This window comes from Methylobacter tundripaludum, from assembly GCF_002934365.1.
Taxonomy (GTDB): Bacteria; Pseudomonadota; Gammaproteobacteria; order Methylococcales; family Methylomonadaceae; genus Methylobacter_A; species Methylobacter_A tundripaludum_A.
Genome location: NZ_PTIY01000004.1, coordinates 230,687 through 288,357 on the forward strand (window position 1 = coordinate 230,687; position 57,671 = coordinate 288,357).

The following is a 57,671-nucleotide window of genomic DNA, read 5'->3' on the forward strand; positions in this document are numbered from 1 at the left end:
TCCTTGTGCAGTTTGTTCGAAGGGTCAAGGGCAACGGCCTGCCCTTCCGGTTTTTCGCTTAACATCTGTTTGTGAGCCTCGGAAAGAGTGTTTAACTCATTCTCGGTAAGTTCGGGTAACGTTGTCATTTTTAACTCCTGAATTGTTAATTCCTGCTCGTAGGGTTTTTCGAAATTCGCCCCCGTTTATTCGAGAAGAAAAGGTTATAGGTCAAAAAGTCATAAAGCCGGATTTTGTAAAATCACACTAAAATGCTAATGCAATATCTGATAATCACTTAAGCCGCCTCTCCCCTCTTAATCGGCTTAACGATAGAGTATTCGATTTATGCAGCGCATTGCTGACAAATGCTGACTATTCCTGACGATCATTAAGATTCTGAGATCAGTAATTCAGCTCCAAACAAATAACTCTGTCCCTTTACTCCCCAATTGGGAGCCTTCTCACAATCGGGCACGTTGTTGATTTTTTCTTGACTGATCAAACAATCGAAACTGGCTCTATCGATTGAGTAAAGACTTTGACTACGTTTACCGTAGCCAAAGCCTCTGGTTGGCTCTACAAAGCTTCAACCGACACAAATTTGATGACAAAATTGGTTTCCGCAGGGCAGGCGAAATCGCCGATGGCGTCGTCATACGCGAATCGATAGACATGCGTTGAAACAGGAGGTTGTAAATTGGTTACATAGGTCGAATTATTCGCGCCTAATGTACCGACTGGCTGATCGCAAGCCTGGGGGGAGCCGCCAAAAGATCCGGCGCAGCAGAATTGGTTGGCGGTTGGGCTGCCGACACCGGAATTCTTTGTCGCATAAGTACAAGGACTCATGCAGCCTTGAAACTCACCCCCTTTAGATATTGTTAGGTTCCACGCGTCAGCGCCAGTGGTAGTCGGCAATTGAGAGCTGTTTTTGCACAATGATGCCAATAATCCCGTCAACTGTGCTAGCGGCTTATCTTTGCTGTAAAGGCCCGCGCCCAGTACGTTTGAATTTTCAGGCGGTACGGTATAGGTGCAGTAGGTAGGGGATTCCGGATAGGCAATTACATTAAAATTGTAGCCATCGACTGCGGATACATCGAAATTGGTCGCCCCTGTGGGAGTTTGTATGCCGTTGCTGGTATTGACGGGCAAGCTTGTCGATTCAATTTTTGTTGCATAAGGGTTTTCGCCGGCGCCATATCCACCGGTTTTAACGATCTTCCCTGCTTTATTCTTGTATGCCGTAACAGTGAATGCCGCCGAATTGAGTCCGGCCGGGAAGTTCGCACCTTCTTTCTTAGCGTTATCAATGGTAAGTATTTTTGATTTTCCTTTTTGAATCTGAAACAGGTTTTCTTTATTGACGCAGTTTGGATTATTAGGATTCACGCTTACCGTGCAATGCTCGCCAATTTGGATCATCGAATATTTTGTGTCGTTAATAAAAGTAATCCGACGCTTGCCGTAGTCGGTGTTGACGGGGTTAACCGGCGAGGTTGAGGCAGACGGCCAAGCAGTGGTTCCAAGCGCAATCGTGTACACATTGGAGGTAGTTACGGGGGCATTGATCACGGCACCGGGGCATGTCGTCGCGCTGCCATTGAGGCTGCCATTTGCTAAAGCGATAGAGCAACTGTACCAAACGCCGCCATTTTGATAATAAAGCTGATAGGACGCCGTTGTGCTCTGCGGATCATACGCACCAGCAAAAGCTTGTTGAGTTGTGCCGTACAAATATCCAACCTGTGACCCGTTGTTATAAACATAGATAGGGAACGATACGCCCGAAGCGGGCATTTGCCACATTAAGTAATTTTCCGGTGTGCCGGCAAAACTTGGGCTTGCAATGAGCAGACTGGTTGAAACAAGCAAGCAAAATACGGATAACACGTTTTTGAAATATGTTTTCATCGAAACACCTATTAAGTAGTGATAAGTATCAACCCAAGATTAATTGGGAGCGAGTAGAAAAGGCGGGTTCAGGTCTAGCAAAGTCACACCGAAATGCTAATGTAAGACCGGATAATCACTTAGCTCGCCTTTTTCTCAAATTGACCGCGATGATAGGCTATCCGATTTATGTGACTTATTGCTGACAAATGCTGACCATCTCTGGCCGTTTTAAATTTCCACGACCTGCAACGCAACCCCAAACAAATACCCCTGCCCCTTTACCCCCCGAATTGAAAAATCCTCAGGCGCATAAGAAGCCAGTTTGCGGCGAAGGCGGCTGATCAGCGATTCGAGCCGGCGTTCGTCGTAGTGCCAGAAATCCTGGCCCAAGGCTTCGATGAGCATTTTGCGGCTGACCAGATTTCCGTTTGCGTTGGCGGCGGCTCCTAGTAAGCAGCATTCGTTGTGCGATAGCGGGATTGGTCTGCCGGCGGGGGTAATCAATTCCAGTCGCGACGGATTGAGATGCCAGCACGCAGGCTCATTGCCGTTAAGCAGTTCGGGTTTAGTCCGGCTGATGGAGGTGGTGGCTGGCTGCTCCTCTTCATTCGGCAGGTGCAGTACCAGCATGTCGATCCCGTGCTTTGCCAGCCATACGCTCAGGTTTTCGCCGTCGAGCGCCGTCGTAGCGGCAAAGCCCTGTTGATGCAGGTTGAAATCGAGCTTGTCAAGTAGATAGGAATTTTGATCAAGTATGGCGATGCGGATCATGGCGAGGTGCTCCCAATTGTGTTGGTTGCCTGATCGGCGCGCAGAATAAAGCAAAGCATGGTGACTCCCCCTCTATTGGAACCCGTTTGATGTTGTCGATAATTCCCGTCTGACAAAAGGCTCAGCCATTGCTTAGGTGCGGGAAGCCATTAATTTAATGGGACGGAATAGCTCCGTTGCCCGCTTGTTGCACAGGTTCTGGTTATTTGTGCCCGCAGATCGAAGAGTCACGTCCATTGGGGCGAGAACACTTGCGAGACAACGAATGTTTTTGTATCGAACCTGTCAGCTACTTGCACCAGTCTCCGGGTTAAGCCGCGAGTCTGGACTTAAGGCGGCTTTGCAAGTTAGTTTGGTGGGCAATCTTATGTATGGGTACTGAAATTACTGTTTGCCGCCAACCAATGATGGCAATCGGCAGAAAAGCTAAAAACTTTAGGGGGTTTCTTAAAATAAATGATGTTAATTATAATATTGTGTCTATATTTAATTGATTTATAACAAATAAATAAGATTTTTTGGGTGTCGCAATGAGGTTGCTTATGTATTGCAGTTTATTGAACAGACCGGTTTCAAGTATCGGCTTTTGATTTTGGTTGGTGCGGGGTGATTTTTAAGGCGATGTCATCGTTAAGTTTTGAAAGCCATTCATTGGGAGCGCAAGCTTTGCTTGCGCTTGCAGGCGAAGCCTGCACTCCAGCTATCAGTCGTTTCTATAGTTAACGACAACAAGGGCAAGTTATTTGAATTTGCAAGGGGGATCTTTACATTTCTACACGGCCGTTAAAGGCGTGCGACAAGGTGCCGCTGTCGGTAAATTCCAGTTCCCCGCCCATTGGTACGCCGTGGGCAATCCGGCTGGACGGTACCCGATGCTTCCTGGCCAGTTCGCTGATGAAATAGGCGGTCGCCTCGCCTTCAACCGTGGAGTTGGTCGCCAGGATCAGCTCCTTGATACGGCCTGTTGCCAGCTGTTGTTCAAGCTGGTCCAGTCCGAGTTCGTCGGGGCCTATGCCGTCCAGCGGCGACAACCGGCCGTGCAGAACAAAATAGCGGCCCTTGAATACGGTTGCCTGATCGACAATCCAGACATCGGCGGGGCTTTCCACGATGCAGATGATGGAATCGTCCCTGGAATTATCGGCGCAGATGTCGCACAGATCGTCTTCGGTCAAGGTGCGGCATTGCCTGCAATGGCCCATTTCCTCAATTGCCCGCAGTAGCGTTTGTGCCAGCATTTTTGCGCCGTTGCGGTCGCGCTGGAGCAGGTGAAACGCCATGCGCTGGGCGGTCTTTGGCCCGACGCCGGGCAAGCAGCATAAGTTTTGGATCAACTGCCCTAACAGGCCTTTTCTGTGCATATCAGAACGGCAGTTGGAATCCGGGAGGCAAGGGCAGGCCTGATGTGACATCCGCCATTTTTTCTTTTTTCATTTTTGCGACTTTGTTGACGGCGTCATTGATGGCGGCTGCGACCAGGTCTTCCAGCATGTCCTTGTCATCGCCGAGCAGGGACGGATCGATGGTTACTTTTCTGGCTTCGCGTTTGCCGGTCATCAGGATGGTGACCAGGCCGCCGCCGGACTCGCCCATGACCTGCATGGAGTTGAGCTCTTCCTGTGCTTTCTTGAAGTCTTCCTGCATTTTTTGGGCTTGCTGCATGATGTTGCCGAGTGCGTTTTTCATTGGCTTCTCTCTATTCTCGTTTTACGGGGGGGGCTTGTTAGGTGGGCTCTATGGTACCGGGCATGACCCTGGCGCCCAAGTGTTCTTTTAAAGCCAGAACATTTTCGTCTGAATTGATCGCGTCAACCGCCGCCTGTTGCCTGTCTTCGCGCGCTTTGGTCAATTGCACGGCGGGCGTGGCAATTGATGTTTTTTCGCTAGTGATCACCAATTTTAAAGGTGCTTTGCGATAAGCCTGCAATGCTTTTTGCAGGTTTTCTTCGGTGCGGCTGCTGCGCAGTTGTTTATGTCCCGGGTCCAATATCAAGGTGCAGACGGTATCGTCAATATTTTCCAGCACGCAATTGTGGGCCAACTCCCTGGTCAAGCCGCTGATCTTCATTGCGGCAACCATTTCTATCCAGGTGGAATCGTGTTGTTGAGCAACGGTTTCAGGAGGATTTTTTTCGGCGACAATAGCGGGTTGCGTTATTACCTCTGTATTGTAAACAGGCTGCGGCTGATTAGAAGCGGGCTGCGCCTGCGGTTTATTAACAGGCTGGCGAGGCTGTGCCGGTTTAACCGGCGCTGCCGTAGCGCCGACCGGCCTGAACGTCAGCATCCGCAACATGACCATTTCAAAACCGCTGCGAGGGTCGGGCGCCAAATCCAGGTCCCGCTGCCCTACCAGGCCAATCTGGTAATAAAGCTGTACATCTTCCGGCGTCAGCTTGGACGCCAATGCCGCCACCATGTCCACATCAAAATCGTGGTCGATTGCGGTCGGTATTTGTTGCAGCAAGGCGATACGATGCAAGACTTGCAAAATCTGTTGCAGCACATCGCTAAAGTCCGGCGTTAAATTGGCTAATTCGTTTATCTTGTCGAGTAGCGCCGCTGCATCGCCGTCGGCCAGAGCCGTTAATATGTCTTCAACCGGTTGCTGTGCCACGGTACCCAGCATCGCGTAAACTTCTTCGGTGCCGACCTTGCCGTTGCCGTAAACAATGGCTTGGTCGAGCAGGCTTAAGCCGTCGCGCATACTGCCGTCGGCGGCGCGGGACAGCAATTTTAACGCGGCCGGTTCGGCTTCGATGTGTTCCTGCTGAAGGATGAATTCCATCTGGGTAAAAATCTGGCCGGGCAGCAAGCGTTTCAGATTAAACTGCAAACAGCGGGACAACACGGTGACGGGGATTTTATGGGGATCGGTCGTAGCCAGCAGGAATTTGACATGCGGCGGCGGCTCTTCCAGTGTTTTCAGCAAGGCGTTGAAGCTGTGCCCGGACAGCATATGTACTTCGTCGATCAAGTAGACTTTATAGCGGCCCTGATTGGGCGCGTATTGCGCGTTGTCGAGCAAGTCGCGGGTATCTTCGACCTTGGTGCGGGACGCTGCATCGACCTCGATCAAGTCCATAAACCGGCCTTCGTCCAGATCGCGGCATACGCTGCACACGCCGCAAGGATTGAAATCCTGGAGATTCTCGCAATTGATGGCTTTGGCTAAAATCCGGGCAATGGTGGTTTTGCCTACGCCGCGCGTTCCGGTGAATAAATAGGCGTGATGAAGCCGGTCATGCTGCAAAGCGTTGGTTAACGACTTGACGACATGTTCTTGTCCGACGACTTCTGTGAAATTATGGGGACGCCATTTTCTGGCGAGAACCTGATAACTCATGGCAGGCTCAAAAGGTAAGTATGAGTTGGGTGGCGATCATGCCAGCCACATCCCGGCACACGAATCTGCTGTTACCGTTGCTCCCTTCCGGGCCTGGCGGGGTTCACAGCGTATCGTTGCGGGAGGACCGACACGATCACCATAAAACATTAGCCGTACTGGCTAAAGGACGGCTATTATCGTTGAATCGGTTTCATAACACAAGCCGGAAATGGCATATATTTTGAAAATTCACCACGAAGGCACGAAGGACGCGAAGTTTTACTTGGTCATTTTCTTCGTGAACTTCGTGCCTTCGTGGTGGTTAATCAGTCTGTCCGATACGGCTTACTAACGTTAAGGGCGGGGTACATATCCATACGCATCAAGCTAGGCGTAAAACCATGAAGCACATGAAGTTCATGAAGAAAAAAACTTCGTGTCCTTCATGTTCTTCATGGTGTCATATCTTTAAGTTCGTATATGGAAGCCTCTAGTTGCTGCTTACCCAGGCCAAAGAATCACCGCCGTCCTGAGCCTATTTTTGCCGAAACTGGACATTTTCTCGAAATCCTCGCAGGCGATAGGAATAAACTGGCAGTCGAGTTCGCTTTGCCGTCCTTCTTCGGGGTCCGGGTCGTGCATGTACAGGCAGTCATCGTCGAAGCCGCTCATAACCACCCAGTGCGGGGCTTTTTTCCGGTCCATCCGAAAAGTGCTGATCAGGATCAACGGTATCGCCCCGGACTTGAACGCGCCGATCAGGTCATTCTGGCTGATATTGGCGTAATGTATCTTGATGCCTTGCTCCTCTGCCTCGCGCTTGAAGCAGTTATCGACCAGTTCCACGACCTGCTTTTTTTCCTCATTGCGCACGCCGTCGATAAACAGCGTTCCGGTTTGGTTGACCCAGACCTCGACCGCAAATTGCCGCCGCTTTGCCGCCAGCGCCAGGCCTATCGGGTGGCAGCCGCCATGTCCCGAAGTCATGAAGATGGTTGTGGCCTCCCGCCACAGGTTGATCTCTTCTTCCTTGGACGGTTGGTAAGCCCTGTTTAAGCCGTGCATAGCCATCATCAGCGATGCGGGGCCGCAAGTGAACGGCGTGGTTTGTCTTAGCCAGTGCACCGACCGGTGTTGCAGGGTATCGCGATAACGGCGGATACGTTTCTGGTAACGCAATGCATCTTTATGATCTTGATAGTAATCGCGGTAGATGCCGAATTTCTGGTAACCCAGCGATTGGTAAAGTTTGATCGCCGCCGTGTTATCGACACTGACTTCAAGGCGCAGGTACAGCCTGCCTGCCTCGTTGGCGGCCTGTTCGCCTGCCGCCATCAGCTGTTTGGCGATACCGGCGCCTCTTTGCGATGGGGCGACGGCCAGCGAATAGACTCTGGCCAGCCGGGTGCCGGGGTGATAAATAATCAGCACATAGCCGGTGATTACTTTTTCCTGCTCCGCAACCAGCAGTGCGCGATGTTCCGTGCTTATCCAATGCTTGAAACTGCGCCGGCTTAACTGGTCGGAGTCGAAACAGGTTTTTTCAAGCAGAACCAGTTGGTCAAGATCGGTCAGCAGGGCGGGGCGGATTAAAATGCTCAAGACGCCACCCCGTGCAAGGCTTGTGCAATCACCTGTCTGGCACGGAACAACACCATTTCCCGCCATGCCTGATCGTCGGGGCAAAAATGGCGGCGCATGGCTTTACTGTGTTCCAGACGGGCCGGTTCGTTACCGGTTTGCGCCCACAGTTGATGGTCGCGCAGCAAGGTTTCAAACAGCCGGTCGGTGCTGAACGTGCCGAATTCCAGCGTGATGTAACAACTGCGTTCATTCATGATCGCATGCCAGGCATAATCCAGCAGTCCTGTTTTCGGCACCGAGCTGGAGGTGCCCAGCAACGGCAATGCAACCGACTCGCCGTATAAGCTGCGGGCTATACGCGTTCCGGCGCTGTCAGGCTGATGGTCGCAAATGATTTCGCCATAGCCGTAAGAACCCAGGCCGGTGTGCAGGTCGATGACCGCCAAATCCCGCTGTTGCAGCGCATATTTGCGTATCAGGTCTTCGCAGACCAGTCTGCCGTGCGCGGGCGCTTTGCCGCCGTAAAACGGCCCGGACGGATCGCTGTATTGTCCGGCGCTGACCGCTTTTTCCAGCGCTACGCGGCCATGCCGGCGCTCGAACTCGGCCAGTGCGATTTCTCTTTGTGCGGCATCCGGCAAGTACAGCGCGTCTTTCAGCAAGTCATAGTCTTTATTTTCGGGCAGCGGCCCGGAAAAATCGACGGCATTGCGGTTAAGGTCAACGCCGTCCGCATCGCAACGCCGTTGCCAGGCATAACCCCACGGCGTCAGGGCGTGAACCATCAGCACCGCCGTGTCGGCAGGAATAACGGACAGGCCGACGCCAATCAAACCCAGCTGGTCGGTTTGTATAGCGCTGCCGGCAAAGCCTTCAATGCCGTGCGTTCCGCCGAGCAAAACCAGCACTTTTGATGCGTCTTCCGGGCCTATCCAGACCGTGTCGGTCACCAGCTCCTCGCTTTCAGGCCCGCTGCCGGGACATGCATAAGGCAGGCATTGCGTATGACAGGATAGTTTATTTAACTGCGCCAGCCAGCGTTGCCGACCGGCGGCATAGCTGGCCGGAAAAACGGCGGTATCGATAGCGGCAAGGGGAAGACAATATGACATAAGAGTTACCTGGAATTTTTCTTTAGCATAGTCCCAGTTAAGTCAATCATGAAATATTTTTCAAGCCCCATAAAAACACCTTGTGCAAACAAGGGACAGGTTCCAGAATTACGCCTCACTTTAGACACAGGATTTTTTTGTTATGGCGCGCACCCTTCTGGTTGTCGACGATCTTTCCGACTGGAATCCCTATTATCCCAGCGAGCAGGTCATCACTTTTGAAAACTATCTCGCGACCCAGCAGGGCGAGCCGCAGCAGCGCGTCCGCATCATCAACCTTTGCAGCAGCTACCGCTATCTTTCCGACGGCTATTACTGCTCGTTGCTGGCCGAGGCCAGGGGGCATCACGTTATTCCTTCGGTCAGGGTGCTGAACGATCTGGGCAAAAAAGCGCTGTACCGGTTACAGCTTGATGACTTGTCTGAGACGCTGGAGCGCGCAGTTAAAACCGCCGACAAGGACAGCGAAATAACCTTGATGAGTTATTTCGGCACTACGCCCGACCCGGCTTTTCAGGAACTCGCCAGACTGCTGTTTGAACGCTTTTCCTGTCCCATTCTGGAAGTAACGCTACGTTGCAGGCAGCATTGGGAAATTATCGGTTTAAAGGCCGTATCGCACCGGCTTCTGGATGATGCGAAGCAAACCGTTTTTGCCGACGCGCTGGATCAATTCAGCAAAAAGGTCTGGCGCAAGGGCCGCGCCCGTAAAGCGGCGCGATTCGATCTGGCGATACTGATCAACCCCGAAGAACAATTGCCGCCAAGCAACCGTGGCGCACTGAAAAAATTCATCAAAATCGGCCGGGAACTGGGCATTGAAATAGAACTGATAACGCAGCAGCATTATGTGCGACTGCCCGAGTTCGACGGCTTGTTCATACGCGAAACCACCAACATAGACCACCACACCTACCGTTTCGCCAAAAAGGCCGAGGCCGAGGGCTTGGTGGTTATCGACGACCCGACTTCGATGCTGCGCTGCACCAATAAAGTCTATCTTGCCGACCTGTTCCGCACCCACCGCGTGCCTACGCCCAAGACCTGGCTGCTGCACAAAGGCAATGCCGCCCACCTGGACAGGGTGGAAGCGGAAGCCGGCTTTCCGGTCGTCATAAAAATCCCGGACGGTTCCTTTTCCCGCGGCATCGTTAAAGTGAACGACCGGAAAGAGCTGGAACTCAAAGTGGAAGAGCTGTTCCAGAAATCCGCGCTGCTGCTGGCGCAGGAATTTCTCTATACCGATTTCGACTGGCGCATCGGCATTTTCAACAACAAAGCCTTATATGCGTGCCGCTATTACATGGTCAAAAACCACTGGCAGATCTACCGCCACGGCGGCAGCCGGATCGATAGCGGCAGTTTTGCGACCCTGCCGACCTTTGAAGTCCCCAAAGCCGTGCTCGACGCCGCATTAAAAGCGACTCAGCCGATAGGCAACGGTTTATACGGCGTGGACGTCAAGGAAAAAGACGGCAAGGGTTATGTTATCGAAGTCAACGACAACCCCAACATCGACAGCGGCGTCGAGGATAAATATCTGGGCGATGAGCTGTATCGATTGATTATGAGCGAACTGCTGCGGCGCATGGAAAATCGCAGTAAAGGGGTTTGATTGTTTTCGGTGTCAGAATTGTAGGATGGGCAAAACGTTAGTGTGCCCATCAGGGTCGTCTCGAATTGATTTGATGGGCACGCACGCTTTGCCCATCCTACGCGGCTTTTAGCTATTTTCTTTTTAAAACTGTAACAAGGGGCGGCAATGTTCAAGGTCAATTTACTGGTATTCTTACTTGCAGTAGGAATGTCTGTTCAAATCGTTTATGCGGATGATATGAGTTCTGCATTGCAGAAAACACAAGATTGCCTTAGGAATCAGAATTGCGATGCCGCGAGGACCGAGGCAGGAATAGCGGCTAATCAGAAAGCTTTGGAGGCAGTCGGGGGAAACGCCCGAGACATGCAAGAGTTATATAACATCTCTGCCGATATCATGCCTATTTTGGAACAACAAGCGGGCGGAGACCCCGTAAAAATGCAAGCACTTATGCTGAAAGCTCAAACCGATCCCGAAGGCTTCCTGAATTCATTATCACCGGAGATACGAGCCATGATCAAAAACGTCTCGAATGCAGTAGAGAAAAATCAGGCGTTTGGGGGGAAACCGTGAGCTGAATTTCTATACTGGCGGAAAAGGGGGTGTAAGGTGTACATTGAAAAAATAGCGCAAGCCATTGAAGCTGATGCGGGGATGGCATTGACCGATTTACGGCAAGGCTTAGCCGAAATGCAAGACGGTATCGGGCAGGTGCATAGCCCTGAACAAATTTTATTGCGTTCGGTTCGGCAGAAAACGGGCTTATCGCAACAAGCCTTTGCTGATCTGATTAAAACCCCGGTGGCGACATTACGGGACTGGGAACAGGGCCGGTTTAATCCGCCGGGCGGCGTGATATGTTTGTTAAAACTGATGCATGACCATCCTGAGTTAAAGGATGAGCTGGTTGCTTGAATGATGGTGCAAGGCTATGTATTGGGATGTAAAAACTGTAAAGCCGTTGCCGGACTTTTGCATTTATGTCGAAATCGAAGATGGGCGCAAGGGGATATTTGACTTGAAGCCTTACCTCAATCACGGCGTTTTTCGTGAGCTTCGGAACGTGCATTATTTCAATCAGGTCGGCATTCTGTTTGGGGCGGTAACTTGGCCCAACGAACAGGACATTGCGCCTGAAACGCTACTTGCTGAAATGGTGCCGATGGAATCAATCGTGTCTCATTAGGGCCGGAAGTGCAGTCTCGTAGGGTACGCACAGCGTACCCTACGAGGCTACCGCAAAGCTGAAACGGTTGGATGCGTTCAGCTGCTGGGTGATTGGCGGTAGGAGGATGCGCCGAGGAATGTGCGTTTCACTGCATTTAGCACAGCGAGCTAGTTCCCAAGCTCCAGATTGGGAACCCAGGAGACGGAGCTCCTGCTTCGTGAAACGGGAAGCTAGAGCTTCCGTAACCGAATTCCCAAGCTTGAGCTTGGGAACTAGCGAATATTTTCACAGTCTCTGGAGATGATTGGGAGCCAGCGAAATCACGCCGATTCCTATCAGGGGAGTGAACCTGTAGAATGAGCAATCAAAAAATTAAGACGCTATCTATATGACCGAAAAAGAAAATTTTGCAGAAAAACTCGAAGAGTTTGTCACCGAGCTTAAAGAGCATATCAGTACAGATGACGGTCAATGGACAGTAAAAGGTTTTATTGATGTTTTTAAAAACGTATACACAATCTCTTCAGATACTAAGATTGTGTCGAAAATCCTTGAAATTCATCTTTTTCCTAAAATCCTGCATTTTGCACAAACCAACGGGTTCAAGGTAGTTCTTGCCGATCACCAAAATTACTACCCCGACATATCGTTTGTCAAAGCCGACGATGAATCCATCAAATTCGCCGTCGATTTTAAGACCACCTATCGGAACCCGAAGAAGCCCCATTTGTGCAATGGTTTTACGCTGGGTTCGCACGGTAAATATTTTGAACATCGCACCAGCACCAAAAACATCCAGTTTCCCTATAGTTCGTATTCAGGCCATTTCTGTCTTGGCATCATCTACGATAGAGCCGATGGCGCAACCATTGATGAGACAAGAGCGCATAGCATCGATGAACTGCATTCCATTGTTTCGGTAGTAAGAAACTTCCAGTTCTTTGTTGCAGAAAAATGGCAGATTGCCAGCGACAAAGGCGGTAGCGGTAACACCGCCAACATCGGGAGCATCAACAATATCGCCGATATAATCAATGGCCGGGGCATGTTTTCAAGACTTGGCGAACACTGGTTTGATGAGTACTGGATGAACTACCAAAAAATAACTATCCAGGATGGAAAAGGCGGGACAAAAAAGATCTCCACGCTTCGAGATTTTGTCGAGTACAAAAACGGTGATCTGTCTTTGGTTGTAAATAAGAGGAATGGCGAAGAATGACCGTAAAAGTTGGTGTGCCTCCGATCAAGTCGCAAGGCATAAAAACCAAGCTAGTTCCTTGGATTAAAAGTATTGTTCCGAGCGATTTTACAGGTGTGTGGATTGAGCCTTTTATGGGGACGGGGGCTGTAGCTTTTAATGTCGCGCCTCAACGTGCAGTTTTGTGTGATGCCAATCCGCATTTGATTAACTTTTACTCCGGCATAGCCTCCGGTGAAATAACGCCCGAAGTGGTAAAAGAATACCTTACACGCGAAGGCGAGCTACTCCTATCAAAAGGCGAAGAGCATTATTACTTTATAAGGGATAGGTTTAATTCCGAACACTCGCCGCTGGATTTTCTATTCGTTAATCGTGCCGGATTTAACGGCATGATTCGCTTTAATCGCAAAGGCGGATTCAACATCCCGTTCTGTAGAAAGCCGCAACGCTTTGCTCAAGCGTATGTAACGAAAATCACCAATCAAGTTGCTTGGGCTTGCAAAATAATCAAGACAAAAGAATTCGTATTCAAGTGTCAGGATTTTAACCAAACCATTTCCGAAGCATCATCATCGGATATTATCTACTGCGATCCACCCTATATCGGTAGACATGTTGACTATTACAATGGCTGGGATCAGTCTCACGAACAAGAACTATTCGATAGGCTTTCCGATTTTGGCGGAAAATTTATTTTATCGACATGGCATCATAATGATTACCGGGAAAACGAATACATTAACACCTTGTGGGCTAAGCATTCAGTTCTTACTCGTGAGCATTTTTATCATGTTGGGGGTAAGGAAACAAACAGAAACCCTGTTATTGAAGCCTTAGTTACAAATTTCAATGCCATTTCTATCGAGCGAAAAAAAGAAAGCCCAATTCAATACACGTTGTTTGAAACGCAAGCGAAATATGGCGCTGCATAACAATTCGTTCCTGCGAACCTGCTAAGGTTCGTTGTCGACCTAAGTTGTTATTACTTTCGTAACCTAAACACTAACCCATGCTAGCCACCCTCGTCCGCTTTTCCATCCGTTTTTACGGCATCGTTATCGCGCTTGCGGTATTAATCCTGCTGTACGGCAGTTACCGCTTCGCCACGGCGGGCCTGGATATTTTTCCTGAATTCTCCCCCAAGCAGGTGATTATCCAAACCGAATCGCCCGGCCTTTCTTCGGAGCAGGTTGAAGTGCTGGTCACCCAGCAAATCGAAACGGCTGTCAGCGGCTTGATCGGCATGAAGTCGGTGCGCTCCGAATCGATCCAGGGCCTGTCGATTGTTATTGCGACTTTTGTCGAAGACAGCGATGTGTACCGCAATCGCCAACTGATCAGCGAGCGCTTGACCACTCTGGCGGGACAGCTGCCGCTGGGCATTACGCCGGTGGCGATACCGCTGTCCTCGTCTTCGGCGACCGTATTAACCATCGGCTTAAGCAAGGATGATCAGACCGATTTGATGGCTTTGCGCAGTCTGGTCGACTGGACGATAGTGCCGCGCTTGCGAGCTGTTCCGGGGGTTGCCGATGTCAACGTGTTCGGCGGCGACATTCAACAGCTGCAAATTCAGGTCGATCCGCTGCAACTGCATCGTTTTAACCTGACACTGGAGGACATTATCCAGGCCGCTTCAAAGGCCGGAAATATTCAGGGCGGCGGTTTTATCGAAAACAATAATCAGCGTTTCACCTTGCAGGTAACCGGGCAGCCCGTCACGCCGGAACAATTCGGCAAAATTATCGTCAAGCGGGATCAGGGGCGCAATGTGACCTTGGGCGAAGCCGCCACGATTGAATACGCGCCGGAGCCGCCGATCGGCGCGGCGCAGATTATGGGTAAATCCGGCATTGTGATGATGGTGATCGGCCAATACGGGGCCAATACCTTGTCGGTGTCCAGGCAGGTAGAACAGGCGCTGCAAGGGTTCGAGCCTATTTTCAGCAAACAGGCGATCAATTTTTACTCGCACTTGTTCCGCCCCGCCGATTATATCGAAAGGTCGCTGTCCAATTTGTCCGGGCATTTACTGATCGGCGGCTTGTTCGTGCTGGTCATCTTGTACCTGTTTTTGTTTAATTTCCGCACCGCATTTATTTCCGCGCTGGCGATTCCGGTGTCGTTGATCGGCGCGGTTATTGTGCTGTTGGAAAACGGGGTTAACCTCAATATCATGGTGCTGGGCGGGCTGGCTATCGCGTTGGGCGAGGTGGTTGACGATGCGATTATCGATACCGAAAACATTTTCCGGCGCTTGCGCGAAAACCGGTTGTCGGCCCGGCCGCTGCCGGTTGCCAGTGTGGTTTACAGCGCATCGCTGGAAGTTCGCAGCTCCGTGGTTTACGCCAGCTTTATCGTTGCGCTGGTGTTTGTGCCGTTGTTGACTTTGAACGGCGTTGCCGGACGCTTGTTTGCGCCGCTCGGGTATTCCTACATTTTGGCGATTTTAACGTCGCTGCTGGTGGCGCTGACTTTAACACCGGCGCTGTGCTATGCGCTGCTGGGTAATGCCGATCTCGCCAATGACGACCCGCCGCTGATCAAGCGCATTAAGCCGTTGTACAAGGATTTATTAAGCAGGGTTTCCAGTCATTTCAAGCCGGTGGTTATCGGCAGCATCATTGTTTGCTTGGCAGGCTTGGCGGCTTTTTTCAGCCTGGACAGCAAATTCCTGCCCGAACTGCGGGAAGGCCATTATATCGTCCATACCACCAGCATTCCCGGTACGTCGTTGCAGGAATCGATCAGAATCGGCAGCAAGCTGACCGAACAGTTTATGGCGATTCCGGGCGTACAATCGGTGTCGCAATGGGCGGGGCGAGCGGAACGGGGCGCCGATACTTACGGCAGCCATTACAGTGAGTATGAAGTCCGGCTTGAGCCGATGTCGGGCGCGGAGCAGCAGCAGATTAAGGACAGGCTCCGGGCCATTCTGGTCGGATTCCCCGGCATTTTGTTTGAGGCCAACACCTTTTTGACCGAGCGGGTCGATGAGACCATTTCCGGCTACACCTCGCCGGTGGTGGTGAATATCTACGGCAACGACCTGAATAAGCTGGATGCCAAAGCGCAGGCGGTCGCTGAAATCATGCGCGATATAGACGGCGCGGCGGATGTGCAGTTGCGCTCGCCGCCCGGCACGCCGTTGCTGCAAATCAACGTAGATCTCGACCGGCTCAGTTTCTGGGGCGTGTTGCCCGCCCAGATTGTCGATACCTTGCAGGCCGCTTACGAAACCCGCGTGGTCGGCAAAAACATCCAGGGCAATAAAATCTACAACGTCGCGGTGACCTTGACGCCGGAGCTGAGACAGCAGCCCGAATCGATAGCCAAGCTGCCGATCAGGACCCAGGACGGCACGATGATTACGCTGGATCAGGTTGCGGAAATCAGGCATTCGGCCAGCCGCTACAACATCCTGCATCAAGGCTCGCAGCGGCGGCAAACCGTGACCGGCAATGTGCTCGACCGGGATCTGGATGATTTTATGGCGGAGCTTAAAGAGCGGGTATTAAAAGAGATTCCGTTCTCTGCGGATATTTATCCCGAGTTTACCGGCGCGGCGGTGGAACAGGCGCAGGCGCGCAAGGAATTGATCCTGCATTCATTGCTGGCCGGAGCCGGGGTGCTGATTTTTGTTTATATCGCTATCGGCAGCATACGCCATGTGTTGCTGACGCTTGCGAACCTGCCTTTCGCCTTGATCGGCGGGGTTGCCGCCGTGATGTTGACTGGAGCTACGTTATCGGTCGGTTCGGTCGTCGGTTTTGTGACGCTGTTCGGCATTACCGTGCGCAACAGCATCATGCTGCTGTCGCATTACCGCTATCTGGTCGAAGTCGAAGGCAGGAGCTGGAATCTGGACACCGCCGTACTGGGCGCTCAGGAACGCTTGCCGTCCATCCTGATGACCGCGTTGGTCACCGCGCTGGCGATGTTCCCGATTGCGTTCAACAGCGATAATCCGGGGCGCGAGATCATGGGGCCGATGGCGGCGATCATCATCGGCGGGCTGGCGTCTTCAACCTTGCTGAACTTATTATTGCTGCCCGCCATTTTGCTGCGTTATGGGGAGTTTAACCGCGAAGCCAAGCGCGACCGATAGCGATCCTGAGGCGAGCGGCCTTAGTCCGAACCCTCGCCGTGACTGTTTTCTTTAGTGGCGGACTGAAGACGTTCACACATTTTTATTGCCGAGTCGCGCTCGCTTTGGATTTTTTTAATCCCGTCATTCGCCGTTAATATATCGAATTCAAGTTTTATCGCGCGCTTAAACCATTCATCTCCTGATGACTTAAGCGCCTTGTTTTCCTGCATTAATTCGGAAATTTGTTTGTTTGAATATTCCAAACGCACAGCTACGGCTTGCAGTTGGTTATGAGCAGCATCAAGGGACCTAGCGCAATTTTTTACACGTTCACTCATGATGTGTTGGGTTTCGTAGCGTTGGTCCAATTCAAGTGTTTTTTGGTTGAGCTCATCCTCAAGCAGTTCGATCTTTTTTATCGCAGCCTCATAGTGGTTGCTTATCACGATGGTTTGTTTAACCGGAGTGTTGCTGTGTCTTTTAGTGAAATTGAGCATAGTGTGTATTAACCTAACGATTATGAAGAGGGTTCCATCACCTCAGGAAATAAAAGTATTTTTGCAACGTTTGCGGCAAAAATCGGTTGGCGTTGTACAAGTGGCTGTAGGGTAGAGAGTTCAACTTCTTCGATCAATAAGCGATGTTAGTTATCAGTTGAATCGGCTATTGAGTATCACCACTGGCCCGGATAGAGTGTTTTTCGGCAAAGGATTTGGTTAAAAATAACTTCCCGAAATCACTGTCTTCTATCGTCAAGCCGTTCGTGCTGACCCTTCGACTACGCTCAGGACTAAAGGCCTTGTCGAAGCATGATCGGCTTGACGCGGTAGGCCGAAATTTTTCCGTCCACCCTTCGACAAGCTCAGGGCGAACGGAAAAATTTTATCCGATCCATATCGGGAAGTTATTAATGACCGCATCCAAAACAGCTGCGGACGGATTGGCGGTGTCCGCAGCCGGTCGGCGTTTTTAACTAAAATTCCTCCCATTCGTCGCTGGCCAATTGTGAGATCGGCTGAGCTTTGATTGCCGAACGCGATGGCTCCGGAAATCTCGCCACACTTTTCGCAGGCATGTAGGTCGCCTGGTTTTTGGCTTTTTGAAAAGAACCGGTTGACTTGGTTTGAGGCATGTCGTCAAACGCATGGCGAGAGTAAGCATCCACTTTGAATTGCGCGACCGTGACCGCCAGGCTTTGCGCCTGTTCTTCCAGCGATTCCGCAGCTGCGGCGGCTTGTTCCACCAAAGCGGCGTTCTGCTGGGTCACGTCGTCCATTTGGCTGATGGCCATATTGACTTGCTCGATGCCGGCCGTTTGTTCTGTTGAGGCGGCGCTGATTTCGGACATCATCACGGTAACGCCGCGTATCGAGCCGACGATTTCCTCCATGGTGTGACCTGCTTGTGTTACCAGTTTACTGCCTCCGGCGACTTTAACGACCGAATCGTCAATCAGGTGTTTGATTTCTCCGGCAGCCGTAGCGGCGCGTTGCGCGAGATTGCGCACTTCGACGGCCACGACTGCAAAGCCCCGGCCTTGATCGCCGGCGGCGTTGAGCGCAAGGATGTTGGTCTGGAAAGCAATGTCGTCGATGACCGAAATAATATCGCCTATTTTGCGCGAAGATTCGTTAATATCGTCCATCGTCCTGACCACTTGGCCGACCACCTCGACGCCTTTGCCGGCTATGTCGGATGCGTCAACGGCCAGTTGATTTGCCTGTTGGGCGTTTGCGGCATTATGCTGCACGGTCGAGGTCAGCTCCTCCATGCTGGCCGCCGTTTCTTCGAGGCTGGCGGCCTGCTCCTCGGTGCGATGCGACAAGTCGTTGTTGCCCGAGGCGATTTCTTTAGCGCCGGTGTTAATGTTGTCGGTGGCTTCTTTGATTTGAGAAACGATTTCCTTGAGTTTATCCACCGTGGTGTTGGCGTCATCCTTGAGTTGCCCGAAACTGCCGGCATAGTCATTGGTGATGGTTTGAGTCAGGTCGTTGCGGGACAATGCACCCAAAACGCGCACCACATCATTGATGCCGCTCTCGGTGGTTTCCATCAGTTCGTTAAGTCCTTCGCCCAGTTGCTTAAAGAAGCCGTCTTTTCCCTGGATTTCAACACGCCGGGTAAAATCGCCCATGACGGCGCCATGTACAATGCCGGCTACTTCCTGTTCCACTACAACCTCGACAGTGCGATCCAGCCATTCGGCCACAACGCCAATGCGTTCACCGTCTTCACTGATAACCGGGTTGGCGACGACCACCATATTGTGACCGCCGATAGTTAATTCCGAACGATGCGAGTCGGTTAATTTTTCCAACATGTCGCGTTGATGAGCCGGGTTTTTATGAAAAATATCAATATTGGCCCCCATCAATTTATCGGCGTTAAAATCCGGCAACTGTTCACGAATATCGGTTTCCGCCTTCTTGAACAGGCGTTGTACAGCTTGGTTCATATAGATAATATTAAAATTAGGATCGGCGACCATTACCCCCGAATGAACGTTATCCAGCGCCCGGTTAATCTGCAAGGCGTCCGTCGTCATCTGCCTGGATTCGGCTAATTGCGAATTCAACATGACTTGCACGACATAAAGCCCGCGCAATAAATCGCCCAGTTGATCGCTTCTGTTTAAGTTCAACCGGTTTTTAAATTTTCCGTCTGCTATGCAATAAAGCGCATAAATACAGGTTTCGAGCGTAGCGATGACTTCATGCGTCAAACTGGCAATAATTCCCGCTGCGACTAGGGTCAGCACAGAGGTTGCCGCTAACGGCAAGTATTCCTGAGCTAAAAACAGCCGATATATCGAAAAACCGGTCAGCGCCAATATCATCGTTAATGCCAACGCTACTTTTTTTGAGATAGCCGTTTCGCTGACCGCTTTGGCGACGGCGGCAATTCCTGTAGGCCGTAGCTTTGCAATATTGGCATTCAGCTTTTTGTACACGTTTTCCGCATGGGTTATTTGTTCGCGGTTGGGCGCGTAACGGGCGGACAAATATTCATGGAGGACTCCATTTTGATAGATCGGCACCACATTAGCTTCGACCCAGTAATAGTCGCCGGATTTAGTCCTGTTTTTTACCGGAGCGGACCAAGGTTTGCCCTGTTTTATCGTCGTCCATAAATCATCAAAAGCAGCCGTCGGCATATCGGGATGACGAACGATGTTATGGCTGGAGCCGATTAATTCTTCCCGTGTAAAACCGCTGATGGCAATAAATGCGTCATTGGCGTAGGTGATACGGCCTTTTAAATCAGTCCGGGTAACCAATATTTCGCTTTTTTTCATCAGGACTTCTTTATCTGTTACCGGCATGTTGATTTTCATGGTAATTCCTCATTCTTAAAGTAAATAATTTTTCTTTTTCAGCGGTTTTCTAAACAGTCTCAAGTCGCCAACTCCACCCGGTTACGCCCGGCGACTTTGGCGCGATAAAGCGCTTGATCGGCGGCGTCGATAGCGGTTTCCTTGTCCAGTGAAGGAATAGCGCGGGCCACCCCGGCGCTGACGGTGACGTTGATGGTTTGGCCTTTGCCGACGTCTATCGGCATGGCTTCAATGGTTTGGCGCAGACGTTCAGCCAGTCCGCCGGCCTCTTCAAGTCCGGTATCGGGCAGCAACACGGCAAATTCCTCGCCTCCGAGACGGCTCGGCAGATCGTTTGCCCGGAGGCTTTTTTGAAGCGCCTCGGCTATGGCCTTGAGCACGACGTCTCCGGCAGGGTGGCCGAAAGAATCGTTGACCTGCTTGAAGTGGTCCAGATCCAGGAGGATCAGCGTAAACTCCCCGCCATAACGCCTGAGACGGGCAAACTCCGTTTTCAGCCGATCGTCGAGTTGGCGGCGGTTAGGCAAGCCTGTCAGAGGGTCGTATAGCGCCAATTCTTCCAGTCGGCGGATCAGATTGACGCGCTCGCTAATATCGTGAAAGACCACGACGACTCCGTCGAGTTCGCCTTCGATCACAAGCGGTTGCACATTCAGATGCACGGGAATCAGGCGCCCATTCTTGTGGCGGAAGATATGGTCTCCTCTGCGAGGCTGTCCATCGACAGTCGTGCGGCGGATAAGACATTTATTGCTTAGATAAATTCGATTTTCAGCATAATGCTGATGAAAAGCCGGCCGAAGATCTTTGCCAAGGACATCACTGATGGAAAGATCCATCAGCTCCAGAGCCGCCCGGTTAACGTAAATACAGAGCCCCTCCTTATCGCAACTGAAGACGCCATCGCCAAGCGACTCCATGATGTTCTCCAGATGGAGCAGTCCGGTATTTCGTCCATGGGGTGGTCTGCGTTGCTCCTGAGAGTTATGCATCGTTTTCATCCGTAGTCAGTATTGTTCGAATTTGCCCCAGCAGCGTCGGGACGTCGAAAGGCTTGGTAAGATAGGTCAGGAAGCCCGCATTCAGGCCGGTTTTGACGTCGCCGGGCATCGCCGCGGCGCTGACGGCGATAACCGGAATAGCCGCGGTGCGGGGATTAGCCTTGATTGCCTTGAGGGCGTCGAGACCGTTCATGCCGGGCAGGTTGATGTCCATCAGGATAAGGTTGGGCCTGAGATCATGAAGCATCATTAATCCGTCTTCGGCATTTTCGGCGGTGCGCAGTTCGACGCCCGGAAGCATTCGGAAGATATGTTTCATCACATTGATGTTGACCGGGTTGTCTTCCACATAGAGTACGCGCCCTTTGCAGGGTATTCCCGCATCGGCGGTGGAAAAACCGGCTGTCAGTTTCGCCGGCATCTTGTGTGCGGGCAGGGCCAGCGGCAGTTCCAGCCAGAAACAGCTGCCGACGCCGAGGTGACTGTCGAAACCGATCCGTCCGTCCAAAGCTTCTACAAGATTCTTACAAATAGCAAGACCAATGCCCGTGCCTTCGATATTGGTTTTTTCCGCGCCCAGCCGCTGGAAAGGCTGAAAAAGATCCGAGCGAAGCTCTTCGGCGATACCCGGTCCGGTATCGACTACCGTAATACGAACGGTATTTTCAATCGCGACGCAGCTGCACATGACATTGCCGCCCTCGTAGTTATATTTCACCGCATTGGTGAGCAGATTGAGCAGGATCTGCCTGACGCGCGAGCGGTCGGCCCGGGTATGGAGTTCATCGGTACAGGACTGACGGATGACGATGCCGCGGGCTGCGGCGGCGGGTTGTAACAGGGCGACGACTTCATCGATCAGCGGCGCGAGCGGAACGGCTTCAATGGACAGGTCCAGCCGGCCCGACTCGATGCGCGCCAGATCCAGTATTTCGTTGATCAGCTCGAGAAGATGACGGCCTCCGTTCAAGACATGCCCTATGGCTTCCTTTTGCGGCGGCGTCATCGGCCCCGGTATCTCCATCTCAAGCATCTGCGCAAAGCCGACGATGGCGTTCAGCGGGGTGCGCAGCTCATGGCTCATGCTTGCAAGAAAGGCCGACTTGGCGCGGCTGGCGGCTTCCGCGGCTTCACTGGCGGCGACTAAATCGTTTTCCGCCTGTTTGCGTTCCGTGATGTCTTCTCCTGAGCTCAGCGTACCGGCAATCTTGCCGTTTCTACCGTTAAGGTAAGCGTTGTGCCAGGCAACCAGGCGCTCTTTGCCGTCGCGGCACAGCACCGGATTTTCGAAGTATTCGACTGTTTCCGCCTCGCCGGACATGATGCGCCTGAACATCGGATAAGCCGTTTCCATGCCCAACGGCTGCGGCAGGCAGCGCTCGAACCAGTTGCAGCCCAGCAGTTCGCTTTCCTGGTAGCCCAGCAGATCGCATCCTTTACGGTTGATCATCGTGATATGGCCGCGCCAGTCCAGGGATACCATGACTGTCTGCACGGTGTCGAGATAACGCTGCTTGTGGTCGCGCTCGAGGCGCAATTCCGTTTCGTGTTCGAGCAGCCACTGCATCATCCGCCAACCCATCAGGGCGAGAACGCTCGCATAGGCGGTCAAGTTCCAGGCCATGTGCAGCCAAGTCAAGGGATGGTAGGCATAGAGTTGATAATTCAACTCGAATTCCAGCCAATGGTTGCTTGCAGCTACGCCAATCAGCACAACGCACAGGGCATTGCCGATTATCAGCCGCCATGCGACTTTTTCACCGAGAAACAGGATCCCAACAAAGGCGCTTAAAACCACATAAGTACCGGCGGTTGCCACCGGTCCCAGTTGCGAGAGTCCGCCAAAGGCCGCCAGCAACATAACGCCCAGCAAGCCTAATGTCCGTGCATGATAGGAAATGCGTCGCCGATTCAGCCACAGCAGCCAGAGTGCGGCTAACAATGCAACGTGGAGCAGCATCACCGGACGCCAGCCGATATATAATGCTCTCGCCAGAGAGATTCCCACTCCCGGCACAGCGGTAATGCTTATCCAAAACAGGGTATCGTCGAGCAGGCGGCTGCGCAGTCCGGCAAAATCCTTGGCAGGCGTCGTGGTCATCGTTGCGATTCTTGTACAGGACGCCGATTGCGCAACCAGACGATCAGCTCTTCGACCGGCATCGCCTTGGCGATATGCCAGCCTTGCACCTGATCGCAGCCGAGGCCGCGCACCAAATCCAGATCCGCTTGCGTTTCGACGCCTTCAGCGACGGTGAACAGATTCAGTTTCCGGGCCATCTCGATGCTGGAGGACAGAATCGCGCGTTTGTCCGGTTTTTCGGCGGCGCCGTGAACGAAACTGCGGTCGAGCTTGAGTTCGCAAAAAGGAAAGCGCTGCAACTGATCCATCGACGAATAGCCGGTGCCGAAATCATCAATCGACAATTTGAAGCCTTTGAGCCGCAAGCGGGTCATGACATCCATCGATGTCGCTATATCGGTCATGATGCCGGTTTCGGTGATTTCCAGGGTCAGGTTTTCCGTCTTGAAGCCTGTCGCCTGAATGCTGGCCTGGATGAATTCAGGCAGGTTGATGTCGCCCAGCCAGTTCATCGACAGGTTGACCGCGACGGCGAGCGGGAAGCCCGCATCGCTCAGGCGGGCGCCGCCGATCATGGCCTTGGTGACCAGCACTTCCGAGAGCGTGCCAATCAAGCCGTATTGTTCGGCCATGTCGATGAAATGCTCGGGACTGATCGATTTGCCGTCGTGTTGCCAGCGCGCCAATGCCTCGACCCCCACCACACGCAAGGTGTCGGCGTCGACCTTGGGTTGGAAATGCACACTGAATTCGTCACGCCGCATACCCTCCAGTATGTCGTTGGGAGAGACGGCTATTGTCGCCGGCTGCGCCGGTGTCTTTGACTGTTCGCAAGACTCCAGCAGCAGGTTTGCCAGAACATCCTGGGTCATCGGTTTTTTTATCGTGCCGCGCAGACGCAGTCCCTTGACCCGGGCCAGATCGGCAGCGGTCTGCAACAACTTTTCATCGACCCCGCTGTAAATAATCAGGCAATTCCGGTAATCGGTTTCGGCCAACCGTCGCAGGAATTCGATGCCATCCATGACGGGCATGTTGAGGTCGGTGATAATCAGGTCGATGCCGTGGTCTTGCCGGGAAATTTCCGCCAACGCCGCTATGCCGCCGTCAACGCTCAGCACATTGCCGATTCCCAGCGAAGACAGCAGCAGATTGACCTGCCGGCGCGCCATCGGATCGTCATCGATCACCAGTACTCGGTGCGGCAGATTGTCGCCGGCCGCCGAGGCCGTTTTGTTATCGGTAATAACCGGCGATACGGAGAGACGGCTCACGGCAATTTCCACGTCGCTCAGCGCATATTCAAGTTCTGTAAAAAAGATTGCCGCCGCTTCCAGTCGACCCATCTTGGCGGCGTTCTCAAGCGTTTCGGCCAAGTCGGCGAAACGCAGAGCCCCCACCATGCGAGCCGAAGATTTAAGCTTGTGCATCGATAGCGCCAGCTTGCGTCCATCGCATTCAGCAAGATGCAGCCGACAGATGGGCAGGTCGCCGCGCGCGGTGATGGTGAACAGGTCGATAATTTCGCAGGTTTGTTTGGTGTCGGTAGTGCCGACGATGCGGGCCAGGTAATCGGTATCCAATGTGATTTTGCTTTCCCTGACCGGCGTCTCGGCGACTTCGTTACGGGGGCTGGCCGGAGAGGCGTGCGGCAGCCAGTATTCCAGCATGCGGCGCAGATCGTCCAGCTCGATGGGCTTGGGCAGGACGTCGTCCATGCCGGCTTGCCGACAGGCTGCGAGTTCTTCCGGGTGATGAACGGCGGTGATCGCAATCATCGGCACGTAGCTCCCGCTTTCCTGTTCGGAGGCGCGAATGGCGCGGGCCAGTTCCAGGCCGTTCATGCCGGGCATGTTGCGATCGACCAGCATCAGGTCATGGCCGCCGGATTTCCATTTGTTCAGCGCCAGAGAACCGTCGCCGGCAATGTCGGCTTCGTAACCCAGTGCGTCGAGTTGCATACGCAGCACGGCCTGGTTGGCGGGGTTGTCTTCGGCAACCAAAATGCGCCGTCGCTCATTCTTGCGTCCGGTCTCGACGGTTATTGAGGGGACGGATGCCGGTAACTCGCTAGCCGGGACATCGGCGTCAACCCGGTCGAGCAGGTCGCCGATCAGCTGGGAGAACTGCGCTCCGCCCTTGACGATTTCGTCGATTTGTAGCCGGGTTTCGGTATCCAGCGCATCGTTCATCTGTAGAATCTGCGCATGACAGAGAATGGCGTTCAACGGCGTGCGCAGCTCGTGCCCCCAACTTGCGAGGAATTCCGATTTGGCGTTATTGGCGCGGTCGGCGTCATCCCTGGCTCGTTGCAGTTCATCGATGATATGCTGTTGCAGACGCCTTAGCCGGGCGGCTTCAAGGATGCCGACATAGCTGGCGGTGAACGTTTGCAGGAAGTCGGCCATGGCTTCGTCATAGCCGCCGGGGCGATTGGCCAGTCCCGCCATGCCGATCAGCGTTTCGCCCTGGAGAATAGGGACGCCGAGAAAAGCGTTGAGCGGCGGATGCCCTTCGGACAGAACGTCCCGGAGGGGGGCGGATAACGGGTCGTTGGCAATGACGGTCTCGCCCGTATGCAGAACGGCGTCGATCAGGTTGTCGAGATTGCGAAACTCCAGGCCCCGTGCGCGGGTTTCGTCATAAAGATGCCAGTCGGCTTTATCCCAGTAAATGTCGGAGATCGCATGGATTTTCAGGCAGGGTGCGCCGTCCTGATTTTGCTGTACTTCGCCGAGGAAGCCCCAGGCGCTGTCGGTCAACAACAGCATGCCGTCGAGCAGCAGTTCGGAGGTCGCCGCAATATCGTGACTGGAGATGAAATACTCGAACGCCTGCCGCAGCAAATCCAACAGGCGGCCTCGACGCTCCTGTTCGGTCTGTAGGCGTTTTTGTTGGGTTACATCGGTGCGGATGGAGACGTATTGCTCCGGCAGGCCGCGCTCGTCCAGGATAGGAACGATGGTGCTCTGCACCCAGTAGGGACTGCCGTCCTTCTTGCGGTTCTGCACCACGCCCTGCCAGATGCGCCCGGCGGAAATCGTGCGCCACATGTCTTCGAAGAAGGCGCTCGGATGGTGGCCGGACTTGACGATACGGTGGTTGCGGCCGATCAATTCTTCTCGGCTGTAACCGCTGATTGCGCAGAAATTCGGGTTGGCGTCGATAATCGTGCCGTCCAGAGCGGCGACGGAAACGATGGCATGAACATCAAGGGCGTTTTTCAGGCTGTCCCGTTGCCGCATGGCGAGGCGGCTTTGACGGGACGCGATCTGGTATATGCGGAACTGTCGCGTCCGCGTCATGACGGCGGTTACCAGCAGGCGCGCATCGACCGGTTTGACAAGGTAATCCTCGCCGCCGGAAAGGCGGGCATCGAGTTGGTGTTTGATGTCATCGAATGCGGAGAGGTAGATGACCGGCAACCGGGCATAGCGTATATCCCGGTGCAGCAGTGCGGCCAGATCGGTACCCCGGCAAGTCGGCGTTTCGACGTTCAGGATGCAGGCTTCGGGGTCGAATTTCCCCAGGAAATCCCGTGCCGCGCCCGGATCATCGATGGCCAGTACATTGAATCCGATAGCTTCCAGCAGCTTGGCATGGAAATCCAGGATAGCGGCATTGTCGTCGATCAGCATGATGCGATAGGGCGTTCTAGGCATCCAGGCCAGGCCGGCCAGTTCCGTGATCAGATGTGCGGCATCCAGCGGCAGGTCGAGCAGGAGCCGCGCACCGGCCCGGCGCACCTTGATCTGGGTACGGAAATCGCCGGTATCATCCAAGGCTGCCAACAGGGACGAAGCGGGAAGGCTGTCGGCCGCCGCAGGTAATAGGGAGGCTATAATATCCGCATGCCCGGCCAGCCAACTTGCAGCGGCAAGCACGATTGTGCGGTCCGCCCCCAAGGCTTCGGCTGTCTGATCGACGGTGGCCGCGCGCACTACGGCGAACCCGAGCGAACTTAGGTTTACGGCCAGGTCTGCAAGGCCGTCGGATGCGTCGCCGGCCAGCACAAACGTCCAGTCAGCAGGGCGGGCGGGGAGCATGTCGCAGTCCACTTTGCCGGCCAGTTGTCCAGCCTCCAGCAGGTCGGCTAATCGGGTTGCGGCGCGCAAGAAAGACGTTAGTCTTGCTTCTTTAGGCGCATCCTGGATGAACTCGCCAAGCAAATCGGAAAGTGCGTCGGCGCGGCCGGCGGCTTCGGTCCATTTGACGCGCTCGCACTCTTCGATGACTTGACCGGTAATATATTTCAGGCGCACGCCCGGCAGGCGAGCCCAACCGTTTGCGGCCAGCTTGGTCGCCAATTCGCGGATTTCCCGCGCCAGTTCCAGCTGCACTGCGGTCATGACGTCACCAATCTGCGCGCCATGTGCTCAACAAGCGGTCTCAGGGCGGCAAACGGGACCGGCTTCGGATAGACCGGAATATCGGCCGGGAGCCCGCCTTGGGCCGCGATCTCGGTGACGGTAAGCGCCGTCACGACGATGATGACGCCGCGAATCGGCGTCGATTGGGATTTGATTTTGCGGATCATCTTGAAGCCGTCCAAACCGGGCATAGACAGGTCGGCGATGATCAAATCAGGATTGTGGCGGCCGATCAGCATCAGTCCTTCGAATCCGTCCTCGGCCATCAATAACTGGATCGGAAGATTCCATTCAGTGAATTGCCTGCGATAAAGTTCCCGCAGTACAGCGTCATCTTCCACTACTAATACTTTGAACACTTCCGGCGTGGGCGCTTCAGTCAGGACGGCCTGTTTCCGCAAGCGGATGGCGTCGACTGCATCGGCGGGGATACGCCGGTGGCCTCCGGCGGTTTTCCATGCGGGCAGCACTCCCGTTTCGACCCATGTTTGTATCGTCGATAAGGCTACGCCCAGGCGAGCTGCGGCCTCGCGGGTGGACAGGAATTTTTTTGCCGGGCCGGTCTTGACTTTGTTCATCTGCACTCCAGTTGTCGGGATCGTTGATGTCTAGCGGGAACGGTTATGCGCCGAATACAATCATTTTTGCCCTTTCAATCATTTTCGTCATTTTAAAGCAAACGGTGTTGATTGCAACTGTAAGTTTATACTTACGTCAAATAATCGAAAGCAGCTCTACTGGATGCCCAGGATAGCTGCGGCTTAAGCTGAAACTTTTTGGGCAACTCCGGTATTAGAAGATGATATTTTTGCGTTTTTTCCCGGCAAGCGGCTTTATTAAAAAAAATAAAGTAAAATAATCGTTTTTTGAAAATCTCACTCTGTAGATGACGCAGACAGCAAAGGTACCTAATGAAGAATTATAAAATCGCAGTGCTGGCCGGTGATGGTATCGGCCCTGAAATTACTCGTGAAGCCGTCAAGGTTCTCAAGCTTATTGAAGAGCGTAACGACGTTTCTTTCGAACTGATGCCCGCCGCTTTTGGAGCCTGCGCCTATTTTGAATTCGGCGATGCTTTTCCGCAGGGAACCATCGATATTTGCGACCAGGCCGATGCGATTCTTAAAGGGCCGATCGGTTTGAGCCATGAGGAATCCAAAACAATTCCCATCGATAAGCAACCTGAACGAGGCGCTCTGCTGCCGATGCGCCGCCGTTACAATACCTACGCGAACTTTCGCCCGGTTTTCCTGCCTAAAGCGCTGGCGCATTTCTCGCCGCTAAAACCTGAAATCATCGGCGAAGGCATCGATATTATTATGGTGCGTGAATTGGTCGGCGGCTTGTATTTCGGCGCCAAGGAAACCGGCGTTAACGAGCAGGGCTTGCGCTACGTCAAAGAAACCCTGGAATACGATGAGCACCAAATCAGGCAAATTTTGCTACAGGCGTTCAAGCTCGCACAAAAACGCAAGAAAGTGCTGCACAACATTCATAAAAGCAATGTGCTGAAATCCAGCGTGTTGTGGAATGAAATACTGGATGAAGTGGCTAAGGACTATCCCGAAGTCGAGGTCATCCATCAGCTGGTGGATTCGGCCGCGACTAACCTGTGTCTGAAGCCTACCCAGTTCGATGTCATGGTTATGGAAAACATGTTCGGCGACATCCTCAGCGATCAGGGCGGCGGTATTCTGGGCTCGCTGGGATTGATGCCTTCCGCCTGCATAGGCGATGAAAAAGCCTACTACGAGCCGTCGCATGGCTCGGCCCCGGATATTGCCGGAAAAAACATAGCGAACCCTTATTCGATGATCGGCTCGGTTGCGATGATGCTGGAAAACAGTTTCGATATGGCCGAAGAAGCCAAGAACGTCTGGGCGGCGATGCAGGGCGTGTTTGGCGACGGTTATTCGACCGCCGACCTGTCCAAGCCGGGCAGCGGCGTTACGATGATCAGCACCGAGGAGTTTGGCGATAAGGTTGTTGAAAAACTGCGGCAGATGCCGAAAGTAAAGTAAGGATACGATCATTAATAACTTCCCAATATGGATCGGGTAAAATTTTTCCGTTCGCCCTGAGCTTGTCGAAGGGTGGACGGAAAAATTTCGGCCTACCGCGTCAAGCCGATCATGCTTCGACAAGCTCAGCACGAACGGCTTAACGATAGAAGACAGTGATTTCGGGAAGTTATTTTTAACCAAATCCTAAGCAAGCCGGACAACGTGGGATTTGTGGAGTTCAAAGCCGGCTTTGAACTCCATTAAAGAATTTTCAGCACGAAGTTTTCTTTCTTCGTGTCCTTCGTGGTGAATAAAAAGAGATCTGTATAGCTCCCATTTTCAAGCGGTGTAGCCAATATAAGCCCGATAACCCGCATAAACCGACAGCATCAGGAAGATGGTTCCGCTGATCTTGTGCAGCAACACTAACGGGACTTTCTGTAAAATAGTGCGTCCGGCCAGGATTCCCAGGGCCGATGTCGACGCCAGCGCGGCAGTGGAACCGAACCATACTGCAATAGGTGCGGCGGTACTGCTTAAGCCGACCACAGCCAGCTGAGTTTTGTCGCCGAATTCGGCCACGGTAATCAATAAAAAAGTGGTGAAGAAAATGCCGTGACCGCTTTTTTCCTTGATTTCCTCATTTTCATCTTCGATTTCTACGCGCAACGAATGAACGCCGAACGCGGCAAACAGCACGGCGACGACGGTTGCGACGATATATCCGGGCAACCAGCTGGAAATAGCGATGCCAAAAACAACGGCCAGGGTATTTAAAAAGGCGAAGGCCGCGATTGCGCCCAGCAAAACCGGCATGGCTCTATGCCGGGAGGCCAGCGTCATGCACACCAGCTGGCTTTTATCGCCGATTTCAGCCGCCGCAATCAGCGCAAAACTGGTCAGCGCCGTGGCTGATATTTCGCCTAGATTGTCGGCGCTTAGCAACGATAAAACGTGCTGTAAGGAACCCCGCAGATTTTCGAGAATAGGGGCGGCGCTCAGAGACGCTAGAAAGTGTTGTAAATAGCTTTGCAGATGATCCATTTTGTTTCCTGAGAACGCTTTTTCCGGTAGCGGCTAACCCTATGATAGAACACGGATGACGCTGATTAGACGGATTTAAACGCTTGTAAAAAGAAGAAGCACCCTTGATCAGTGCTTATCGGTCAAATCTGTGTCATCCGTGTTCTATTTTTTCTAATTGCTGAGTAATTACGAGAGTCTTAGGAATATGCATAAATTAATTTAAGCAATTACCATGAAGATCATGAAGACTTAAATTCTTCATGATCTTCATGGTTTAAAAATTAAGCTTATAAATACAAAACTTGCTCAAGTTATTTCGTGCGCGTTCCTTAACCCAACATATTGTCCAAGGCCATCATAATGATGAAGCCGATCATGAGTGCAAAAGTGGCGTAGCGCGAACGGCCGTCGGAATGGGTCTCGGGGATGATTTCTTCGCTGATTACAAACAGCATCGCGCCGGCCGCAAAGCCCATGGCTATCGGCAGGATAGGCTCGAAAAGGGTGACCATAGTGATGCCGAGCAAGCCGCCGACCGGTTCCACCAGACCGGTTAGGGTGGCGATACCCACCGCTCGCCACTTGTTGTAGCCTAGTCCGACCAGGGGCAGGGCGACGGCCAGGCCTTCGGGAATATTTTGCAGGGCTATCGCAATCGCCAGAACCACGCCGTTTTTCATTTCCCCTGAACCGAAGCTGACGCCGACCGACATGCCTTCAGGAAAGTTATGGATGGTGATGGCGATGATAAAGAGCCAGACTTTTTTCAGGGAGCTCAGATGCGTATCGGAAATCGAATCAAAATGCACATGCGGCAGCTGGCGATCGGCGTAATGCAGAAACAGCGCACCGATCAACATGCCGATGGAGACGACATAAATGCCTTTGCCCGGCCAGACCTGGTTGCCGTATGCCATGCCCGGAACCAGCAGCGAAAATGCGGTGGCGGCGAGCATGACGCCCGCGGCAGCGCCGAGCAGGCTGTTGAACAGGTTTTTGGAAATGTCTTTAAAAAACAGGGCCGGCAAAGCGCCAACGCCGGTAGCCAGTCCGGCCAGGATGCTGGCAAAAAAACCGATAACAACAACCCTGCCGAAAATTAAGTACAAACCGCCGAACACAACCAGCTGCGATAACAGGAATAATCCGGCTACTGTCGCCCAGCGCTTTAGCGGCGGCATAGCCAGCAGTTTTTGGTAGTTCTCGCCGGCTTTGACGGCGTCTATCCGGTCTTCAAAATAGCGTTGCACTTTGGTGACGGTCTTTGTTGTTAAAGTCATAAGGTTTACCTGCATCAGCTCGTTTTGGAATGTGCGTGGGGCATTATAACCAAATACGTATAGCTTGGGTTTGTTTGTGCCGGATTGCCTTGGCGCGCATGTGTTCGCTTTTCAGCGGCACGGGAATATTTCCTTTTGTCCGCTGTCGGCTAGTCCCGACGTAGCGGTTTGGCTATCATGGCCTGATTATTTTGAGGAGAGAAGAATGAAAAAATTGACCTGCACCCTACTCGGGCTGAGCCTGACGGCGGCCGGCGCTGTGGCGGCCAAAGATCAACCGCGGGATTTGAGCGTCATAGACGTAGTCGGCGTTACGCCTATAGAAGGCAGCAATGTCGCCGCCAATAAAATACCAGCAAATATCCAGACAGTTTCTTCCGAACAGCTGGAAAAAGCCCAGAGCATCAGCTTGGCGGATTATATCAGCCGCTATCTGGGCAGCGTGCATATTAATGAAGCGCAAAACAACCCGTTGCAGCCGGACGTTTCTTATCGCGGCTTTGTCGCTTCGCCGCTGCTCGGATTGCCGCAAGGCTTATCGACCTATGTCAACGGCGTGCGCTTTAACGAACCGTTCGGCGATACGGTCAACTGGGACCTGGTTCCCGAGGGAGCGATCGATTCGATGGCCTTATATCCCGGCTCCAACCCGGTTTACGGTTTGAACAGTTTGGGCGGCGCCATCTCGATCAAAACCAAGACCGGTTTTTCAGCGCCGAAGCATCAGTTGGAGGTTTACGGCGGTTCTTGGGACAGGCATTCGGAGGAATTAAGCAGCGGCTGGAATAACGGTACCTGGGGCTATTTTGTAGACCTGCGCCATTTCGAGGAAGACGGCTGGCGGAATTATTCACCGACCAAGGCCGATCAGGCGTTCGGCACCTTGAGCTGGCGCGGCGATAGAGGTTCCCTGGACCTGACCTTGGGCGGCAACGATAACAATATGCGGGGCAACGGCGCTGCGCCTGTCCAGTTGCAGGAACAAGACCGGGCCGCAGTGTTCACCCATCCCGACCAGACCGTCACCCGGATGTTCTTTTCCGAATTGGCGGGCAGCTACGACGTGACTAATGATATAGAAGTGAGCGGTAATGCGTACTTCAGGCAGAACCGGATCAGAACCTTTAACGGCGATAACAGCAACTATGGAGTCTGTACGGCCGATCCGACATTGTTGTGTGACCATAACGATGCGGTTGTTGAAGATATTAACGGGCATGATGTGCTTGCCGACGATGCGGTTGAAGGTGCAACCAATAACACCAGCCAAACCAATATGCGCAGCCGTGGTGGTACCTTGCAGACAGCGTTCGCCCAGGACTTGTTCAATCATGAAAACAACCTGACTGTGGGTACCAGTTATGATTATGCCGAGGCGAATTTCAGTTCGGACACCGAGCTTGGCTCGCTGACCGATACCAGGGGAACAACGCAAAGCGGAGTTTTTGTGGACGAATCGAGGGTTCGTTTGCACACGAATACCTCAACGGCGGGCGTATTCCTGACCGACAGTTTTTCCATTACCGATGCTTTAACGGCGACCGTAGCAGGGCGTTACAACTATAGCCATATCAACATGGAAGATCAGTATATAAAGGATCCTTTAAAAACTCTGAACGGGTCGCATACTTTTGAACGGCTTAACCCTTCGGCCGGATTAACGTATCAAATCAGGGATAACCTGAATGTGTACGGCAGTTACAGCGAGTCGGCGCGAGCGCCTACGCCGATGGAATTAAGCTGCGCCGACCCGGCTGCACCGTGTAAATTACCTAATTCTTTTGTGTCCGATCCGCCATTGGAGCAGGTGGTTGCCAAAACCTGGGAAGGCGGTTTCAGGGGCGATTTGGATAAGTTGTTAGGTAAGGGCGATCTGAAATGGAATCTGGGGTATTTCCACACCATCAATCACGACGACATTATTTTTCGCCGTGATGCGTCCAGCGGCCTGATCAGCCAAGGCTATTTCAGTAATGTGGGTAAGACCCGCCGCCACGGCATAGAAGCGGGAACGACAGTCAATTATCCGCAGCTGTTCAGCGGCATTGACGACTGGCATTTCTCGACTAATTATACTTATTTAAACGCCCGGTTTTTGGACAGTTTCGATATTCAGAATCCGATGGATACTACCCAGGCGATGGCTGTCGTCAGCGGCAACAGAATCCCCGGCATCCCCGAACATATCTATAAGGCCGCCTTGGGCGTCGATTTATGGCAACGCGTGTCGTTAGGCATTGACGGCATCTACAGCGGCGACAAGTATTTCAGGGGAGACGAGGCTAACGTCACTCCGCAGTTAACCGGCTACTGGCTGTTTAACGCCAAGGCGGAATACAAGGTCACCAAGAATTTTGCGGTATTCGGCAAGGTCGATAATATCTTCGACAAGAACTACAATTCTTTCGGTGTTTATGGGCAAGTCAATGAGGTGTTTCCGCAATTTGACAATAACCGCTTTGTATCGCCCGGCGCGCCGAGAGCGGGTTGGATTGGCGTGCGTTTGACGCTGTAAGCTTTGCCGGAGTGGAGGCGGTCTGTTTTGTATTCATCGAGCACGATCTTCCACTCCGGCCTGTTCTTTGAGGCTATATCGTCCCTGCCGGTTTACACGGTAAATTTCAGCGGCGCAAAGTTCAGCCCACCGCATCCCGTCTTGAACCGCTAAGCGTTCGGTGGCGGCGAATACCGTTTTATGGGCCGCCGATTGCGTCGCCTTTTTCAGGCGCTCCGTAGCGTCTCATCACAACTATCTTCAATATTCCATATCGCCAGGCCCTTTTCGATAGAGGCCGCAACCACTCCTTACTCTTGAGGCTCAGGGAACGGTCCAAGAATGAGCTGCGATCGCAGTTATCCACCCTAAAAACCGCAGTTAAGCGCCCCAAATGGGCCGTATCCGAGAAAGCCGTTAGGGCTCTGCTGAGCCGCGATCGGGACGGTTTTTCTCGTTCCCACGCGTGCGTCCACTGCCATTAAATTAAAGTACAAGGCCAGCCTTGCCTCCAGCCGCTGGAAATACGCTGTCATCTGTGACGCGCTGCGCCGCGAATTGAACGCTCCATCCATGCAGCGCGACAAATAGGACAAAAACTATCTGTGCGCAACATCAGTCAATAAGCTGCGATTGCAGCTATCCACCCTAAAAACCGCAGTTAAGCGTCCCAAATGGGCCGTATCCGTGAGCCTGAGTTTTCCAGGCCCATGCCCAATTTAAGTGTTTGGCGAGAATGTTGATAGCCAGTATAAACGGCAATACGCGGGCGATTGCATCGTCGTGCATAAATTATTACCACGCGCCAACGGCAGCAATAATTTTTTACCGGATAAATTCACAAGTGTGAAGTTCAAACGTCAATTCTTTACCTTTTAATTTCTTATTAATGCTGTTGGAGGGCCATGGTTGTAATCAAATTTCCCCTTCGAAGCGAACATTTCCAAGAAACTGAAATCGACAATCCGGCGGCGGATGGTTCGCACCAGTTCAGGAGTGGCGCTGAGTTCGAGGGTAATCTGGAATCGGAATCCTGGCGCGATGCTTACGGTGATGGCCAAGAACGCTTGCAGCCTAAGAATTCCGGTCGAAAAAAAGCTCTGTCGCCCGCGCAAGTAATTGCACAGTCCATAGGGCCGTCCAGTCCCATGCCTACGGTAAGAAAGCGCACGCCGACCCCGGCGGAAGTCATCGCTCAATCGCTACAGCCCACGAATTTTGGCGGTGCGGGATTGCTGGGCGATTCTTTTTGGCAAGGCTGGATGGAGCATGAAGAGTACCTGCGCAGGAAATGCAATTATCTGTTAGGCGGCAACAGGGAGGAGGCCGAGGACGTTTTGAGCGCGGCGATGATGCAGGCTTTCCAGAACTTTACCAACCAATCCTGCGGCGTCGGAAATATGCGCGCCTGGTTGACGACTATTGTCCATAATGCATGCATGGACGGATTCCGCAAATCAAAACGCAAGAATAATTACTTTACCGACATTGAAACGTCGGAAATTGAGAATATACCCGCCGACTACGGCGCGCCGTCGCAATCGCCGGAAGACATCGTCAGAATCCGGGAATCGCTGGACGAACTGTACCAGCTGATTTTGGCGTTGCCCGAGACCTTGCGCGAACCTCTTTTACTGAGAACGATAGAACATCTTTCCTACCCTGAGATTGCAACGCGGCTCAATCTAACCGAAGCCAATGTCCGCAAACGCCTCCAGCAGGCGCGCGACCGGCTTCGCGCCAGCAAACTGAGTGACGGTTTGTCCGAATACTCAGGAAACACTCCCCGTAACTATTAGTTTTGCACGGTCGGTTAGCCAACGGCGTACTTAAGCCGTTTGTTGATTTGTTCAATACCGAGTATACGAATTGTCCCTTGCACCACCGGTTAGGATCTGGTTACAAATAACTTCCCAAAATCACTGTTTTCGGTTGTCAGGCCGTTCGTGCTGAGCCTGTCGAAGTATGATCGGCTTGACGCGGTGGGTCGAAACTTTTCCGCCCACCCCATTCGACAAGCTCATGACAGGCTTCGACAAGGCTCTCCTGAGCGTAGCCGAAGGGCTCAGGGCGAACGGAAAAGTTTCATCCGATCCATATCGGGAAGTTATTACTGACCATCTCCTTAGCGTTTATTGTCCCTCAGCCGGGTCCGCGTTTGCAGAGGTGGCGTTGCCCGTATCCGAAATTTCGCCTGTACCTGGAGCCGCGGTTTTTTGATCAAGCCGTCGCGAAACTTCTTCGGTAATCATGTCTTTTATGGCGTCAAGGAATTGTTGCGTTGCTACGGCATGCTGGGCGGCAGCGGTTTTAACAGCGGTAGAGCCTGATGCTGTCAGCATGCTTAATGCAGCGACAAGTTTTTCGGTCGGGGTCGAAGCGACAACAGCGGCGTCCGCTTGGGTTACGGGGTCAGCGGGCTTTGAGGTGACTCCGGGTTCTGGAACCGCTACGGGTATCGCCTCTTTCACTGTCTGCAAAAAGGTGTCCAGGGTGTCGGTACTTTGCCGGGTATTGGCGACTGCCTGAGTTACCGCCTCCCGTTGCGCGGCAATAGCCTCTGCGAGGGTGGCTCTCTGGGATTCGAAGGAACGGCGGATGGATTCCCGATGCTGCATTGCCGCTTGTAAAATTTGCACCGTCGGATAGGGGCTGGCCGGTTCAGCGGCTTTCGCTGGAGGCTCATTCGTCGTGTCAGTCTCATTTGGGATGTCAGTCATGGCCGTGCCGATTTAACAATTGATTATGAAAAAAGATTTTAGCGCACGCATATTGGATAAACAATTTTAGTACATACAGTACCGGGCGCATTCCGACGGTGGTGCGGTCAAAGAACGTCTTCCGAGTTTCTGCGTTTATATGCCTATAAAGGGTGCGGCGGCAATGATTTATGCGGCCTGAAACATTGCCGCCGCCGGCGTATCCGGGTTGCCAAGGCTGAGGAAAAGGCGTTGTACATAGAGGTATCGATAAGCGTGTCAGCGCGGGAAATCCGTGGCGACGCTGATGGCGCTCATGCCGACTGTTTCAAGGTTGGTTGCGGCCATCGTGACAGCCGTCTGGGCTTGTGTCAGGATCTGGCTGTAGGAAGGATCTTTCGTCTCCAGAAGCAGCTTTAGCGCCATACCTTGGGCGGTGGAGGAGATAGCCATAATGTTACGCAAGTAGTCGGTTGCATCCTGTACCGCAAAGGCCGCAGCCTGGCTGGCTTTTTGATAAGCGATGCCGGAGTCTATCACTTTACTGGTATCGCTGCTGCCTATGCGGACGGCGTCCCGCGTCTGCTTGACCGCATCGACGATTTGCGAGTTGACCAGTACCTGATTGCTATCGGCGGTTGGGCTCTCCGGTTCAGCGGCTTTTTTTGCGTCTTCAGGGGCATCTTTTGGAGCGCCTGATTCGGCGGGATCTTTCATCTCGTCATTAGGGTCTTGGATATTTTCTTCACTCATAGCTGAAGTCCTCGTTTATTTGTCGATGTCATTATTTTTCCGATTTGGTCATACCGCCCGAGGAAATTTCCAGAATTTGCTTGCAGGCGGTTGAGGTGATCGCGTTGCTGATCTGTTGCAGACCGCCTTGCGCCTGCATCGAGTTCTGCATAGCCAAGCTGACGGAATGAGCCAGGGTCTGATACAGAACCGCCATGGCTTGGGCTGGTGCTTCGCCCAGCACCTTGACGTTGGTCTGTGTCACAGCGTCGGTGATTTGCGAATTGACCGGTGTGTTGTCTGCCATGGTTCTATGCCTCTTGGGTTAATTTGGCCGGGCGCTTGGCGCCCGGATGTTCAGCGCTTGGTTGCGGCCAATGCCACCAGCAGCGCCAGCAGTACACCGGAATTGTCGCTTTTGCCGAGTTTCGAGGCCGCCGTCGCCGCAGCCATGGTGTTGACGCTGTACATTTGAATCACACCCAGATTGGTCGCCGCCTGGCTGGAAATCGCCGCATGCTGCTGAGCCATGGTAGAGTTCTGGTAGAGGATGCCCAGCGAGTGAGCCATGGTCGTGTACAGCGAACCCATAGCGATGGCCGGTGCGTTGCCCAGGACTGAAATGTTGGCTTGCGTCACCGCATCGGTGATTTGTCCGTTTACGGCGGTCGGGAATGCCATAGAAATTCTCCAAATAAAAATCTGTAATGTGCGTCATGGTCTGTCTAAGTTGGTATAAACGTGCCAATGGCGGTTTTGTGAGCGCTCCGTCGGCCTTATGGCGATTTCGGCTCAACTTTCAACAACATGGTGCAAATCACCGATGTAGCGCTGTTGCCAACCTGCTGCATCCCGCCCTGAGTCTGCATGGCGTTTTCCATCGACAGACTGGTCGAGTGCGCCAGCGCTTGGTAGGCGACGCCCAATGCTTCCCACGGCGACTCCCCGACGACCTTAACATTGGTCTGGGTGATGGCGTCGGTAATTTGCGGGTTTACCTGAGGATCTGGATTTGCCATAGCCTAACCCCCCGCTTATGTGACTACCGGCATTTGCGGCTCGGGAGGACGATGTTCGGTTACTGTCTGTTGCCACGACGAAGTTTGCAGGTTGACGGCTCTTTTTTGGGGCGGTTTAGTACCGAGAAGCTTGGTGACGTTCCGGGTCGTGACAGACAGCCCAACTGTCGCCTGTTGCTGTTGCTGATTCACCATGTTGGCGAACAGCACCGTCAGCGCCTGAGTTTGCCCTAGATAGGCGTTGATCGCCGCCGTTGCCGGTCCAAGTCCCAGCACATGGCTGCTGGTCTGGGTGACGCCGTCGGTAATCTGAGAATGCACTAATTTTGGCATGGCCGTTCCTCGTTATGTTGTTGATGCTGGATACGCCGCCATGCTCATTCCTCATCGCCGGCGGCGAATAATTGCGTGAGCTCCTGGGTCAGCGTGGTCGCTGCGATATTCGCGTATTGCGCCTGCTGGTTGACCATGTTGGCGAATAGAATGGTCTGCGACTGGGCCTGGCCGAGGTAGGCGTTGACCGCGGCCGTTGCCGGCCCCAACCCCAAAACATGGACCGAGCTTTGGGTGACTCCGTCAGTGATTTGCGCGTTGCAACCGGGGTCTCCATTACTCCCATGATCATGGGTATCCGGGTCTCCCGTTTGATTGGTATCTTTGATGTTATCCATGAGCTTCTCTTAATTTCAGGTGAGAAAATATGTCGTGAAAAGATAGGGTGATCTGGGCGACCACCCCCAATCTTAGCTTTGGGTAGCCTTGAGGGCGCTCAACAAGGCCAACATCGTATCGGGCACGTCGCTTTGGCTGACTTTGCTGGTAGCTACCGCGCCGGCCATGGTATCGACGCTGTACAGCTGAATCACGCCCTGATTGGTCGCCGCCTGTGCGGAGATAGCCAGCTGCTGTTGGGCGCTGGTGGCGTTTTGATACAAGATTCCGGTGGAATGGGCCAGGGATTGATAGATCGCGCCCATCGCCATGGCTGGGGCGTCGCCCAATACTTTTACGTTGGCTTGGGTTACTGCATCGGTGATTTGACCGTTAACGGCTGTTGGGATTGCCATAATAAAACTCCTTAACTGGATTTACGAATAAGTGATGATTTTTCCGCCGAGGCCTGCGCCTATAGGCGATGTTAAAACGTTGTTGCTGTTTTCAGAAACGTTTAATCGTTCCGGTATTGCGTTTTGCTAACTTCTGGTCGCTTTAAGGGCGGTCAACAAGGCCAGCATGGTGTCGGGCACGTCGCTTTGGCTGACTTTGCTGGTAGCCACCGCGCCGGCCATGGTATCGACGCTGTACAGCTGGATCACGCCCTGGTTGGTGGCCGCCTGTGCGGAGATAGCCAGCTGCTGCTGGGCGCTGGTGGCGTTTTGGTACAGGATTCCGGTGGAATGAGCGAGGGATTGATAGATCGCGCCCATCGCCATGGCTGGCGCATCGCCCAGCACTTTGACGTTGGTTTGGGTCACGGCATCGGTTATTTGATCGTTGACGGCGGTAGGGAATGCCATATCGAGTTCCTTATTTAAGTAATGAAAATAAAGTGGGGTGAGCCACCGGAGAAGACCGTAACCGGAAGGTTTCCGTCTCTGCTTAAATAGACGATTCGGCTTGGCGTTTGTGAATCGTTGGAAGAAGTTTTTGTAAAAAATAAAATATCGAGGTCGGAATATGTCTGTTGGCAGGATAACTTATCCAAATGACAGGGTAATCTATGGAGTGAGCAGCCTTGATTCCCAATGAGGCGGTGGAAACATGGGGAATCAGGTCTAACAGGCCCTGTAAGTTTAGAAAGTTAGCGTTTCCAGGATTACCCCCAATCTGGAGATTGAGGGGCGGATAATGAACGGAACAATAAAATGCAGCCTGCATCGTGGGCGAATCCGGCTGTTTTATCGGAGAAGGCTTACATTATTGCGGGAAACTTTCCGCCAAGGAAGTTTGCTCTTTTATATCCGGTTCGTTCCCGGTAACCATTGAGTTGATTTCTCCCAGCCAGGCTTGGATAAGTTTTATTTGCTTGGGATCATAGCCGCTGCCCCGATTGCCCACAATGCTGTTCGAAATCGGCAGGATTAGAGACTGGTCAATTTTTGGATACCTGGCGGCCACGAATATTTCGCATAATGGACGTTCCGCTTGATTTAAAAAATAGACCACAGGCATGTCATTAAAAATTTGCAGCCATCTTTGGAGGGCTTGTGTATGTTCGAGATCGTAGCCGTAGGGGGAAATGCGCCGCCCCCCGATAATCAGGCTTTCAACCATCGGCCAATTGCCGGGGTCGAGTCGTGGATAGCGGCCGGCGAGCAAAACGGCGATGCCGGTCTGGTCCATGCCGTTGAAATCGACCGTTTTCTCACCGACGATGATCTCCATGAAACCGAGCAGATCGGTTACATTGGCCCGTGCGGCAGGAAGGAACGCCCGCAAGCTCTTAATATCAAAATTACTTTCATTGTTTTTATGAGTAATTGTCTCGATATACAGCATATTCTCGATAACTTGATCGCAGCATTGGCCGAATCGCCCGCTTTCCTCTTCGCCTACGAGCTCTTTTATTTTATTTTGATAAATCCCTTGGAAGTCACTTATGCTTATCTTTAGAAAAATTGTAGAAAGCCGAAGAATAGGCAAAAGAGCTCCTGGGCTATAAGGCGCCTTATCAGGATTCTCGAAAAAAACAGCATCTTGCAGAAAGTTCAATGCGTCACGAGACAGACCATTCCCGTCATCGGCATTTCCCCGTATATCAAAGCCGGTGATCCCCTCGATCTGGCTACGGATGACTCCAAGCTGGTCGGCGGTCACCTGCGGGGCCTGGTTGAGCTGCTTGACCAAATTCAGCATCTGCTTATCGATGGGGGGATCGGTCTTTTCCACATACAGTGGTGTTGGCGAGTGCCTATTGCCATCGTTGGCCTTGGCAAGCGCGAATGCGGCAGCGCCGATAACTTCCAATCCCAAGTATTTATCTGTGCCGTCAAGTTGTAGGCCGAGTGCGGTGCTTTCGCGGGAACCGAAACGCTGGCTGACGTCATTAATCGCTTTAAGCTTCACTTTGTCTAATATTGGCAGCAGTACCCGTGCCGCGCCGATGCGGGTCACTCGCTCCCCAAACTTCTCATTTCCCATAGGATATCGAAGAATTTCCCGTGCCTTCGGGTCTTGTCCGGTGGCGTAGACGATAAAATCCACATTTATATTTTTTCCGCTACCGTTAGGCTCAGTGTATGTGATTGTGTAGCTTTCTTTATTCTGATCTATTGTAAGTCCACCCCTTCCTGAACTTTTATACTTTATAATGCAGTCTTCAACCGCCTTGATGGCCTGATCCCCTTTTATACTCTCATCAATTTCATAATGCTTGGTCGCCAACCAGAAAGGCTTATCGTTTGTTCTTAGCAAGTAATTAAGCGTAAATCCGTACTGTAACGCCGCGATGGCCGCGTCTATACCGGCATTGGGTCCCATCAAGGCCACTGTTTTGCCTTTGTCGCCATTCTTTTCAAGATTTCCGCACAGGCGCATAAAGCTGTCCAGGTCGAGTATCCCGCTTTCGAGGGATGTATCTAAAAAAGGCACGGTTATGCATATGTCGTTATTCTCTTTTGAATAAAGTCCTTCTTTTATAAGCAGTTCCTGCAAGAAATCCGGCACCGTGTGCGGGCCTGCACCGCCGCCATAAACGATCTTCAGCGCAGTAACCGGTGTGGGAAGTTTTTCCGGTGGGTAACCGACCGAAATGGGACGGTTGAATTGAACATACTCCAATTCGTTGACGGTGATCGAAGCGCCGATATCCTCCTTGAATACGACCGTCCCGTCCGCTGAACAACGTTCCAAAGGCTCAGTCAAGGTAATGGTTTTCGTGTCGATTTTGGTGACAAGCGCCGGAATATCATTGACTTGTTTGCCCGCTTTTATAAGACGCTGTTTCCAATCGGCGATTATTTTTTCGTTGTCACTGACTAGTACTTGCCTTTCGGTCGGATTTGGTGACTGTGAACGCCGGTCTTCAAGGCTGCGCCCGTACATGTACACGGCGTGGTTAACGATGCCCGCATCGCCTCGCACTACGTTTTGCCAGGCATCGACCCCGCCGATGATGCAAATTTTTTTCGCCCATTGGAGGTCTGCCATGTAAAGGTAGGTGGCTATGCTGTAGCCGCGTCCTACAAAAACAATATCGTAATCAAAATCAGCCATCTCTATTTCCCGTAATGGAATTTTATCGGTAAGGGCGCTAAGCGGTGATGTTACTGATAGTGTCTATCCAGCAACTGAAAAGCATTTCCCGTTCATCGCGTGGCGCGTCAAAAGGCGTCTCGGTTTGGGCGTCGTCCGGTTCCGAAGAATCTTTGGAATCGAGGACGGACGACGATCTGGCAACATATATTTGAACAGAAGACTGCAAACGTTCGACCAGATCATTTTGGGTTCTGGCCATTTCTGGTGGGATAGTTCGTTTGAGGTTCAGTTGCCCCATTTTCATTAAGGCCGTATTGGCTGTGATGAGCCCTAGAAATAACGGCAGTACTGTTTTGTTGGCAAAGTCAAGTGATTGTCTTAGCGATTCGATCGAGAGGGGATTTGATAATTGGAGGTTAAGCAAACACTGTTTAAAATCGGTCAGGGTTGCGACTATAGCGATTTGTGGTTCATCGTAGTCGGGGCGTTTTCGGAGACTGGCGATGACGGGATCCAGATTGTCCAGCACCGATTGGATCGCGTTGGATAGCAATACGCTCTTGGGCATTGTTGTGAACCTCTCTTATTGGCGATAAAAGTGGGCAAGGTCGACCACTGTTGGCATGTTAGTAAAAGCGGACGGGCAGTCTTGGGTTGTTTTTTGAGATGTAACGAGACAGGGACGAACGCTAAGTGGTATGTATATCCTGTCTCGTTTTAAGGTTTGTTGTTGGAGTTAGGTTTCGGCGGCTGCGGCACGCTGCCCTGGATGGCGTCGATGGCTTCGAGCGTCATTTCCATGACGTGTTTTTCAAGCTTCAGCATTTCTTCGCGCATTTCCGGGTACAGTGTATTGTTTTGAACCAGGATTGACATTTGGTTGGCGGTGGCGTCGGTAAATGTTTTAAGTGCTGACTGTATGGCGGCCTCGGTTGCTTTTACGCCGGCCGAACCATACATGATCCGGTCGAGCAGTTCTTGTTGAGAGGGCGTTTCGCTAGGCATGTTCGTGGTCTCCGGCAAAAGGGAAGGAGGGTGAATTCTTCCGGCGGCAGTGTTATTTGGGTTTTGATATTTTATTGCTGAGACGCGGCGGCGTGGGCGAGTCGTCAGTATTCAGCTCTTTGATGCGGGTCGTCGTTACGGTGACGTCATTTGAATTTCCGGCCGGGGTCCCGCAGGTGCGGGCATTATCGGGGGTGTCCTCCGGCTTTGCGGCTTGATTAGCGGATGGCGCGTCGTCAGCATCGTCGTCATCGGCCGTTGTGTTCGAGCTATCGGTATCATTCGTTGGCGGCGATAGCTCGGCGTCCTTCAAATCCTGATCCATTTCCAGCATATAGGTGATCGCTTCTATTTCTACATTGTTAGCGCCCAACTCCACAGTTTTTGCGTTCAACTCGACCCGCGAGGCTTCAAATACAACTTTCTCAGCCGTGTCCAATTCAATAGAAATCGCAACGGCATCGTCTGTATCCAATAATGCTACAGCCTCTTCGGGATTGGTATCCTCGTCGGGTTCATGGATCGTTGTCATAGGAAACTCCGTAGTCGTCTGTCAATAAAATTAACCGCCCATGCCGCCGGATGAAATTTCCAGAATTTGCTTGCAGGCGGTCGAGGTGATGGCGTTGCTGATTTGTTGCAGACCGCCTTGCGCCTGCATCGAATTCTGCATCGACAGGCTGACGGAATGAGAAAGGGTCTGATACAGAACCGCCATGGCCTGAGCCGGCGCCTCGCCCAGCACTTTGACGTTGGTCTGTGTTACTGCATCGGTGATTTGCGAATTGACCGGTGTGTTATCTGCCATGATGTTATGCCTCTTGAATTAGTTTGTCCGTGTGCTCTTAATGCCCATATTCAGCGTTTGCTTGCCGCCAATGCTACCAGCAGCGCCAGCAGCAGACCGGAGTTGTCGCTTTTACCCAGCCTTGAGGACGCCGTCGCCGCGGCCATGGTGTTGACGCTGTACATTTGAATCACTCCCAGGTTAGTCGCCGCCTGGCTGGAAATCGCCGCATGTTGCTGAGCCAGGGTAGAGTTCTGGTACAGAATGCCCAGCGAGTGAGCCATGGTCGTATACAGCGAACCCATGGCTACGGCCGGCGCATTGCCCAGGACTGACATGTTGGCTTGCGTCACCGCGTCGGTGATTTGTCCGTTTACGGCGGTCGGGAATGCCATAGAAATTCTCCAAATAAAAGTCTGTAAAGTGGCGTCATCAGCTGTCTAATTTACACAGACGTTCCGCGAACGGTTTTGTGAATAACTGGACATCATTTTTACGGCCCGACTTTTAACAACATGGTGCAAATCACCGATGTGGCGCTGTTGCCAACCTGTTGCATCCCGCCTTGAGTCTGCATGGCGTTTTCCATAGACAGACTGGTCGAGTGCGCCAGGGCTTGATAGGCGACGCCCAATGCCTCCCACGGCGATTCACCAACGTTTTTAACGTTAGTTTGGGTGACGGCGTCGGTAATTTGCGGGTTTACTTGAGGATCCGGATCCGCCATGACTGTTCCTCGCTATGTTGTTGGCATCGGATGCGTCATCCTGTTCATTCCCCGCCGCTGCCGGCAGCCAGTAACTGGGTCAGCTCCTGGGTCAACGAGGCTGCCGCGATATTCGCATACTGAGCCTGCTGGTTGACCATGTTGGAGAACAGGATGGTCTGCGACTGGGACTGGCCTATATAGGCGTTGACCGCGGCCGTTGCGGGACCCAAGCCCAAAACATTGACCGAGGTTTGGGTGACTCCGTCGGTGATTTGCGGGTTGCAACAAGAACTTCCGCCGGTTTCGTCGCTCTGGCTTGGCGGATCGCCGCTTGATGTTGGATCTGACATTTGTTTCTCCTGATCTTAGCTAAAAAATCGCCCTGTTACAGGGTGACGCTTGACTCATCCTGTAACATAAGCCGGTCTGGATTTGCCGCGCGTTAGGTCGGAAAGACGATGGCCTGTGAGACAACGCAACAACGGCCTAACGCACCAAGCCAAGCGCATTCTGGGCAGCCAAGCCGCCCAGGAACATGGATTTTTCATGGGCAAGGACTTAGGTGGCGTATGTGGGGCTGGTCTCCCACCCCCAGGCAAGCGTTTCGTACTTAACTCTTAGCTTTGGGTCGCCTTGAGCGCGGTCAACAAGGCCAGCATCGTATCGGGTACGTCGCTTTGGGCTACCTTGGCAGTGGAAACCGCACCGGCCATGGTATCGACGCTGTACAGCTGGATCACGCCCTGATTGGTGGCCGCTTGCGCGGAAATAGCCAGTTGCTGCTGTGCGCTGGTGGCGTTTTGATACAAGATGCCGGTGGAATGAGCGAGGGATTGGTAGATCGCGCCCATTGCCATAGCTGGGGCATCGCCTAATACTTTTACGTTGGCTTGAGTCACTGCATCGGTGATTTGGCCATTGACGGCTGTTGGGATTGCCATAGTTATACTCCTTAGTATATTTGTCGAAAATCGATTGGTCATTTGCTGCCGGGGACATCCCGATCAGCAGAATTCATTACAATTGCCGGGCCTTGGCGCGTTATCCGCCGGGTGCCCGAATATAAAACCCTGCGCTAGAATCTGGTCGCCTTCAGGGCGGTCAACAAGGCCAGCATCGTGTCGGGCACGTCGCTTTGCGCGACCTTGGCAGTGGAAACCGCGCCGGCCATGGTATCGACGCTGTACAGCTGAATCACGCCCTGATTGGTAGCGGCCTGTGCGGAGATTGCCAATTGCTGCTGGGCGCTGGTGGCATTCTCATAGAGGATGCCGGTAGAGTGGGCGAGGGATTGATATATCGCGCCCATCGCCATGGCCGGGGCGTCGCCCAGCACCTTGACGTTGGATTGGGTCACGGCATCGGTAATCTGATCATTAACGGCTGTTGGAAATGCCATAGTTAATCTCCTCCAATAAAATATCTAAGCTGCGGTTTTGCAGCAAGGGGTTAATCAACCACCGGACACCGGATGTTCGGCTGCGGATTCCCGAATCCGGCGGCATGTTGCTTCGGCATCGCCGAATTCATTAACTCTGCACTGCTTTGAGGGCAGTCAGCAGGGACAGTAAGTTGTTAGGTACATCGCTTTGGCTGACTTTGCTGGTGGCGACCGCTCCAGCCATGGTGTCAACGCTGTACAGCTGGATAACGCCCTGATTGGTGGCCGCTTGTGCGGAGATAGCCAGTTGCTGTTGGGCGCTGGTAGCGTTCTGGTACAAGATTCCGGTGGAATGTGCCAGGGATTGATAGATCGCTCCCATTGCCATGGCTGGGGCGTCGCCCAGCACCTTGACGTTGGATTGGGTCACGGCATCGGTAATCTGATCGTTGACGGCGGTAGGGAATGCCATAATCGAGTTCCTTATTGAGTTGATGGAAACAAGGTGGTGTCGAGCCACCGGGATTGACCGGCAGCTTGTAGGTCACTGGTCTTTGCATTAATAGACGATTCTGTCCGGTATTTGTGAACGAGTTGAAGAGGATTTTTTTTGTTTTTTTTGTAACTATTTGGCAATAGAGTAGGGATGCGCTGGTTGGACGGATAAAAGGCAAAAGGCAAAAGGCAAAAGGCGAAAAACATCTTTCACTCTTTGTCTTTCGCCTTGTGCCTGTAATATTTTTTGTCTCAATGGATTCCGCCGGGGCTTGTTTTTGGCTTGCTGTCAGCCTTTCGGCGGGTGACCGTCTGCCGGGGCAAGCGTTATCGTGCCCAAACGCAGACCCACCGGGCCTTTATCGGTCATTTCGATAAACGCGAACAAAAACGCGGGAGCTGGTGCCTGATTATCGAGGGTCGACGCTGCCGGAATGGCTAGCACAGTGGGGCTGGTCATCCGGCATCCTTCGCCGAGACCGTTTACAGGCCAGTCCAGCTTCTCCGTTGCGCCGGTGTCGTCGAACAACATCAGTTGCGGCGCGGCATCGGTCGTCGCCAGAAGAAAATAAACGCCGTCCCGGACATCCACATCGAACTCCGCAACGATCGGCTCGTCTACGATAGGCACGATATAACCGACCGATTCCAGCGATTCGTCGAACGAGACCAGCTTGACCGAGCCGAGCGCCACGCCATGCGAGGACAACATTGCCGCCTGCCTGCCGCCTTCCTGATACACAGCCCACAACGTGGTATCGCCCGGCGCATACTGAAACACTGCGCCCGAAACGGCAGGAACCAGCTTGACGCCTTTAGCCGGTCGGTTGCCGGTTGCCGACGGGAACAGCATCAGCGTCTCGCCGTCCGCAACGGCGGTCGTGCAGGCTTTCATCGCGGAAGCCGGAGCCGCGCCGCGTACAAAACGCGGATGACTGTAATCCGCTTGGTCCAGGATATTCGGAATATCCAGCGTGCCTTCTTTGGCGCCGCCGACCAACAGGGCGTTGACGGCCCCGCCGAAAGCCAGTATCGCTCCGGCGGTTCCGCCGTCAGCGGCGTTCGCCAAGGCCCAGTCCGGCACCGAGGGCAGCCATTGCGGCACGATGATCGTCGGCCGGGAACTGGAAGAGGCATCCAGGATTACACCACCTATTTCCAGGTTCGGAATAGGCATCAGCGTCGTTTCGTAAGGCATGTCGTTGGCTATGCTGATTTTCGATATGCCTGCGGCGGTCCTCGCCATGTAAAGCGCTACGCCCGAAGCGCCGCCGACCAGGCGCAACAGTCCGGTGATTTCCAGGTCCACTAAGTCAGAGATGGCGGCTTTTCCGTTCAGCATGGGATTTTTACGATATTTAAAGTTGTGCCGATCAGTTCAGGTTAATGGAACTCGGATGACGCGGATTAAAAAGCCCAAAACAAACTGTTTAAAAATCCGTTAAAACCGTCCGATCCGCGCCATCCGCCGACTGCATGGACAGATATTTGCTCCTGCAATATCTGCATTCCCCACATCCCTGTGGGTTATGCAGGAGGTAGCGCAATGCAGGAGCAATTGCCGAGTTCCATGTCTCTAAGCGCCGGCGGCCCGCTCTGCGAAGATGACCGGGAGCTGATACGGGTTTTGCTTGACGAACCCGGCGTTAGGCAGTTTTACAGGGGCGGAAGTTTCGAGAAAGCGGTACCACTGTCCGGTCGGCTTGAGTATGCTGGGCCGTTCCAATCCGGTTATCGACTCGCTAACCCAGGACAGCCAATTGGCAAACGGCGCCGAGCCGTAGGATGGATCGAAAAATATGTCGATTCCAATCTGTTGCAGCCGGACAAGGAAATGATTCTGGAACGCGGGCGGCGGCGTTGGGCTGTTCTGTCCGGCTCCGGGGGACCAGGTCGCCCAACCTGCATTGGAACCGCCGCTTCCTCCCGCCTTGCCGTCGTTATTCATAAAATGGGTATAGGCTGTGCCGTTCGCGTAGGGCGGTGCGTTGAACGTCCAGTTGCGCATCAGGAACCGAACCGCTTCCGCCGATAAGCCGGGATTGGGTTTAACTTGGATCAGCCCCGCTCCGTCAATGCCGTGGATGCCGAACATCGACATCAGCATCTGTGCAAAGGACAGGCTGGAACCGCCGCCGTCGGCGATAAGCAGCTGCGGGGCTACGGCGCCGACAGCGGTAACGGTCAAATGCTGCGCCGCGCCCAGGCGCGGATGCCAATATGCGAGCAGGACGCCGTCGTGCTTGCGTTTGAGCTTGATGTTGGGGTTTTCGGGATGAAAGGCCGAGTAAATCCCGAACGCCGCTCCGACAGCATCGGCCGTTTCTTTACCGGCGGCACAGGAAATATCGAGCACCGTCCATAGCGTATAAGCCGTTTTGGCGGCATCGGGATCGTTAAGCGCGTTCTGCGCTGTCGTTATCGGATCTTCCAGCGTCACATAAATGCCGTGTTCGGTCACGTCGAACAATGTCCAGTTTTGACCGCCGGTATTGAGTTCCCAAAAAATCAACAGCGGGTCTTCGTGCAAAATGACATCGGGCAAATTGGCGCTGTTGGAGACAGGGAAAATGACTGTGGCGTTGCCGACAGCCGGAATGCTCACCTCTTGCCGCCAGCCGAGCCGGCTTGCCCGGCCGCCGGACCGGCGAAAATAAGCGCTGGCCCGGATCGGCGTATTGTCCGCGTCGATCTTCGGCCGCCGGGTGACGTTGATTTTTGCGGCTATGCCGATAGGGGTATTCCGGGTATAGGTTTGGGGCGGCTGATATAAGACTGGTTGCGGGTATTCCTGCACAGTGCCCGGATTGGCGCGATGCCAAACCCGTGGAAAATGCTTGCAATAGCCCAGCCTGGCCAGCGTGGAACCTGTCACATAGTCGATCGTCACGGCGCGCCCGCCGCTGAAAGTGATGTTGTCGACCGCCAGTTGCGGCCCGTCGTTCCGCCATTGCCGGGGCGCGCGAATATCGAGTTGCGCCCGGAGCTGTTGCCCGCCGACGGTCGCGCTCAGGTTTACCGTGTTTGCCGCATCCAGCCGCACGGTGCGCAGACGCGCCTCAACACCGGCTTCGACCTGATTGGGGTTGCCGTTGTCGGCCCAGGCGATGTAAGCCCAGGCCGCCGCCGTATCCGGCACGGTCTCGGCCCGGACGACGGCTTTCGGGATCGGGGCTGAAATGTCGAACACATTCGGGTTGGTCAGCCGGTAGCTGTACCATTGTTGCGCTACGCCGGTTTCAAAGCCGTACACCGGGATGGTCAGCGCATTAAGGGTGGGCGTTACCTTGATTCTGGCGACCAGCGCGGTCCCGCTGACGGCGGCCTTGACAGAATATCCCGCCTGCCCGAACGGCGTCAGCACATTCCTGGCCAGAATCCTGCGATTGGCCTGGCTTCCGTGAGTTCCGTCGCCGGTCCAGGCGATATAAGCCCACGCGGCCTTATCGTCAGGGGCGGTGGTCACGGTTACGGTGACGTTTTGTTTAAGCGCATAGCTGACCGAATAATCCGAAACATTTCCCGCCGCCATGATGGCGTCGATAATCCGATCCACAGTGGACACTTGCATGGACACAAGAGTCGGCGTGATTTGGATGACCGCGGTGCGCGTCGTGTCGCCCACGGTGACGGTGATGGTATATCCGGCCTGGCCGAAAGGGCTCAAGGCATTGCGCGCCAATGTCTTGATGTTGGCTTGACCGGTAGCGGCGGCATTGCCGGTCCAAACGAGATGGGACCATGCTTCTTCGCTGACCGGCTCGGTTACGGCGCTGATCGAAATGGCGCCGTTGCCGTAGGGGATCGTATAGTGCGAGGTATTCCCGGTGGTTGACATCGGGGTCACGATCCCGGACTCAGTGGACACGATCAACGCCGTGAACCGGGGCACCACTTCGATTTTAGCTTCATACGTCGGGTTGAGTCTGGCGGCTACCGACACGGGCTTGCCCGGCGGCGTCATCGCATTGCGCGGCACCAGGCGGCGGTCATACGGATGATCGAAATCCACGCAGCCGCCCTCCCAGCTTAGATAACGGTAGGCATCCGTGTTGTCCGGCATCATTGCGGCACGCACCACGATGGGTTGACCATCGGCGGCGTAGTGCGCGATCCAGCGGTCGCCGATTTTTACCGAGTTGCTGACATCGAGACCGCCCAGCAGGGGCCGAACCGTTACGGCGATCCGCAAGCGTGTGTTGCCGAGCCACGCGGCAACGGTCATAGGCTGGTCCGGGCGGCTTATCCGGTCGCGGGGGAGCAGGCGGTAGTCGTTGGCATAACCGGCTTCGCCGCCTTCCCAAATCAGGGACTCGAACACGCCGGGGACGGACGGTTCCACGACGGCCCGGATGGTGACTACGCCAACCTGCGCGTATTCCGCGGCATATTGGCCGTCGCCGGTCTCGTCGGCCCCGCTGACTTCGAGGCGCAACAACCGGCCTTCGACCGGCGGGGGCGGCGGCATTAGAGCCGCGGTCAAACACGCCACCAGTGTCTGCACGGCATTTTGCAGTGCAAGCAGATTGACATTGTGTTGCGTCGCCATCGAGGGCGGAATGGAACGGTTGGTATTTAACTGTCCCATCTTGGTTATCGCCACATTGGCAATAATCAGATGTTCGAGCAGAGGCAGGACGGTGAACTCCGCCGAGCTTTGCAGCTCCGCCATGACCGACATCGGCAGGGAAGGGGCGATGCTGACGATCAACAAGGCTTGCTTGAAATCATTCAATAAACCGATGTCGGTGGCGAAAGCCGTGTTGTCGTTGAAATCAGGCCGCGCCTCGATGTCGTTGATGACGACCGGCAGACGCTCAAGCGTTTGTTTGATGGATTGGTTTAGTCTGGGATTGCTCGGCATGTTTACTTTCTAATCGGGTGATGTCCTTAGGGCTTTCGGTTTTGAGAAATACGGATATTGTCCGGCGCGTAGCCGAGTCTGTTTCCGCACTTACAGAAAACAGACGGCTTATGAATGATTTTGTGAATTATATGTAGACCTTGCGGGGTGTTTTAAGCATCAAGCGAAATAAATCGGAGCGGCGGGAAAGTCTTGGTTGGCGTGGATTTCACTGACCAACAAATAATATAACTGATGTTACGCACGGCTGGTATTTCTCCCGTTTGCCCGCGCCGAGTACCGGAGCTTTCGCGGGGCAAGTCGGCAGGATAGCCGATTTGCATGTGCCGAGTGATTCAAGCGGCAACCGGGCCGCCTGTTGACTCGCGCCTTCCAGGCGTTCGCACTTTGTGCGCCTTTGGCGTTCCAATCCGCTGGGAGCGGATTGGTCTTTGCTTATTTTCTTTTCGACGGCATGGACAGATATTTGCTTCTCGGCAACAAATAAAGACCGCGTAACATCTTAATGCGGCTTTTTAGCCTGCCGCGGCGGGATTGTCCGTTGGTGGAACCGTGATGGCGCCCAAGCGGATGCCCAGCGGCCCTTTATCGGACATTTCTATAAAGGCGAACAAAAACTCGGGTGTTTGTCCTTGGTTATTGCTGAAGGCTTCGTCGGGCGATAATGCAGGAGCGGCAAGAACGGTGGGGCCGGCTATCCAGTGACCCTCGCCGAGACCGTTCGCAGGCCAGTCGAGTTTCGTCGTTGCGCCATTGGTGTCGAACAGGACGAGCTGCGGTATGCTATCGGTTGCCGCCAGCAGGAAATAGAGACCGTCCCGGATATCCACGTCGAATTCCGAAATGACCGGATCGTCGATGATTGACACGGCATGGCCGGCGGTCTTCAGCGACTTGTCGAATGAGCTTAGTTTGACTGACCCCAGCACCGCGCCAGTCGGGGATAGAACCGCCGATTCCTTACCGCCCTGTTGGTAGACGAGCCACAATGCGCTATCGTTCGATGCGTCCTGAAACACAACACCCGAAAGAGCTGAAACCAGTTTGATGCCTTTTGCCGGTTGTTTAACCGATGCAGGCGGGAACAGCATCAACGTCTCGCCGTTCGCAATGGCGGACGCGTAGGCTTGGGCTGCTGAAGCCGGAACAGTGCCGCGTAGAAAGCGCGGATTGCTGTAATCCGTATCTTCCAGAATATTTGGAATGTCCAGCGTCCCGTCTTCGGCGGAACCAATCAGAAGGGCGTTATCGGCGCCGCCGAAAGCCAGGATAGCGGCGGCTGTGCTGTTGTCGGCCGCCACGGTTACGGCCCAGTCCGGCGCTGTAGGCAGCCACTGCGGTATGATGATAGTGGGCCAGGACGAGGCGGCGTCGAGGGCGAATCCTTCAATCTTCCGGTTTGTCGTGGGAGTCAGTGTTGTTTCGTAGGGCATGCCGTTCGCCTCGCTGATCTTTGACGTCCCTTCGCCGGTTTTCGACATATAAAGCGCTATTCCTGTCGCGCCGCCAACCAGCCGCAACATTCCGGTGACTTCTAGGCTCACCAGGTCTGAAATTATAACTTTTTGATCCACCATGGAATTTCTCCGATACCTGAAGTTGTATTAATTAATAGCAGTATTGTCGGAAGCGTAACGCAGCTTGACCAGATTGTCAGGAGCTAGGTTAGGGTTTTGTTTAACGAACCCGGCGTTAGTTTGCGGCACTGGATTAGGCGCACGGAAGTGATACCACTTGGTCGGAGGTTGACGCATGCCGCTTCGTTCCAGCCCCGCTATCGATATGTTTACCCATGTCTGCCAGCTCCCAACTGGGACGGAACCGTAGGAAGGGTCAAAGAATAAATCAAGCCCAATCCCAATCTGCTCAAGCCGGACAATGAAGTGATTTATGAAGGCCGGCGGCGGGTTAGGGCTGTTCTGTCCGGCTCCGGCGGTCCATGTCGCCCAACCGGCGGGGGGATTCGGCGCCGTGCCGTCATTGCGTTTGTTATGGGTATAGGCGGTGCCGCTGGGCGGCGGCGGTTGGTTGAAGTCCCAGTTGCGCACCAGGAACCGGACGGCTTCCGGCGATACGGCTGGGTTTGACTCCACCTCAACCAGCCGCGCCCCGTCGATGCCGTGGATACCGAACATCGACATCAGCATTTGCGCAAAGGACAGGCAGGAACCGCTGCCGCTGGCGATAACCAAGTGCGGATCGACTACGCCGCCGGTTCGGGCAGTCAAATGCTGGGCTAATCCGGGACGCGGATTCCAGTATTTGAATGTAACGTTGTCGTGTTTGCGCCTGAGCTTGTTGTTCGGGTTACTGGGCTGGAAGGCGGTGAAAATTCCGATTGCCGCTCCGGCGTCGTCGTTGGTTTCTTTTCCGGCGGCGCAGGAAATATCAAGCATGCTCCAAAGGGTATACGCGCTTCCGGCGGCAGCGGGATCGTTAAGCGTGTTCCGCTCGGTCGCAATGGGATCCGCCAGCGTCACATAGACGCTGTGTTCGCTGACGTCGAACAAGACCCAGTTTCCCATGCCGATGCGGAATTCCCAAAAGACCAACAGTTGGTCTTCGTGTAAAACGACATCGGGCAGATTGGCGCTGTTGGTGGCCGGAAAAGCGACAGGGCCGCCTCCGGCCGCCGGAATGTTGGCGTTTTGTTGCCAACTTAGCTGGCTGGCATCACCGTCCGGTCGGCGAAAAAAAGCGGTGGCCCGGATCGGCGTATTGTCCGCATCCGCATTCGGGGCTTGGGTGATGCCGATTTGCGCGGCAATACCGACGGGGGTATTGCGGGTATAGGTTTGGGGCGGCTGATACAGGACGGCCTGCGGATATTGCTGGGCGGTGCCGGGGTTGGCGCGATACCAAGTCCGTGGAAAATGTTCGGCATATCTTAGATTCGCCAGCGTGGAGCCCGTCTCATAATCGATCGTAACGGCGCGGCCGCCGCTGAAGGTGATGTTGTTCAGCGCCAGTTGCGCGCCGTTGGCGGGCCATTGTTGGGGCGCGCGAATCGCGAGTTGGGCCTGGAGTTGTTGTGCTCCGATGGTTGCGGTCAGGTTTACCGTGTTCGCGGCGTTCAGCCGCACGGTGCGCAGACGCGCTTGGCTGCCGGCCTCGACCTGGTTGAGATTGCCGTCGTCGGCCCAGACGATATAAGCCCAGGCTGCCGCAGTGTCCGGCGTGGTTGCCGCGCGGGCAACGGCTTTCGGGTTGGCGTCGGAGATATTGAAGGTGTTCGGATTGCTTAATTGGTAGCTATACCATTGTTGCCCGACTCCGGTGGCAAAGCCGTATACCGGGATGGTCAAGGCATTCAGGGTTGGGACTACCTTGATTCGGGCGATCAGGGCCGTCCCGTTGACGGTGGCTGTCACCGAACGCCCGGCTTGTCCGAACGGAGTCAGGGTATTGCGGGTTAGAGTCTTGATATTGGCCTGGCCGCCGTCAACGCCGTCGCCGGTCCAAACGATATAAGCCCATGCGGCTTGTTCCTGAGGGCTGGTCGTAGCGGTCACGGTGATGTTGCCATCGGCGTAATTGACCGCATAATCCGAGGTGTTTCCTGCCGTCGCGGTCGCCGCAACCGCCCCGTCCACGGTAGACACGGCAAGGGATACAAGGGTCGGCACTACTTTGATGATGGCGGTGCGGGCTGTATCGCCCAACGTGGCGGTGATTGTTTTGCCTGCTTGACCGGAAGTGGTCAGGGCGTTACGCGGCAGGGTCTTGATATTGGCCTGGCCGCCGTCAACGCCGTCGCCGGTCCAGGCGATATAAGCCCATGCGGCTTGTTCCTGAGGGCTGGTCGTAGCGGTCACGGTGATGTTGCCATCGGCGTAATTGACTGCATAATCCGAGGTGTTTCCTATCGTCGCGGTCGCCGCAACCGCCCCGTCCAGGGTAGACACGGCAAGGGATACAAGTGTCGGCGCTACTTTGATGATGGCGGTGCGGGCCGTATCGCCCAACGTGGCGGTGATTGTTTGGCCGTCCTGGCCGAAAGTGGTCAGGGCGTTACGCGGCAGGGTCTTGATATTGGCTTGGCCGCCGTCGACGCCGTTGCCGGTCCAGGCGATATGAGCCCACGCCTCAACAGTTGCCGGTTGGGTCACGGCGGTGACGGTGATGTTGCCGTTGCCGTAGGCGATAGTATAGCGCGAGGTATTGCCTTCGGTTGCTGTCGGGTTTGCAAGACCGTCGCCGGTGGTCACCGTCAAAGCTGTGAGTTGCGGCACCACTTCGATTTGAACCTCAAGTTGCGGATTGAGTTTGGCGGATACGGCAACCGGCTTGCCCGGTTGGGTCACCGCGTTGCGCGGCACCAGCCGGCGGTCATTTTGATGCTGTGGGTCTATGTTGCCGCCATCCCAGCTAAGATAGCGGTAGGCGTCCGGGATGTCCGGCATCATTGTTGCCCGTACCGTGACAGGTTCGCCGTCGGCAGAGTATTGAGCGATCCAGCGTTCTCCGTTATATATCGCGTTGCTGACATCCAGGCCGCCCAGCAGCGGCCGCACGGTCACGGAGATTTGCAGGCGCGTGTCGCCGAGCCATGCGGTAATAACCGCCGGACTGTCTTTCCGGGTTATCCGGTCGAGGGGGATTAGGCGGCAATCCTTGGTGGAGCCGGATTCGCCTCCCTCCCAGTTCAGGGACTCGATGACAGAAGGGGCGTTCGGCTCAACGACAGCGCGGATTACGACGTTGCCGACCGGCGCATAATCGGCGATATAGCGGTTATCGTCTATTTTTTGGGCGCCGCTGACTTCAAGACGCAGCAACCGGCCTTTTTCCGGCGGAGGGGGCGTTAGGGCTTCCGATAAATAGGCCACCAGCAACTGCACCTCATCTTGGAATGAAGCCAGATTTATATTGAGCTTCGTCGCCAGTGTAGGCGTAATGGTGCGGTTGGTGTTTAACTGTCCCATCTTGGTGATCGCCACATTGGCGGCGATCTGGTTTTCGATCATAGGCAGGATGGTGTTCTTCGCCGTATTTTGCAATTCGGCCATTGTGGATGTCGACAGAGATGGGGCAACGCTCGCGATCAACAACTCCTGTTTGAAGTTGTTCAAGTGCTTGATGTCGTCGGCGAATGCCGGATTTTGGTTGTAATCCGGTCGCTCCTGAATATCGCTGACGACGACAGGCAGGCTCTCAAGGACTTGTTTTATTGATTGGTCCAGTTTGGGATTGTTTGACATGTTGACTTATTTCCTTATCGGGTGATGGGCTCGATGGGTTATTCGGTCTTCAGGAACGCGGCTATTGCTGGGGGATCCGATTCCTTTTTCGATGCGTTCCCGTCCTTAAGGAAATAGACGGTTTGCAGCTATTTTTGTGAATTACCCGTTACTGATTGGGTGAGGAACTGGGTGCATGGATTGCGTGGCTTACGGTCAGAGGATTTGGACGAGTTGGCAGGCTTCGCCCGCGCCATTCTCATCGCTAAAAAAAGCCGGGATT

The 57,671-nt window shown here is 53.6% G+C and carries 50 protein-coding genes and 1 other RNA gene (1 of these 51 cut by a window edge); 10 read left to right on the forward strand and 41 right to left on the reverse strand.

What is annotated here, in order from left to right:
* The 9 genes from B0F88_RS06855 to B0F88_RS06895 all read right to left on the reverse strand — a co-directional run.
* Positions 1-128: the 5' portion of a hypothetical protein gene (locus tag B0F88_RS06855; RefSeq protein ID WP_104423195.1), read on the reverse strand. 409 nt of this gene lie to the left of the window's left edge; 128 of the gene's 537 nt are visible here — the first part of the coding sequence; its start codon is at positions 126-128; the stop codon falls past the left edge of the window.
* 430 nt (positions 129-558) lie between these two features.
* A complete protein-coding gene (locus B0F88_RS06860) occupies positions 559-1,896 on the reverse strand; it encodes a thaumatin family protein (RefSeq protein WP_104423196.1) in 1,338 nt (445 codons plus the stop codon).
* Between the two features lie 210 nt (positions 1,897-2,106).
* Positions 2,107-2,649: a winged helix-turn-helix domain-containing protein gene (locus B0F88_RS06865; protein WP_104423197.1), complete on the reverse strand. Its 543-nt coding sequence runs from the start codon at positions 2,647-2,649 to the stop codon at positions 2,107-2,109.
* Between the two features lie 764 nt (positions 2,650-3,413).
* Positions 3,414-4,010: a recombination mediator RecR gene (gene recR / locus B0F88_RS06870; protein ID WP_104423198.1), complete on the reverse strand. Its 597-nt coding sequence runs from the start codon at positions 4,008-4,010 to the stop codon at positions 3,414-3,416.
* 1 nt (position 4,011) lies between these two features.
* Positions 4,012-4,335, reverse strand: a complete 324-nt coding sequence (locus tag B0F88_RS06875; RefSeq protein ID WP_104423199.1) for a YbaB/EbfC family nucleoid-associated protein — start codon at positions 4,333-4,335, stop codon at positions 4,012-4,014.
* A 37-nt stretch (positions 4,336-4,372) separates the two neighbouring features.
* Positions 4,373-5,995, reverse strand: coding sequence for a DNA polymerase III subunit gamma/tau (dnaX, locus tag B0F88_RS06880; protein ID WP_104423200.1), 1,623 nt, complete (start codon positions 5,993-5,995; stop codon positions 4,373-4,375).
* 36 nt (positions 5,996-6,031) lie between these two features.
* Positions 6,032-6,128, reverse strand: an RNA gene (gene ffs, locus B0F88_RS06885) — signal recognition particle sRNA small type.
* 350 nt (positions 6,129-6,478) lie between these two features.
* Positions 6,479-7,579 carry a GNAT family N-acetyltransferase/peptidase C39 family protein gene (locus B0F88_RS06890; RefSeq protein WP_104423201.1) on the reverse strand — a complete coding sequence of 367 codons (1,101 nt, stop codon included), beginning with the start codon at positions 7,577-7,579 and terminating at the stop codon, positions 6,479-6,481.
* Entirely contained in the window at positions 7,576-8,673 is a 1,098-nt protein-coding gene (locus B0F88_RS06895) for a DUF2817 domain-containing protein (RefSeq protein ID WP_104423202.1), read from the reverse strand. The genes B0F88_RS06890 and B0F88_RS06895 overlap by 4 nt, the downstream gene beginning before the upstream one ends.
* A 142-nt stretch (positions 8,674-8,815) precedes the next feature.
* On the opposite strand from B0F88_RS06895, the gene B0F88_RS06900 reads away from it, so the two are divergent.
* From B0F88_RS06900 to B0F88_RS06930, 7 genes are all read left to right on the forward strand, one after another.
* The gene (locus B0F88_RS06900) at positions 8,816-10,288 is read left to right on the forward strand and encodes a RimK family protein (protein ID WP_104423203.1); all 1,473 of its coding nucleotides are present in this window, start codon (positions 8,816-8,818) and stop codon (positions 10,286-10,288) included.
* A 147-nt stretch (positions 10,289-10,435) separates the two neighbouring features.
* The gene (locus tag B0F88_RS06905) at positions 10,436-10,843 is read left to right on the forward strand and encodes a hypothetical protein (protein ID WP_104423204.1); all 408 of its coding nucleotides are present in this window, start codon (positions 10,436-10,438) and stop codon (positions 10,841-10,843) included.
* Between the two features lie 36 nt (positions 10,844-10,879).
* The gene (locus B0F88_RS06910; RefSeq protein ID WP_219820797.1) at positions 10,880-11,185 is read left to right on the forward strand and encodes a helix-turn-helix domain-containing protein; all 306 of its coding nucleotides are present in this window, start codon (positions 10,880-10,882) and stop codon (positions 11,183-11,185) included.
* 16 nt (positions 11,186-11,201) lie between these two features.
* Positions 11,202-11,456, forward strand: a complete 255-nt coding sequence (locus B0F88_RS06915) for a DUF2442 domain-containing protein (RefSeq protein ID WP_104423205.1) — start codon at positions 11,202-11,204, stop codon at positions 11,454-11,456.
* A gap of 370 nt (positions 11,457-11,826) precedes the next feature.
* Complete coding sequence (locus B0F88_RS06920) at positions 11,827-12,657, forward strand: EcoRV family type II restriction endonuclease (protein ID WP_104423206.1); 831 nt, start codon at positions 11,827-11,829, stop codon at positions 12,655-12,657.
* Positions 12,654-13,571 (forward strand): DNA adenine methylase, encoded by a 918-nt coding sequence (locus tag B0F88_RS06925; protein ID WP_104423207.1) that lies wholly within the window; start codon positions 12,654-12,656, stop codon positions 13,569-13,571. Before B0F88_RS06920 ends, B0F88_RS06925 begins: the two co-directional genes overlap by 4 nt.
* A 77-nt stretch (positions 13,572-13,648) precedes the next feature.
* Positions 13,649-16,747 carry an efflux RND transporter permease subunit gene (locus tag B0F88_RS06930; RefSeq protein ID WP_104423208.1) on the forward strand — a complete coding sequence of 1,033 codons (3,099 nt, stop codon included), beginning with the start codon at positions 13,649-13,651 and terminating at the stop codon, positions 16,745-16,747.
* 20 nt (positions 16,748-16,767) lie between these two features.
* Here the strand turns inward: B0F88_RS06930 and B0F88_RS06935 are convergent, their stop codons facing one another.
* From B0F88_RS06935 to B0F88_RS06975, 6 genes are all read right to left on the reverse strand, one after another.
* Positions 16,768-17,226 carry a hypothetical protein gene (locus tag B0F88_RS06935; protein WP_104423209.1) on the reverse strand — a complete coding sequence of 153 codons (459 nt, stop codon included), beginning with the start codon at positions 17,224-17,226 and terminating at the stop codon, positions 16,768-16,770.
* 476 nt (positions 17,227-17,702) lie between these two features.
* Positions 17,703-20,063 (reverse strand): methyl-accepting chemotaxis protein, encoded by a 2,361-nt coding sequence (locus tag B0F88_RS06940; RefSeq protein WP_104423210.1) that lies wholly within the window; start codon positions 20,061-20,063, stop codon positions 17,703-17,705.
* A 59-nt stretch (positions 20,064-20,122) separates the two neighbouring features.
* Positions 20,123-21,055 (reverse strand): GGDEF domain-containing protein, encoded by a 933-nt coding sequence (locus tag B0F88_RS06945; protein WP_181049851.1) that lies wholly within the window; start codon positions 21,053-21,055, stop codon positions 20,123-20,125.
* On the reverse strand, positions 21,048-23,165 hold the full coding sequence (locus B0F88_RS06950; RefSeq protein WP_104423212.1) for an ATP-binding protein: 2,118 nt from the start codon (positions 23,163-23,165) through the stop codon (positions 21,048-21,050). The genes B0F88_RS06945 and B0F88_RS06950 overlap by 8 nt, the downstream gene beginning before the upstream one ends.
* Complete coding sequence (locus tag B0F88_RS19530; protein ID WP_219820799.1) at positions 23,162-27,496, reverse strand: EAL domain-containing protein; 4,335 nt, start codon at positions 27,494-27,496, stop codon at positions 23,162-23,164. The genes B0F88_RS06950 and B0F88_RS19530 overlap by 4 nt, the downstream gene beginning before the upstream one ends.
* On the reverse strand, positions 27,493-28,095 hold the full coding sequence (locus B0F88_RS06975; protein WP_104423213.1) for a response regulator: 603 nt from the start codon (positions 28,093-28,095) through the stop codon (positions 27,493-27,495). The genes B0F88_RS19530 and B0F88_RS06975 overlap by 4 nt, the downstream gene beginning before the upstream one ends.
* 333 nt (positions 28,096-28,428) lie before the next feature.
* Between B0F88_RS06975 and leuB the strand changes: the two genes are divergently transcribed.
* The gene (leuB, locus tag B0F88_RS06980; protein WP_104423214.1) at positions 28,429-29,538 is read left to right on the forward strand and encodes a 3-isopropylmalate dehydrogenase; all 1,110 of its coding nucleotides are present in this window, start codon (positions 28,429-28,431) and stop codon (positions 29,536-29,538) included.
* Between the two features lie 321 nt (positions 29,539-29,859).
* On the opposite strand, the gene B0F88_RS06985 is transcribed toward leuB, so the two are convergent.
* Positions 29,860-30,564 carry a TMEM165/GDT1 family protein gene (locus B0F88_RS06985; protein WP_104423215.1) on the reverse strand — a complete coding sequence of 235 codons (705 nt, stop codon included), beginning with the start codon at positions 30,562-30,564 and terminating at the stop codon, positions 29,860-29,862.
* Positions 30,565-30,875: 311 nt separating this feature from the next.
* Entirely contained in the window at positions 30,876-31,826 is a 951-nt protein-coding gene (locus B0F88_RS06990; RefSeq protein ID WP_104423216.1) for a ZIP family metal transporter, read from the reverse strand.
* 205 nt (positions 31,827-32,031) lie between these two features.
* On the opposite strand from B0F88_RS06990, the gene B0F88_RS06995 reads away from it, so the two are divergent.
* A complete protein-coding gene (locus B0F88_RS06995) occupies positions 32,032-34,341 on the forward strand; it encodes a TonB-dependent receptor (RefSeq protein ID WP_104423217.1) in 2,310 nt (769 codons plus the stop codon).
* An 884-nt stretch (positions 34,342-35,225) separates the two neighbouring features.
* Positions 35,226-36,119 carry an RNA polymerase sigma factor gene (locus B0F88_RS07000; protein ID WP_104423218.1) on the forward strand — a complete coding sequence of 298 codons (894 nt, stop codon included), beginning with the start codon at positions 35,226-35,228 and terminating at the stop codon, positions 36,117-36,119.
* Between the two features lie 333 nt (positions 36,120-36,452).
* Here B0F88_RS07000 and B0F88_RS07005 read toward each other — a convergent pair whose 3' ends face one another.
* From B0F88_RS07005 to B0F88_RS07120, 24 genes are all read right to left on the reverse strand, one after another.
* On the reverse strand, positions 36,453-37,040 hold the full coding sequence (locus tag B0F88_RS07005) for a hypothetical protein (protein ID WP_104423219.1): 588 nt from the start codon (positions 37,038-37,040) through the stop codon (positions 36,453-36,455).
* Between the two features lie 258 nt (positions 37,041-37,298).
* Positions 37,299-37,772 (reverse strand): hypothetical protein, encoded by a 474-nt coding sequence (locus tag B0F88_RS07010; RefSeq protein WP_104423220.1) that lies wholly within the window; start codon positions 37,770-37,772, stop codon positions 37,299-37,301.
* A 31-nt stretch (positions 37,773-37,803) separates the two neighbouring features.
* Positions 37,804-38,058 carry a RebB family R body protein gene (locus B0F88_RS07015; protein ID WP_104423221.1) on the reverse strand — a complete coding sequence of 85 codons (255 nt, stop codon included), beginning with the start codon at positions 38,056-38,058 and terminating at the stop codon, positions 37,804-37,806.
* A 50-nt stretch (positions 38,059-38,108) separates the two neighbouring features.
* Entirely contained in the window at positions 38,109-38,432 is a 324-nt protein-coding gene (locus tag B0F88_RS07020) for a RebB family R body protein (protein ID WP_104423222.1), read from the reverse strand.
* Positions 38,433-38,527: 95 nt separating this feature from the next.
* Positions 38,528-38,770, reverse strand: coding sequence for a RebB family R body protein (locus B0F88_RS07025; protein WP_104423223.1), 243 nt, complete (start codon positions 38,768-38,770; stop codon positions 38,528-38,530).
* A 15-nt stretch (positions 38,771-38,785) separates the two neighbouring features.
* The gene (locus tag B0F88_RS07030; protein WP_104423224.1) at positions 38,786-39,103 is read right to left on the reverse strand and encodes a RebB family R body protein; all 318 of its coding nucleotides are present in this window, start codon (positions 39,101-39,103) and stop codon (positions 38,786-38,788) included.
* A gap of 44 nt (positions 39,104-39,147) precedes the next feature.
* Positions 39,148-39,441: a RebB family R body protein gene (locus B0F88_RS07035; protein ID WP_104423225.1), complete on the reverse strand. Its 294-nt coding sequence runs from the start codon at positions 39,439-39,441 to the stop codon at positions 39,148-39,150.
* 72 nt (positions 39,442-39,513) lie between these two features.
* Positions 39,514-39,837 carry a RebB family R body protein gene (locus B0F88_RS07040; RefSeq protein WP_104423226.1) on the reverse strand — a complete coding sequence of 108 codons (324 nt, stop codon included), beginning with the start codon at positions 39,835-39,837 and terminating at the stop codon, positions 39,514-39,516.
* Between the two features lie 126 nt (positions 39,838-39,963).
* Entirely contained in the window at positions 39,964-40,287 is a 324-nt protein-coding gene (locus B0F88_RS07045) for a RebB family R body protein (RefSeq protein ID WP_104423227.1), read from the reverse strand.
* 400 nt (positions 40,288-40,687) lie between these two features.
* Entirely contained in the window at positions 40,688-42,985 is a 2,298-nt protein-coding gene (locus B0F88_RS07050; RefSeq protein WP_104423228.1) for a hypothetical protein, read from the reverse strand.
* A 37-nt stretch (positions 42,986-43,022) separates the two neighbouring features.
* The gene (locus B0F88_RS07055; RefSeq protein WP_104423229.1) at positions 43,023-43,535 is read right to left on the reverse strand and encodes a hypothetical protein; all 513 of its coding nucleotides are present in this window, start codon (positions 43,533-43,535) and stop codon (positions 43,023-43,025) included.
* Positions 43,536-43,684: 149 nt separating this feature from the next.
* Positions 43,685-43,972, reverse strand: a complete 288-nt coding sequence (locus B0F88_RS07060) for a hypothetical protein (RefSeq protein WP_104423230.1) — start codon at positions 43,970-43,972, stop codon at positions 43,685-43,687.
* 52 nt (positions 43,973-44,024) lie between these two features.
* Complete coding sequence (locus B0F88_RS07065) at positions 44,025-44,504, reverse strand: hypothetical protein (RefSeq protein WP_104423231.1); 480 nt, start codon at positions 44,502-44,504, stop codon at positions 44,025-44,027.
* 30 nt (positions 44,505-44,534) lie between these two features.
* Positions 44,535-44,780 (reverse strand): RebB family R body protein, encoded by a 246-nt coding sequence (locus B0F88_RS07070; RefSeq protein WP_104423232.1) that lies wholly within the window; start codon positions 44,778-44,780, stop codon positions 44,535-44,537.
* A gap of 50 nt (positions 44,781-44,830) precedes the next feature.
* Complete coding sequence (locus B0F88_RS07075) at positions 44,831-45,154, reverse strand: RebB family R body protein (RefSeq protein WP_104423233.1); 324 nt, start codon at positions 45,152-45,154, stop codon at positions 44,831-44,833.
* Positions 45,155-45,252: 98 nt separating this feature from the next.
* On the reverse strand, positions 45,253-45,486 hold the full coding sequence (locus tag B0F88_RS07080) for a RebB family R body protein (RefSeq protein WP_104423234.1): 234 nt from the start codon (positions 45,484-45,486) through the stop codon (positions 45,253-45,255).
* A gap of 44 nt (positions 45,487-45,530) precedes the next feature.
* Positions 45,531-45,818 carry a RebB family R body protein gene (locus B0F88_RS07085; protein WP_104423235.1) on the reverse strand — a complete coding sequence of 96 codons (288 nt, stop codon included), beginning with the start codon at positions 45,816-45,818 and terminating at the stop codon, positions 45,531-45,533.
* A gap of 267 nt (positions 45,819-46,085) precedes the next feature.
* Complete coding sequence (locus B0F88_RS07090; protein WP_104423236.1) at positions 46,086-46,409, reverse strand: RebB family R body protein; 324 nt, start codon at positions 46,407-46,409, stop codon at positions 46,086-46,088.
* 134 nt (positions 46,410-46,543) lie between these two features.
* A complete protein-coding gene (locus B0F88_RS07095) occupies positions 46,544-46,867 on the reverse strand; it encodes a RebB family R body protein (RefSeq protein WP_104423237.1) in 324 nt (107 codons plus the stop codon).
* A 130-nt stretch (positions 46,868-46,997) separates the two neighbouring features.
* Complete coding sequence (locus B0F88_RS07100) at positions 46,998-47,321, reverse strand: RebB family R body protein (RefSeq protein ID WP_104423238.1); 324 nt, start codon at positions 47,319-47,321, stop codon at positions 46,998-47,000.
* A gap of 312 nt (positions 47,322-47,633) precedes the next feature.
* On the reverse strand, positions 47,634-48,686 hold the full coding sequence (locus B0F88_RS07105) for a hypothetical protein (protein ID WP_104423239.1): 1,053 nt from the start codon (positions 48,684-48,686) through the stop codon (positions 47,634-47,636).
* Between the two features lie 234 nt (positions 48,687-48,920).
* Positions 48,921-52,208 carry a hypothetical protein gene (locus B0F88_RS07110; protein WP_104423240.1) on the reverse strand — a complete coding sequence of 1,096 codons (3,288 nt, stop codon included), beginning with the start codon at positions 52,206-52,208 and terminating at the stop codon, positions 48,921-48,923.
* Between the two features lie 515 nt (positions 52,209-52,723).
* Positions 52,724-53,752, reverse strand: a complete 1,029-nt coding sequence (locus B0F88_RS07115) for a hypothetical protein (protein ID WP_146083324.1) — start codon at positions 53,750-53,752, stop codon at positions 52,724-52,726.
* A gap of 60 nt (positions 53,753-53,812) precedes the next feature.
* Complete coding sequence (locus B0F88_RS07120) at positions 53,813-57,409, reverse strand: hypothetical protein (RefSeq protein WP_104423242.1); 3,597 nt, start codon at positions 57,407-57,409, stop codon at positions 53,813-53,815.
* Positions 57,410-57,671: the final 262 nt, after the last annotated feature.

Excerpts from the sequence above, each read along its gene's own strand:
- B0F88_RS06860 (WP_104423196.1), bottom strand. The coding sequence starts at position 1,896 with ATGAAAACATATTTCAAAAACGTGTTATCCGTATTTTGCTTGCTTGTT.
- B0F88_RS06865 (WP_104423197.1), bottom strand. The coding sequence starts at position 2,649 with ATGATCCGCATCGCCATACTTGATCAAAATTCCTATCTACTTGACAAG.
- recR (WP_104423198.1), bottom strand. The coding sequence starts at position 4,010 with ATGCACAGAAAAGGCCTGTTAGGGCAGTTGATCCAAAACTTATGCTGC.
- B0F88_RS06875 (WP_104423199.1), bottom strand. The coding sequence starts at position 4,335 with ATGAAAAACGCACTCGGCAACATCATGCAGCAAGCCCAAAAAATGCAG.
- dnaX (WP_104423200.1), bottom strand. The coding sequence starts at position 5,995 with ATGAGTTATCAGGTTCTCGCCAGAAAATGGCGTCCCCATAATTTCACA.
- B0F88_RS06895 (WP_104423202.1), bottom strand. The coding sequence starts at position 8,673 with ATGTCATATTGTCTTCCCCTTGCCGCTATCGATACCGCCGTTTTTCCG.
- B0F88_RS06900 (WP_104423203.1), top strand. The coding sequence starts at position 8,816 with ATGGCGCGCACCCTTCTGGTTGTCGACGATCTTTCCGACTGGAATCCC.
- B0F88_RS06905 (WP_104423204.1), top strand. The coding sequence starts at position 10,436 with ATGTTCAAGGTCAATTTACTGGTATTCTTACTTGCAGTAGGAATGTCT.
- B0F88_RS06915 (WP_104423205.1), top strand. The coding sequence starts at position 11,202 with ATGTATTGGGATGTAAAAACTGTAAAGCCGTTGCCGGACTTTTGCATT.
- B0F88_RS06920 (WP_104423206.1), top strand. The coding sequence starts at position 11,827 with ATGACCGAAAAAGAAAATTTTGCAGAAAAACTCGAAGAGTTTGTCACC.
- B0F88_RS06925 (WP_104423207.1), top strand. The coding sequence starts at position 12,654 with ATGACCGTAAAAGTTGGTGTGCCTCCGATCAAGTCGCAAGGCATAAAA.
- B0F88_RS06930 (WP_104423208.1), top strand. The coding sequence starts at position 13,649 with ATGCTAGCCACCCTCGTCCGCTTTTCCATCCGTTTTTACGGCATCGTT.
- B0F88_RS06935 (WP_104423209.1), bottom strand. The coding sequence starts at position 17,226 with ATGCTCAATTTCACTAAAAGACACAGCAACACTCCGGTTAAACAAACC.
- B0F88_RS06940 (WP_104423210.1), bottom strand. The coding sequence starts at position 20,063 with ATGAAAATCAACATGCCGGTAACAGATAAAGAAGTCCTGATGAAAAAA.
- B0F88_RS06945 (WP_181049851.1), bottom strand. The coding sequence starts at position 21,055 with ATGCATAACTCTCAGGAGCAACGCAGACCACCCCATGGACGAAATACC.
- B0F88_RS06950 (WP_104423212.1), bottom strand. The coding sequence starts at position 23,165 with ATGACCACGACGCCTGCCAAGGATTTTGCCGGACTGCGCAGCCGCCTG.
- B0F88_RS19530 (WP_219820799.1), bottom strand. The coding sequence starts at position 27,496 with ATGACCGCAGTGCAGCTGGAACTGGCGCGGGAAATCCGCGAATTGGCG.
- B0F88_RS06975 (WP_104423213.1), bottom strand. The coding sequence starts at position 28,095 with ATGAACAAAGTCAAGACCGGCCCGGCAAAAAAATTCCTGTCCACCCGC.
- leuB (WP_104423214.1), top strand. The coding sequence starts at position 28,429 with ATGAAGAATTATAAAATCGCAGTGCTGGCCGGTGATGGTATCGGCCCT.
- B0F88_RS06985 (WP_104423215.1), bottom strand. The coding sequence starts at position 30,564 with ATGGATCATCTGCAAAGCTATTTACAACACTTTCTAGCGTCTCTGAGC.
- B0F88_RS06990 (WP_104423216.1), bottom strand. The coding sequence starts at position 31,826 with ATGACTTTAACAACAAAGACCGTCACCAAAGTGCAACGCTATTTTGAA.
- B0F88_RS06995 (WP_104423217.1), top strand. The coding sequence starts at position 32,032 with ATGAAAAAATTGACCTGCACCCTACTCGGGCTGAGCCTGACGGCGGCC.
- B0F88_RS07000 (WP_104423218.1), top strand. The coding sequence starts at position 35,226 with ATGGTTGTAATCAAATTTCCCCTTCGAAGCGAACATTTCCAAGAAACT.
- B0F88_RS07005 (WP_104423219.1), bottom strand. The coding sequence starts at position 37,040 with ATGACTGACATCCCAAATGAGACTGACACGACGAATGAGCCTCCAGCG.
- B0F88_RS07010 (WP_104423220.1), bottom strand. The coding sequence starts at position 37,772 with ATGAGTGAAGAAAATATCCAAGACCCTAATGACGAGATGAAAGATCCC.
- B0F88_RS07015 (WP_104423221.1), bottom strand. The coding sequence starts at position 38,058 with ATGGCAGACAACACACCGGTCAATTCGCAAATCACCGACGCTGTGACA.
- B0F88_RS07020 (WP_104423222.1), bottom strand. The coding sequence starts at position 38,432 with ATGGCATTCCCGACCGCCGTAAACGGACAAATCACCGATGCGGTGACG.
- B0F88_RS07025 (WP_104423223.1), bottom strand. The coding sequence starts at position 38,770 with ATGGCAAATCCAGATCCTCAGGTAAACCCGCAAATTACCGACGCCATC.
- B0F88_RS07030 (WP_104423224.1), bottom strand. The coding sequence starts at position 39,103 with ATGCCAAAATTAGTGCATTCTCAGATTACCGACGGCGTCACCCAGACC.
- B0F88_RS07035 (WP_104423225.1), bottom strand. The coding sequence starts at position 39,441 with ATGGATAACATCAAAGATACCAATCAAACGGGAGACCCGGATACCCAT.
- B0F88_RS07040 (WP_104423226.1), bottom strand. The coding sequence starts at position 39,837 with ATGGCAATCCCAACAGCCGTTAACGGTCAAATCACCGATGCAGTAACC.
- B0F88_RS07045 (WP_104423227.1), bottom strand. The coding sequence starts at position 40,287 with ATGGCATTCCCTACCGCCGTCAACGATCAAATAACCGATGCCGTGACC.
- B0F88_RS07050 (WP_104423228.1), bottom strand. The coding sequence starts at position 42,985 with ATGGCTGATTTTGATTACGATATTGTTTTTGTAGGACGCGGCTACAGC.
- B0F88_RS07055 (WP_104423229.1), bottom strand. The coding sequence starts at position 43,535 with ATGCCCAAGAGCGTATTGCTATCCAACGCGATCCAATCGGTGCTGGAC.
- B0F88_RS07060 (WP_104423230.1), bottom strand. The coding sequence starts at position 43,972 with ATGCCTAGCGAAACGCCCTCTCAACAAGAACTGCTCGACCGGATCATG.
- B0F88_RS07065 (WP_104423231.1), bottom strand. The coding sequence starts at position 44,504 with ATGACAACGATCCATGAACCCGACGAGGATACCAATCCCGAAGAGGCT.
- B0F88_RS07070 (WP_104423232.1), bottom strand. The coding sequence starts at position 44,780 with ATGGCAGATAACACACCGGTCAATTCGCAAATCACCGATGCAGTAACA.
- B0F88_RS07075 (WP_104423233.1), bottom strand. The coding sequence starts at position 45,154 with ATGGCATTCCCGACCGCCGTAAACGGACAAATCACCGACGCGGTGACG.
- B0F88_RS07080 (WP_104423234.1), bottom strand. The coding sequence starts at position 45,486 with ATGGCGGATCCGGATCCTCAAGTAAACCCGCAAATTACCGACGCCGTC.
- B0F88_RS07085 (WP_104423235.1), bottom strand. The coding sequence starts at position 45,818 with ATGTCAGATCCAACATCAAGCGGCGATCCGCCAAGCCAGAGCGACGAA.
- B0F88_RS07090 (WP_104423236.1), bottom strand. The coding sequence starts at position 46,409 with ATGGCAATCCCAACAGCCGTCAATGGCCAAATCACCGATGCAGTGACT.
- B0F88_RS07095 (WP_104423237.1), bottom strand. The coding sequence starts at position 46,867 with ATGGCATTTCCAACAGCCGTTAATGATCAGATTACCGATGCCGTGACC.
- B0F88_RS07100 (WP_104423238.1), bottom strand. The coding sequence starts at position 47,321 with ATGGCATTCCCTACCGCCGTCAACGATCAGATTACCGATGCCGTGACC.
- B0F88_RS07105 (WP_104423239.1), bottom strand. The coding sequence starts at position 48,686 with ATGCTGAACGGAAAAGCCGCCATCTCTGACTTAGTGGACCTGGAAATC.
- B0F88_RS07110 (WP_104423240.1), bottom strand. The coding sequence starts at position 52,208 with ATGCCGAGCAATCCCAGACTAAACCAATCCATCAAACAAACGCTTGAG.
- B0F88_RS07120 (WP_104423242.1), bottom strand. The coding sequence starts at position 57,409 with ATGTCAAACAATCCCAAACTGGACCAATCAATAAAACAAGTCCTTGAG.